We start from the raw sequence: 54,694 nt of genomic DNA, 5'->3' as shown, positions 1-54,694 counted from the left end.
GCGCTCAACCCCCGGGTCCGGCATTCGCCGATGCTGAGTTCCGCCTGGATGGTGATGGCTCTCGGCGCCCTGACCACGTTCTCCACCGCGGTCGCCGAGGCATCGGTGGTCGCGGTCGCGGCCGACCGGGGTGACACCAACGCCTTCATGACCTGGTGGGCGTTTTCCGGCGGCATGGGTAACGGATTCTGGGCGCTAGCCTTGGCGACAGCGCTTGTCGCGTATCACGATGCCCGCGACAACGTTGGGATACTGCCCCGATGGGCCGCGATCGTCGGCTCGGCGTTCGGTATCCTTTCGGCAACCGGGTGGACACTCGGTGAGCAGCTCGGGATCGGCATCGGGGGTCCGATCTGGCTGATTTCCTCGCTTCTCATGTGCCTGTGGCTCGCGTGGTACGGGCTGTCCTCAAGCAGCGTCCGGTCGGGGCAAGCCACGGCGTAAAGCGCCTAATCCAGCATCATCTTGAGACAGGAGGAAAAAATGTCCCTTCAAACGAAGGAAATCGAGGCGACGATCCACGACATCCACGGATTCTTCACCGACTGGGTGGCGGGCCGATGCCCTGGCGACGACGCGACGTTCAAGAAGAACGCGCTCGACCGGATCAGCGACGATCTGGTCGCCATCATGCCGGGCGGCAGGGCGTTCGGGAAAAATGATTTCGCAGGTTACATGAAGAGCATCTACGGATCGAATCCGGCCTTCCGTATCAAAATACGCGACATCCGGATCAGCCATCAAAGCGCCGACGTGGCGGTCGTGAACTACCACGAATGGCAACGCGACGCGAAGGACTCCGATCAACCGAACAATGGCCGGGTCACGACGATGGTGATCCGCGATCGCGGCTACAGCCGGGGGCCCGAGATCTTGCAAGTTCATGAAACCTGGCTCCCAGCCGATGTCGTTCAGTCCGCGGATTTCGCGTTCTGAGAAGCGTCGGTCCGAAACGGGCAGAGAAAGGAATTGCGCTGGCGGCACCATCGGCTCTGCCGGCGTCATGGAGCCAGAACTGTGCTTCTTTTCAGCCCGAATTGATCCACATTCAACGTCCGGCTAGCCCAGCAAGCCGGGCCATTCCATGCGTTCGCGTGGAGCGTCGGCTCGCCACCCATTGCTGCCGCTTGGTCGGCTGAACGCTTCGGCAGATCTTAGGCCCAGAGCGGACGCTAACCCGGCGCAAGATTTGGTCGCGAACAGGGCGGCCACGTCCGCAGGAGCCACGAAAGGAACCAGATCGGCGCTCCGGGGCAGGGATTTGGAAAGTATAATTACCTATGTTTCTGGTACTTTGAGGAAGTTCGGATAGGTCATCTGCGGGACATTCAACCGCAACCGGACCGGCAGGCTTTTCGGCAAAGCATCCCTCATTGCGGCAAGGATGAGCTCCAGCGCCGGTCCTGCCTGGCCCAAAACCTCTCGCCGGCTTCAGTCAGGCTCGTCGCCCTCGTGGTCCGCGTCAGAAGGGTCGCGCTAAGCCGCGCTTCCAGTTGCCTGATCATCTTGCTGATCGCCGACGGCGAGACCCGAAGTGTCTTGGCCGCGGCCGTGAAGTTGACCGGCGCCGCTGGTTCGCATGTTTCTTGGCGAACAGACGCCCGAAGCAGCGTTGGCCGCAGCCAACGATCCCGTCCCGGTCCCGGCCAAGAAACGCGGAAATCTATGCGAGGCCAATCTCTATGTCGCGGAGTTTTACCGGCTCGACGGCCGTGACGATGAAGCCTTGCGGCGGTACCGGCTTGCGGTACGCGACTGCCCCCACGACTTCATCGAATATGTCGCGGCAGGCAAGGCACTGCGCGCGCTCGGTGTGTCGCCATAGCGCTGCGGATGATCCATTGTAGGCTCGAGCGCAACCTCGGCGCAAAGGCGACGGCAGGTTCGGTGCGTATTGTCGCTGCTGTCAATGCCGCAGGATCTTGCTCAGAAAAGCGCGGCTGCGGTCGGTCTTCGGGTTGGAGAAGAACTCATCCGGCGTGCCGCTTTCGACGATGGCGCCGGCGTCCATGAACACGACGCGCTGGGCGACCTTGCGGGCAAAGCCCATCTCGTGCGTCACCACCATCATGGTCATACCTTCCTCCGCCACCGCGACCATGACGTCGAGCACTTCCGAGATCATCTCGGGATCGAGCGCCGAGGTCGGCTCGTCGAACAGCATGATCTTGGGGCGCATGCCGAGGCAGCGCGCGATCGCCACGCGCTGCTGCTGGCCACCAGACAGCTGCGCCGGATAGGCGTTCACCTTGTCGGCGAGGCCGACCTTGGCGAGCAATTCGCGCCCGGCCTTCTCGGCTTCAGCGCGCGGGATCTTGCGGACATGGATCGGCGCCAGGGTGACGTTCTCGAGCGCCGTCTTGTGCGGATAGAGGTTGAACGACTGGAAGACGAAGCCGATCTCGGTGCGCAGCCGCGTCATGTTGGTGGCGGGGTCGCCGAGGCGCTGGCCGTCGACCGTCAGGTCGCCGTCGCGGATCGTCTCCAGCCCATTGATGCAGCGGATCAGGGTGCTCTTGCCCGAGCCGCTCGGGCCGCAGACGACGACCACTTCGCGCGGCTCGACGCTGAGCTTGATGTCCTTCAGCACGTTGAGCGTGCCGAACCATTTGTTGACGCCGCGAAATTCGATCATGCCGGTTTTGGTCATATTGCCGGACCCTTGAGGTTCGATGTCACAACTGCACCTCGCCATGCGCCGCGCCCATGCGTTGCTCCAGCCGGCGGGCCAGCATGATCAGGGGGTAACAGACGATGAAGTAACCGAGCCCGACCAGGAAGAAGACCAGCAGCCCATTGGGTACACGCTGCACCACCAGCCAGCCGACGCGGGTGAGGTCGGTGAGGCCGATGGCCGAGACGACCGAGGAATCCTTGATCAGCAGCACATATTGCCCGACCAGCGGCGGCAGCACGATGCGCATCGCCTGCGGCAGCACTACCTGGCGCATGCGCTGCCAGCGCGACAGGCCGGACGCAAGCGCTGCCTCGACCTGGCCGGTCGGCACCGAGCGGATGCCGGCGACGACGATCTCGCAGATGAAGCAGGCGGCCAGGTTGGTCAGCGCGATGATGCCGGCGGTGAAGGCGTCGAGCTCGATGCCGAGTTCCGGCAGGATGAAGAAGATCAGGAAGATCTGCACCAGGAACGGCGTGCCGCGGATCAGGTCGACCCAGGCGCCGATCGCGCCGCTGATCAGCCGGTTGCCGCCGGTGCGCAGGATGCCGAGGCCGAAGCCGAGCAGCGTGCCCAGCACCAGGCTGATCAGCGACAGCACCACGGTCATGCCGAGGCCGCGCAAGGCGAGGGGATAGCTGCCGGCGATGCTTTGCAGCTGCTGCCAGATCATGTCCGTGCCCCCGCCAGGCCGAGCCAGCGCCCGGAGAGCGCCGCCAGCCCCTTCAGCCCGTAATAGAGCAGGAGGTAGAAGGCGGCGATGGTGATGAAACCTTCCGCCGGCATGAAGCGGTCGGAGGCGAGCAATTGTCCGGCGCGCGTCAGTTCGGCGACCGAGATCAGCGACAACAGGGCGGAATCCTTGACCAGCACGATTGCCTGGCCGAGCAGCGGCGGGATCGTCACCTTGAACGCCTGCGGCAGGATGACGAGGCGCATGCGCTGGACATAGGTCATGCCCGAAGCAACGCCGGCCTCCACTTGGCCGCGCGGGATCGACAGGATGCCGGCGCGGATGATCTCGGCGACATAGGCGCCGCTGTTCAGCGACAGGGCCAAGATGCCGACGACGAGCTCGGGCAGGACGAAGCCGAGCCGCGGCAGGCCGAAATAGAGGAAATAAAGCTGCGCCAGCAGCGGCGTGGCGCGCACCGCGTCGATATAGGCCTTGGCCGGGACGCGGAACAGCCGGCCGCGCTGCAGGTTCATGGCGGCGAGCACGATGCCGACGGCGAGCGCGCCGGCAAAGGAGAGGACAGACAGCCACACGGTCGTGACGAGGCCCTGCCCGAACAGGGGCAGATATTCGACGATGGTGCGGAAGCTGAAGTTTTCGAGCATTTTGGACGGTGAATGGTGAATGGTGAATGGTGAATAGTGAGTAGTGAGTAGGGAATAGTGAATAGGGAATTTGGAATGGGAGCAGCGAGTAGCGAGTAGCGAGTAGCGAGTAGCGAGTAGCGAGTAGCGAGTAGCTCTTCTCTACTCCCTGCTCCCTACTCCCCTACTCCCTACTTACTACTTACTATTCACCATTCACCATTCACTCTACTTAGTGATCCTTCTTCCAGGCGTCGGAATTGACCCAGTAATCGAGGTTCTTCTGCAGGCGGCCGTCGAGGCTGACCTGGTCGAGGAACAGGTTCATCCAGACCAGCAGGTCCTGCTCGTCATAGCGTGTGGCGAAGGCCAGCGGCTCTTTCGACAGCATGTCCGGCATGATGATGAAGCTGCCGGCCGGGTAAGCGGTCGACTGGCCCTTGACCGCCGAGACGTCGTTGACGCCGCAATCGGCCTGGCCGTTGTTGACGGCGTCGAGCAGCAGTGGGCCGCCGCCCTTGTAGCTCTTGATGTCGGCATCGGGGAAGGCGGCCTTGGCTTCCTTCTCGCCGGTGGCGCCGAGCAGCACGGCGATCTTGGTGCCCTTGGCCTTGCAGTCCTCGGTGGACTTGAAGGCGGTCCCAGCCTTGGTGAAGACTGTGCTGCCCGTGTACATGTAAGGCTTGGTGAAGGCGACCTTCATGCCACGCGCCAGTGTCGGGGTCATGTCGGCGACCAGAAGATCGGCCTTGCCCGACAGCAGCGCCGGGATCAGGCCGTCCCAGTCGAAGTCGAGGAAGGTGATCTTGACGCCCATTTCCTTGGCCATCAGTTCGGCGAGTTCGACCGAACTGCCGGTGCGTTCGCCGGCAGCACCCACCAGCGAGAAGGGCGGTCCCTGCGTCTGCACGGCGACGCGCAACTCACCGCGCTTGGTGATCTCGTCGAGCGTTCCCGCACCGGCGGCAGCGGTAAGGCCGGCGAGCGCAAGGCCGGCGATGAAAAGCTTGGCAATCTTCATTTGGGCATTCCTCCTTGTTTCGTTTGTTGTTCCACTTGTTATTTCACCCCATCGAGGTGCTTTTTGAGCGGCAGCGCCGTTGCCGGCGGCGACCACCGTTCGAAAATCCTTCAGTCCCAGCTCACCGTTTCGGCAACCTTGATGCCGCGCCTGGCCAGCTCATCGAGGAAGCGGCCATCGGGAACATGCAGCAGCGGATTGAGCAGGCCGGGCGCGGCGATCTCGCGCCGTGCCAGCATCTGCGCCACAATGCTGGCGGGATAGCCGACGCCGAGGCTCATGCCGAATAGGCCCGAGGCGAGGTCGCGTTCGATGACCAGCTCCGAGGTCACCGTCTTGCGGCGGTCGCCTTCGCTGCCGACAAAGACGTTGCGCATCACGCAAAGGTCCTTTTCGTCGGCGCCATATTGCAGTTGCGGGGCAAGCAGCCGGCCGAGGAATTCGCGTGGGCTGGCACCGGTGCTTTGCACCTTGTCCTCGGACAGGAAGCCGAGCTGCTTCAGCGGCGCCCAGAACGCCGACCAGCCGGGCCAGCGAAGCGAATAGCGGCCGGAGCGCTGCAGCCCCTTGGCGGCGGCGAGCATGCCGGCATAATGCGGCGCGTCGCCATTGGGGAAGGCTTCGAGCCTGCCCAGTCCCGCCACCTCGATCTCGTGGATGAAACGATTGTCGTGCTGGCGGGCGGCCGGCACATCGACCCGTTTGCCGTGCTCGACCAGCACGCTGTCGCGGTTCTGGCTGACCAGAACCATGTCGAAATTCCAGCTCACCTTGTAGCGCAGCGGCTCGACCACCGCCTTCGGCTCGGGAATGCCGCCGCAGTAGGAATCGATCGCGGTGATGGTGTCGAACTGGCTGGCGGCGCGCGCGTAGAGCACCAGGTCGATGCCGGGGTCGAGCCCGCATTCGGTCACGATCGACACGCCGGCCTTTTCGGCCTCGGGAGCGAGATCGGCGATGGCCTTGCCGTAATTGGTGGTGACCAGCGGCGTGCGCGTCGCGATCGCCGCCTGCACCGCGTCGCGCATCAGCGGCTGCGGCAACAGGTCGATGACCGCATCGACGTCCTTCATCACATCGGCCAGCACCGGACCGATCGCGCCCTCCGGCACTACAAAACGCACGCGGGCAAGGTCGGTCAGGCCGCCGAGCCGCGCAGCGCCGCCGGTTGCAGTGTCGACGCAGACCACTTGCTCGACGCCGTCGCTGGCAACGAGGTCGGCGATAGCCGCCCGGCCTTGCAGGCCGAGCCCGCCGAGAACCGCGATCTTCATGCCATTTCCTTCCGCGTCTCGTCCGACCAGCAACCTTCCGGCAGGCTGACCCATTTGTTGCAGGACGCCATGACGACGAAGGTCTCGCTGCGCACCACCTCACCCGGCTCGCCGGCGCCGGGGATCAGCTCGCTGGTGACGCGGTAGAGATCGGCGACATCGCCGGCCACGGTTACGTCGACGATGATGTCGAAGCGCCCGGTGACGACGGCGGCCGAGTTCACGAAAGGCAATTCGGAGATGCGCTGCGCCAGTTCCCGGGCCCGGCCGCGCCCTTGCGCGTTGATGCCGACGATGGCCGAGATCAGTTCGGGGCGCTCGGTCAGGTTGAGCAGCCCAACGATCTTGAGCAGGTTGCGGTCGAGCAGGTTGCGCAGCCGCATGCGCACCGTCGGCACCGAGATCGCCATCTTCTCAGCAAGGCGGTTGACGCCAAGCTGCGCGTCCTGCGACAGCAGCTTGACCAGTCGCCGGTCGGTCTGATCGAGATGTTCCCGCAAACGCTCAGGCTTTCATAAAAAGAAAGAAACGATTGGATTTTTTTCAGATATGAAAAATACCTTATGAGAGATTTTTAACAACGGCAAGAGCCATGTCATCCGCCGTGCCGCTGCGCCTATCGGCAGTTTCGTCGATGTCGCCACATTTTGTTCTTGCTTTGTGCCGGCAGCTATGCTATTAATTTGGATATGGTGCCAATTTGGCTCCAACGACCCGTCCTCCCGAGGCGGGTTTTTGTTTCCGGATCTTTTGAAGGCTCAGCGCCGCCGGTCTAAGATTGGCGGGACAGCGTGGTTCCGCGGAGCGCAGCCGCAACTCATGCCTTCACGTGACGGGCGGAAAGGCTCATCCGCGAAATGGCCAAAATCGGCTTTTCAACAAAACTGTAGCTGGCCAGGGAGACGGCAATGCAGGCGGTGACAATAACCATGCCAGCAAGCCATGGTGATACGCTGACGCTTGCAACGACAGGAGCGGTCGCAAGCAGCACGATAGGATGCGTCAGATAGAGAGAATAGGAGGCATCGCCCAACTTGCCAGCAGGCGAGGAGCAAAAAGCCGGAAATAGCTTTCCAGGCTGATGCAACCGGCGACAAGGATCAAGGCCGGGATTCCCTGAGCAAGGGTTCGCGGCAAGTTGAAGCCAAGTACCATCACCAGCATGGACACGATGGCGAACACGAGCGCCGAGACACCCAGGACGGTAGGCAAACGCGCCAGTCTGCCGACCAGGTGGCCGAGCGCCATGCCGGCAAGGAACTCAAACAGGATTGGCGTGGTATAGAAAAACAGCACAGTGTCGGCGGCGGGTTTGAAGACGATGCGCGCCGCTACGGCGATTGCAAAGACAACGCCGACCATGGCCATTTGCGTCAGCGTGCCGAAACGCATAGTCGCTGCGAACAGAATGTAAAACAGGATTTCCAGATTGAGCGTCCAACCCACGCCAAGCACCGGTTGGACATAGCCTGTGACCGTATCGAGATAGGCTATGAAAAGCAGGCTATTGGTGATCTGCTCAAGAAACACTGCACGACCGGCAAACAACCAAAGTGCGGCGACCATGAGGAAGGTCATAACCCAATAGAAGGGAACGACGCGCGTGAAGCGCTGCATCAAAAAAGCACGGTGGTCGGCGCGTCTGTTCTCTGTCGAGAGAACCATTACAAAACCACTAATGACGAAAAACAGGTCGACGCCGCTGTTTAGAACGGGAATACGCAGATCGAGCATGCCCAGCGCGGCCGGAAGATGATAGATAACAACCATGAGAGCTGCCAGCCCCCGCAGTACCTGTATCGATGTATACTGTTGAATCCGACGCGGCGCAGCGTGATCATTCTGTGGAATGATGTTCATCAAAAAATGGTCCCCGGTGCAGGAGAGCATTAACATACGTGATCGTTGATGTGCCGATTAATTGTTGGTTTAATTAACACGTAAAGTTTTAGATAAGTTTTATTGATATAGCGTGCGCCACATTTATGCTCGGCCGACTTTGGCCTGCCTCGTTGCCGAACTTGGCAGCTCCCCAGTGAAGAGGAGATTGGCCGTTCCCGCGCTAACGGCTGGACTCGAAGATAGCGACGGCTGCCGCTGTCAGCGCAGCGTTACTAGATGCTACTGTTCCATCAGGGAGCTCCTTGCCGTCTTCCAGTCCGACGCGCGTCGACCAACGGCGTTCCGCCGCCCGGTGCACGAAAGGCCAGACCGTGGCGTCGGCGCCGTGCAGCAGGATTGCCCGGCGCATTCCGGCGCCGTCGAGCACGGCGGCGATATCGTCGCTGATCTCCAGCGCAGCGTCCGGCTCCTGCTCGGAGATTTCGATCAGGATCCGCAGCACGCGTTTGCCATGGTCGAGGCTCACCAGGCGTTCGGCGTCGGCGACGGAGGCAAGCCCCGCCTCGATGCCAATGCCGCGCTGGCGCAGACGCTCCATGATAGCGGGCGCGGCGTCTTCGCTGAGATTGACCGAGGCATAGTCGGGCAGCTCGCTCCAAGCGGCGATCGCGGCCAGCGTCCGCTCGTCTTCATTCTCGATCCAGGCGCCGGTCGACACGCCGATCAGCGTTCCAGGGCAGGCGCGGCGGAGCGCCAGCACCGTCCGATCCATCGCCGCCGGAGCCAGGCTTTCGCGACCGTCCAGCCCGCGCACATGGACATGCAGCTCAGCCGCGTCGGTGGCGACGCAGGCGGCGCCATCGCGCGCCATGGCCTCCGCGTCGAGCGGCAGGTTGGGGTGGAAATCGGCGCTGCGCGCGCCATTGATGCAGGTCTGGACAATCATGCTATGGGCAGTCCGGTTGCGGTTGCTGCCAGTCTAGCGCGGGCCAGTGAAAACCGGAATCGCGCTGGCGAAGGCTCCTGACATATGGACGCCGGCCGGCCTGGATCAGTCGGGCAGGGTGTGTCTCTATCGCCTTGTTCGCCAACGATCTTCTCGGCAAAAGAGACGGTCGTTTGCAGAGTTATGGCGGCACGCCCAGATCGTGCAGCGCACTCATGGCGGCTCGGTATTCGACGAAATCCCTGGGACAATCGCTAGCGGCGAGCCGGTAAAGCCGTAAGGCTTCCTCGCTATGCCCTTGGAGCCGGCTAAGCTCGGCCGTGTAGAAATTCGTTTCGCAGACTTGTCCGGTTCTCTGAGCCAGGCCCAGAGCACCGGCATCCGAAAGTGCTTCGGCGGACGTCTTTTCACCCAGCAGCATGCTGACCAGCGGTGCCGGCCACTTCGTCATGTCGAGCTTGCTTTTCGCCTCCTTCAAGTGGCTCGCCGCGCCGTTGCGCCGCGCCGCGATATCAAGCCAGATGGCAAAGTAGGCATTGTCGGGGGTGAGAGAGGCCGCCTGCTCGAAATCCGTCTGCGCCATCGCCGTCGCGCCGGAATAGAGATACAGGACGCCCCAGCCAGCATAGGTGGAGGCGTCTTTCGGATCGAGGTTGATTGCTTCGCCATAGTCGGCGATAGCGCGGCTGTATTGGTCCTTTGCCGTCCAGGCGACGCCTCGGTTTTGGTAGCTCTTGACAAGTCTCGGATCGAGGCTGATCGCGCGGTCGTAGTCGGCGATGGCGAGATCGTATTCGCCTTTCCTGCTCCAGGCGAAACCTCGGTCGTTGTAGGCGATCGCCTTTGTCGGGTCGAGAGTGATGGTCTGGCTGTAGTCGGCGATAGCACGATCGTCCCTGCCCTTTCGAAGCCAGGCGGTGCCCCGATTGTAGTAGGCGCTCGTCAGTTTTGGATCGAGACCGATGGCTCGGTTGGAGTCCTCAATGGCGTGATCGTCCTCCCCCTTCTTGTACCAGGCCTCGCCACGGTTGACGTAGATTTTCGGATTTGTCGGATCGAGCCTGATCGCCTGGGTGTAATCGGCAATGGCACTGTCCGCATCGCCCCTTGCAAGCGAGGCGATGCCTCTGTTGAAATAGGCATTGCCAAGGTTCGGATCGAAGGTGATCGCCTGGCTGTAATCGGCGATGGCACGATCGATGTCGCCCTTGTTTGCTCGGGCCAGACCCCGGTTTGAATAAGAGATGGCGTGTTTCGGATCGAGTCTGATCGCCTGGTCGTAGTCGGCGATGGCGCCGTCGAAATCGCCTTTCGCCGCCCATGCTATCCCCCGGTTGTTGTAGGCGTCGACATATTTCGGATCGAGCGCGATGGCCTGACCATAGTCGGCGATGCCGCCATCGGCGTCACCTGCGTCGGATCGGGCCGCGCCTCGCGCGTAGTATGCGACGGCGAGTTTTGGATCGATGCCAATCGCCTTGCCATAATCGGCTATGGCGCGGTCATGGTCCCCCCGGTTGGCCCAAGTGACGCCTCGGCTGTAATAGGCTGGTGCAAATGTCGGATCGAGGCTGATGGACGTGTCGAAGTCCGCCAGCGCCTGGTCATGGTCGCCCTTGTTCGACCAGGCGAGGCCTCTGTTGTAGTAGACGCTAGCATCCTTCGGATCGATCGCGACGACCTTATTGTAGTCGGTGATGGCATCGTCAAAATCGCCGCCCGTCAGCCGGGCGTTGCCGCGCCGGTAGTAGGCATGTGCGTTTTTCGGATCGAGGCTGATCACCTTGTCATAGTCGGCCAGCGCGCGCTCCGCATCGCCCTTGTTGGTCCAGGCATCGGCGCGGCCGTTCAGGGAACTGGCGTCGTTTGGGTTGAGCCTGATGGCCTGGTCGAAATCGGCTATCGCGCGGTCGTCGTCGCCCTTGCTTGACCAGATCAGCCCGCGATTGTGGTAGCTTTTGCCGTCTCCGGGACTGAGACTGATTGCCCTGTCATAGTCGGCCAAAGCCCGGTCGTTCTCGCCCTTGAAGGTCCAGGCGACGCCGCAGTTGTAGTAGGCGTCGCTATATTTAGGGTCCAGGCTGATCGCCTTGTCCAGATCGGCGATGCCCTTGTCGTAGTCGCCCTTGAAGACCCAGCTGATGCCCCGGTTATAGTAGCCGCTGGCGACGGTCGGTGCGATGCCGATGAACGCGCTGTAGTCGGCGATCGCGCGGTCATAGTCGCCTCGTTCCGTCAGGGCATTGCCGCGCTTGAAATAGGCAATACCGCGGTTTTCGAGGGGCTCTGTCGCATCCTCGATCATGCGCGTGCAGGCGGCGATCCGCACCGCCGGATCGACCTCATCGTCGCTGACGCAGTCGCTGCTGGCGGACAAGGCCGGGAGCGCCGAGACCAGCATGACGACGGGGCAAACGAGGAATTGCCGGACTGCCCCGTCCCTTTGTCGAACCCGTCCGATCAAATCGCCCCCCATCGCGGCAAGCCCCGCTGCATTGTATTCAACGAAATCCCCGAGACAATCGCTAACGAGTTCACCCGGCAAGAAACGGGTGGTCCGCGCGCGCCGTTTCACCCATCTCAATGACACAGAAGCCACAGGAGGCGAAACCATGACCATCCATTCGATAGGCGCGAAAGCGGCGGTGAAATCGGCGGAGGTGCGCGTTGCCGGATATGACTGGCGGACGCTGGCCGATGAGCTGAGCGGCTATGGTTGCGCGGTGATGGAAAAGCTGCTGACGCCGCAGGAGTGCCGGCATATCGCCGGACTTTATTCGGACGAGAGCCATTTCCGCAGCCATGTCCATATGGCGCGGCATGGCTTCGGCAAGGGCGAGTACCGCTATTTCCGCTATCCCTTGCCCGACTTGATCGGCGGCTTGCGCACCGCGCTCTATCCGCGCCTGGCCGCGGTCGCCAACGACTGGAACGAGCGCATGGGTATCGCCCAGCGCTATCCCGACGAACACGCCGCGTTCCTCAGGCAATGCCACGAGCAGGGCCAGACGCGGCCGACGCCGCTCCTGCTGCAATACGTTCCCGGCGACTTCAACTGCTTGCATCAGGATCTCTACGGCGATCTGGCCTTCCCGCTGCAGGTGGCGATCCTGTTGTCGGAACCAGGCAAGGATTTCACCGGCGGCGAGTTCGTGCTGACCGAGCAGCGTCCGCGCATGCAGAGCCGCGCCGAGGTGGTGCCGCTGCGCCGGGGCGACGCGGTCGCCTTCGCGGTCCACAATCGACCGGTCCAGGGCAGCAAGGGCAATTACCGGGTCAATCTCAGGCACGGCGTCAGCCGGCTTCGCTCCGGCATGCGCCACACTGTCGGTATCGTCTTCCACGACGCCAAGTAACCGGGCCGCCCGGTCAAGCCCTGGCGACGATTACCTCGAAAAATCGCTGCGCACGATACCGTGGCGCTGGAGCTTGTCGTAGAAGGTCTTGCGCGGAATCCCCAGCGCTTCGATCGTGCGCCTGACGTCGCCGTCGTTGCGGCCAAGCGTCTCGCGGATGATGTCGGCCTCGTAGCGCTCCAGCCGCTCCGGCAGCTTCATGGCGGCGTTCGATTGAGCCGGGGCAGGGGGTTGTGCTTCGGCGCCTTCCTCCAATCCAAGCACGAACCGCTCGGCGAAATGCGCCAGTTCGCGCACATTGCCCGGCCAGTCATGGTCGCTGAGATGGCGATGCACCGTCGCCGGCACTGCCGGCACCTGGCGGTGGAAGCGGGCGGCGGCGCGCTCGGCGAAGTAGAAGAACAGCAGGGCGACGTCGTCGCGGCGTTCGCGCAGCGGCGGGATCGAGATCGTCACCACGTTGAGCCGATAATAGAGATCCTCGCGGAAAGCGCCGCGCTGGCGCGGATCACCGAGATCGACCTTGGCGGCGGCGACGACGCGCAGATCGACCGGCCGCACCTCGTTGGTGCCGAGCGGGGTGACCTCGCGCATCTCCAGCACGCGCAGCATCTGCACCTGCGTCGAGACCGGCATGCTTTCGATCTCGTCGAGGAACAGCGTGCCGCCGCTGGCGTGCTCGATGCGGCCGATCCGTTTCTTCTGCGCGCCGGTGAAGGCGCCGGCCTCATGGCCGAACAATTCGCTCTCGATGACGGTCTCCGGAAGCGTGCCGCAATTCAGCGCGACGAAATTGCCCTTGGCGCGGCGGCTCCAGCGATGCAGAAGGCTTGCCACCACCTCCTTGCCGGAACCGGTCTCGCCGGTCACCAGCACGTCGACGTCGGTGTCGGCGATCTGGCGTAGCGTGCGGCGCAGCCTGTCCATCGCCGGCGTCTGGCCGATCAGCGGCAGGCCGTCCTGCGCCTCTCCGGCCGCCTCGCGCAAGGCCCGGTTCTCCATCACCAGGCGGCGCTTTTCCGCTGCGCGGCGCACGCTCTGTACCAGCCGGTCGGCGGCGAAGGGCTTGGTGATGAAGTCGTAGGCGCCGTCCTTGATCGCCTTGACGGCCATGGCGATGTCGCCGTGGCCGGTGACGAGGATGACGGGAATGTCGGCATCCAGCCGCAGGATGCGATTGAAAAGCTGCAAGCCGTCGATCTGAGGCATGCGGATATCCGACACCACGACACCGGTAAAGCCGGCGTCGAGCCCGGCCAGCGCCTCAGCGGCCACCGCAAAGGCGGAAACCGAGAAGCCGGCAAGCTCCAGCGTCTGCACGGTGGCCTTGAGGAGATCGCGGTCGTCGTCGATCAGGATCACCGGCGCGGCATTGTCGTTCGTCATGATGGCTTACGCTGCTGTCTGGAGATGAATGGTGAAGCGGGTGCCGCTGTCGTCGCTCGAAACTTCGATGCGGCCGCCATAATCGGCGACGATGTCCTTCGAGATGACGAGGCCAAGGCCAAGGCCTTTTTCCTTCGAGGTGTTGAACGGCGTGAACAGCGATTTGAGGATCGCGGGTGGAATGCCCGGTCCGTTATCGGACACGCCGACCGTCACGCCGTCCGCGGTCTCCTCGACCGACACCTGCACATGAGCGTCGTCGCGGCCGTCGAGTGCTTCGAGCGCGTTCTGGAAGAGGTTGATCAGCACCTGTTCGAGCCGCACCCGATTGCCCATGACCTTGAGGCTCGGCGGCGGCAGGTCGATGGCCAATGCGTCGAGCCGGCCGGCAAAGCGGCTTCTCAACAGCATGACGGCGCCTTCGATAACACCACGTAATTCGACAGGCTCGGCGGCGGTGCGGCCCTTGCGGGCAAATGCCTTCAACTCCTCGGTGATTGAGCCGATGCGTTCGGTAAGGGCTGCGATAGCGCCGAGGTTTTCCTCGGCCGGCCCGGTCTGCTTGCGGTCGAGGAAGGTGCGGGCATTGTCGGCATAGGCGCGTATGGTGGCGACCGGCTGGTTGATCTCATGGGCGACACCGGCCGCGACCTGGCCGAGGATGGCGAGGCGGTTGGCCTGGACCAGATCCTGCTGCACGATTTGGAGCTTGGCTTCCGTGCTGCGGTGGCCTGCTATCTCGGCCTGCAGCCGGTCGCGGGCGCGGCTCAAATCCTCGGTCCGTTCGACGACGCGGCGTTCGAGTTCGGTGCGGGCCGCCTGTTCGGCGGCAATCCGCATCTGCGCCGACTGCCGGCGCCACAACAGATACGCGGCAAGGCCGAGCAGCGGGACGACGACGCCGAGCGCAAGAAGCCGCATTTCGCGGACCGCGGCGGCGATCGACGCTTCAGCCGGGATCAGATAGTCGAGCCGCCAGGGGGTCGAAGGGATCGGTGTTGAAAGGCTGAGATACTCCGCGTCGCTGCCGCCGGGCGTTACTGCGTGGACGATCGACACATCCGGGCTGAGCGCCTGCGCGTGCATGATCGGCAACGGCACAAGCGGCGCGTCGCCGAACTGTTGGCTGTCGCGGATCGCGGCTTGCTTAGGTGCGGCCAGCGGTGCGGTTGTCATGAAACGCCAGGACGGCACGCTGGTGATCAGCACGACGCCATTCTCGTCGCTGACATAAGCCGGGCGGTTCGCCTCACGCCAGTCGGCTTCGAGCTGGTCGAACTCCATCTTGACGACGACGACGCCGAGCGGTGCGTCTGTGTCGCCGACGCGCCGCGAAATGTAGAGGCCGGGGCGCTTGCTGACATTGCCGAGCGCAAAATACTCGGCGGTTCCGGCCTGCATCGCGCCGGAGAAATAGTCGCGGAAACGGTAGTCATTGCCGACGAAGCTGATCGGCTCGCGCCAGTTGCTGGAGGCGACCGCCAGTCCATCGGTGCCGACGACATAGAGTACCGACGCCTTGGTGCCGGAGACCAGCCCCTCGAGCTTGCGGTTCAGCACATCGATTGCCGCGGCATTTTTCTGCGACAGCGCGTCACGCACTTGCTGGTCTGCGGACAAAAGCAGCGGCAGGGCGCGCGGGCTTTCGAGCACCGCGCGCAGCAGCGCGACCTTCAGATTGGCGTCGGTACGCCCCTGCGCCGCCAGGGTCCCGATCTCGGCGGTGCGGCCGTAAAGGCCGGCGCCGTAGAGCGCTGCCGTGACGATCAAAAGCGCGATGGCCGCAAACAGCAGCCAGGCTCGGCGCGCCCGCCTGGCGAGTTGCTCGGGCGTCGAAGACAAGGCACCGGCGGGGCGTTGCAGCATCGCCCATTTGTGCATGAATTCGCACAAAGCACAATTCGACCTATGCGGAGATTCGCACCTATCCATGCGTCCAGCACAGCGGACGTTTGCGAATGCTCAACAAAATCAATGATGAAAAGCTCTTCTGCGTATCTGGCACGGCTGTTGCAAAGACGAATTCAGCAGTCGCGAGGCTGCTGGTCTCAAAACAACTGCCCCGGGGAGTCGAGCTTTCGATCGGGGCGCCATGGAGGACGTTATGCAGACAGCAATCGCTGCCGCCGAGCCGCGCGGCAAACTTCCCTTATACCGGCATCTTTATGTGCAGGTGCTCGCGGCGATCGCCGCCGGCGTGCTGCTCGGCCATTTCTATCCCGAAACCGGCGAGGCGATGAAGCCGTTCGGCGACGCCTTCATCAAGCTGGTGAAGATGGTGATCGCGCCGGTGATCTTCCTGACCGTGGCGACCGGTATCGCCGGTGTTTCCGACCTGCAGAAGGTCGGCCGCGTCGCCGGCAAGGCGATGATCTATTTCCTGGTGTTCTCGACGCTGGCGCTGGTCGTCGGCCTGGTCGTCTCCAATGTCGTCCAGCCCGGCGCCGGCATGCACATCAATCCAGCGACGCTCGATACCGCCAAGGTGGCGGCCTATGCCGAGAAGGCGCACGACACTACTATCGTCGGCTTCCTGATGAACATCATCCCCGACACCATCACCGGCGCCTTCGCGCAGGGCGACATCCTGCAGGTGCTGTTCTTCTCGGTGCTGTTCGGTGTCGCCCTGGCGCTGGTCGGCGATCGCGGCCGTCCGGTCGTCGATTTCCTGCAGGCGCTGACCACGCCGATCTTCCGCCTCGTCGCCATCCTGATGAAGGCCGCACCGATCGGCGCGTTTGGCGCCATGGCCTTCACGATCGGCAAATACGGCATCGGCTCGATCGCCAACCTCGCCATGCTGATCGGCACGTTCTACCTGACCGCGCTGCTGTTCGTGCTGGTGGTGCTCGGCGCTGTCGCCCGCTACAACGGCTTCTCGATCCTGGCGCTGATCCGCTACATCAAGGAAGAGCTGCTGCTGGTGCTCGGCACCTCGTCCTCGGAAGCGGCATTGCCGGGCCTCATGGCCAAGATGGAGCGCGCCGGCTGCAACCGCTCGGTGGTCGGTCTGGTCATCCCGACCGGCTATTCCTTCAACCTCGACGGCACCAACATCTACATGACGCTGGCGGCGCTGTTCATCGCGCAGGCGACCGACACGCCACTCACCTACGGCGACCAGATCCTGCTGCTCGCCGTCGCCATGCTGAGCTCCAAGGGTGCTGCCGGCATCACCGGCGCGGGCTTCATCACGCTGGCGGCAACGCTTTCAGTCGTCCCCACCGTGCCGGTCGCCGGCATGGCGCTGATCCTTGGTGTCGACCGCTTCATGTCGGAATGCCGGGCGCTGACCAATTTCATCGGCAATGCGGTGGCGACAGTGGTGGTGGCACGCTGGGAGGGAGAACTTGACCAGACGAAGTTTGCCGCCGCCATGGCCGGCGACTTGCCGGAGGAAGTCGACCTGTCGCTGCCGGGTTTGCAGGCCGCCTGACCGTCCAGGCCACATGACCACAAGGCCCCGGAGGCGGTTCGCCGGCTTCGGGGCAGAAGCGGCGGCGGTCGCGGTATGCCGCCTGAACGCAACCTGAAGTGGCGCTATTTTCGACGCGGGGCTTGTTCCAGCCGCATTTGCAGGCCAGTATCCGCCATGCCTTCAGGGCACCCGTCCGCTTCGCTCCCGACCTGATCGCGAGGCGAGACATTTCCGTCGGGCTCGGTTGCGACCCACCTTGGCCGAACGTCGGAGCTTTTGCTGCCGCCGACCCTGACCATGGCAGCAGCCTCGAAGGCAATGGCGGCCTCAGTACGAAGTCGCAAAGCGAAACGTGACCCGTCTCCTCGTGGGAAGCGCAGGCTTTCTCCCAGGGAACTCGTTGCGCGCCAAGAGGGGCGCTTGAAGAGGGGGGCGGGCCCATGAGCGGGCCTTTGCCGAACCAAAGCAAGATGCGAGGTCAAACGCGATGCAGTCTGTCCAAAACAGGATTCCGGTATCCATCATCATCCCGAATTACAACTACGCGCGGTTCCTCAAACGCAGCATCGACAGCGCTCTCGAGCAGGACTACGCGGATGTCGAGGTCATCGTCGTCGACGATGCATCGCAGGACAATTCCACGACAATCATGGAATCTTATCGCGACGAGATCCTCGCATGCCCGCGAGCGCAAAATGGCGGACACGCGGCGGCATTCAACACCGGCTTCGCTGCGAGCTCGGGCAAGATCGTCCTGTTCCTCGACGCCGACGATTATCTCTATCCGACCGCCGTCTCCACCATTGTCGAAACCTGGGACGAGGCAACCGCCCAGGTCCAGTCCAGACTGCATATCGTCGACGAAGGACAGCGCATCAAGGATGTCTTTCCGCCGCCCGAATTGCCTTTCGACAGCGGCGACGTCATGCCGAAACTACTGCACAAGGGCCGCTATCAGACGACCGTGACCAGCGGGCTGGCCTTTGACCGCGCAACGCTCGAATCGATCATGCCGATACCGGAGCCGGAGTTCCGCCAGGGCGCCGACGGCTATCTGGCAACGCTGGCGCCGATGTACGGGCACGTCCAGTCCATCGACGAATGCCTCGGCGCCTACCGGATCCATGGCGCCAACCATTCAGTCTTCGGTGAAAAGCTCGCCGAGCGGGCACGCTGGCGGGTAACTCACGATTTCCGCCGCATGCAGGCGCTGTCGGACCAGGCCGCCGGGATCGGCCTGACCATCGTGCCGTCGGATGCTGTCCGCCACGATCCGGTCCACCTGGAAGAGCGGCTGGCGTCGCTCTGCGCGGACAGCGGCCGACATCCCGTGGCCGACGATTCCCGGCTGGCGCTCGGGGCGGCCGGCGCCGTCGCCAGCCTCGAAATGACCGCATCCCTGCGGCGGCGTGCAATCCTTGCCGCCTGGTTCCTGTCGGTCGGGGTGTTGCCGCGGAAAATGGCGACCGCGGTGCTGTCGTGGAAGCTTGATGCGTCGTCGAGGCCGGCATTTTTGAGCCGCCTGTCCAAGACCATCCGCCACGCCATGGGATAGTGGGTGGCGCTGTGCCACAACTCCGCCAGGTTTTCGGGAGGTCTGGCAACCCGGGTAGATTTCGAACAATATCATTATGGGTACGTGGCGCCCCAAGCGAAAGGACAACCAGCCCATGACCTCTTATGAGCCGATGCGTCCGATGGAGCGCTGCCCATCCCACCCTGGAGCGCTGCTTGACGACATTATCCCGGCAACCGGAAAGACCAAGGTGGAGATCGCCAATCTGCTCGGAATCTCGCGCCAGCAGCTTTATGACATCATCCGCGAAAAGAAGCCGGTGTCGCCGGCTGTCGCTGCCCGTCTTGGAAAGATGTTCGGCGACGGCGCCGCGATCTGGCTCAGGATGCAGGCCGCCTATGATGCGTGGCACGCGGAACGCGAGGTTGACGTCAGCGCCATTCCAAGGCTGCATGCTGCCTGAGATGCAATAGATCGGCCGAACCACCGAGGCTCTCACAAATCGATCACGGTCCCGCCTGCCTGGACCGGTCCTGAGGTTCGACGGCTCGCTCGACCAGGACATGCGCTTCCCGCGCGGCCTCGATGAACGCGTCCCTGGCGGCTTCGGTCCAGCGATCGTCGCTCATGGCGCGGCGGCATGTGCGCAGTGCCAAGCCGTGTTTGGCGCTGCCGGCGTCACGCCAGTGGGCTGTCAGCAACTCGACAGCCTGCCGTGCGTTGGAAATGTTGCGGATATCTCCCACGATGCCGACCGCAACCGCAACCGGCTTGGCAAACCATCCCTGGTTCATGGCAGAGCCCTCGACGTGTTGAACCATCTATAACGAAAATCGTAGCGCAAGGTTTCATTCGCGCCAGTCACCACGGCGTGAGGCGGCCCTCACTGCGCCTCGCGCAGCCTGACCACGACGCTGCGCGCCACAAGCACCAGCACGGTGATGACGATCAGGATCACCGAGAGTGCGGCGATCGCCGGGTCGATGTTGTCGCGCAGGCCCATCCACATCAAGCGCGGCAGCGTGATGGCGTTGACCGAGGTGATAAACAGGGTGACGCCGATCTCCTCCCAGGACAGCACGAAAGACAACAACGCCGCGGTGACGATGCCGAACTTGATGTTGGGCATGATGATGCGGGTGGCGCGCTCCCACACGGTGGCGCCGAGGCCGCGGGCGGCGAGGTCGATGCGGCGGTCGAGCTGGCTGAGCGACACCAGGATCAGCACCGTGGCGAAGGGCACCGTCATCACCGCATGCGCCATGACGACACCCAGCCAGGTGTCATAGCCGAAGAACGACGAGAACCCGGAGATCGAGGTCAGCAGGAAGTAGAGCGTGATTGCCGAGACCACCGGCGGCACCACCATCGGCAGCAGCACGAAACCGACCAATGCTGCCGTGAAGCGCGGCTGGAACATCCAGATGCCGAGGCTGAAGCAGAGCGCCAGCACGGTGGAAAAGGCGCTGCTGACGATGCCGATCCTGATCGAGAGCAGGATCGAATCGATCCAGCGCGGATCCTCGATCAGCGCCCGGTAATGGCGCAGCGACAATTCGCCCGACGGCATCGCCAGCATGCGGCTCGGCGTCAGCGATACCGGGATGACGGCGAGCAGCGGCAGCAGCAGGAACAGCGCGACGAGGGCGGCGAGGACCAGCGAGACGGGACCGGGGCGGTAGGTCGGCATCGCGCTACACCAGTTGCTTGGGTCTGATATAGCGGAACAGCAGCGCCATCAGCGCGCCGACAAACAGCACCAGCACGACACTGATTGCGGCGCCCAGGCCCCAGTCCGGGCTCTGGAAGATGCGAAGGTAGATCAGCTCGGCGATCATCACGCTACGGCCGCCGCCGAGGATCGCCGGCGTGACGAAGAAGCCGAGCGAAAAGACGAAGACGATCAGCGCCGAGCCGATGATGCCGGAGCTGGTCATCGGCACGAATACCGACCAAAAGGTGCGCATACGGCTGGAGCCGAGGCCGCGCGCCGCCAGCAGCACACGGTCGTCGAGGCTGCGCATCGATGAGGCCAGCGGAAACACGGCGAAGGGAATGAGGAAATGCGTCATGCCGACGATAACGCCGAACTCGTTGCGCACCAGCGCCAGCGGCTCTGAGATGAAGCCGACCGCCTGCAGCCAGGTGTTGATCAGGCCGCGATTGGACAAAAGCGCCACCCAGCCGAAGGCGCGCGTCAGCACCGAGATCCAGAACGGCACCAGGATGCAGAACTCGGCCACGACGCGCTGCACCGGCGTGCCGCGTACCCAGACAACGGTGATGCCGTAGGCGGCGACAACCGAAACGATCGTCACGATCGCGGCGATACGCAGCGTGCGGATGAAGACCGACTGCACCAACTGATCCGTGAGCAGCGCATTGTACTGCCCCAGCCCCGGCGTGGGCAGCGTAAAACTCCATTTGACCACGCCAAGGAATGGCCAGGCGTAGGCCAGCACAAGAAAGAGGAGCAGCGGCGCCATCAACAGCGCCGCGCCCATCCTGTCGGAGAGGTATGCTCTCATCCGGTTATCCCGGCTTGTCAGGCGGAGATGATCTTCGTGTATTCGTCGAGTGCCGCCCCGTAGTTCTTGGCGTACCAATCCATGTCGAGCGGAATCTGCTTCTTCATGTTCTCGGGATCGACCGGATTGATGCGCTTCTTGTCGGCGGGGATCAGCGCATCGGTGGCCGGATTGGCCGGACCCTGGCCGAGCTTGTCGAACATGATGAGTTCCTTCTCCGGGTCCTGGGTGCTGGCGATGAACTTCATGGCCGCGTCCTTGCCGCCGGGATTGCCCTTGAGCACGGCGAGCGCGCCGGGCGAGATCAGGCCCTGGTCCCAGATGAACTTGATCTTGCCGCCGGAATCCTGCTCGATGAGGGAAGCCCGGGTCGACCAGACGATCGCCATCGAGGCTTCGCCATTGAGCAGCACGCTCTGGCTTTCGGCGCCGCCACCCCAATAGGCGACGACGTTTTCCTTGAAGGCGGCGATCTTGTCATGCGCGCGCTTGAGGTCGAGCGGGTAGAGCGAGGCCGGCGCGATTCCGTCGGCGAGCAGTGCCGCTTCCCAGCTCGACACGCCCCATTTGTAGAGCGAGCGCTTGCCGGGGAATTTTGCCACGTCGAAGAAGTCGGCCATGCCGGTCGGTGCCTGGCTGCCGTATTTCTCGGCATCGTAGGCGATGACGTAGGAGAAGAAATAGGTCGAGGCAGCGTACTCCCAGCCGAATCCCGGCCGCATCTTCTTCTTGTCGACGACCGCATAGTCGATCGGCTCGAGCATGCCTTGGGCGCCGAGAGTGATGGCCGAGAACGGATCGACGTCGACCAGATCCCAGGTCGGCGCGCCACTCTTGAACTGCGCCGCGATCGCGCCTTCGGTCGGGCCAGAGCCGTCCATCTTAACGACAATGCCGGTCTCCTTGGTGAAGGCCTGGCCGTAAGCCGCATCGTAGGCGGTGATGGCGTCGCCGCCCCAGTTGACCAGCACCAGTTCCTTAGCCGCGGCAAAGGCGCCGGTCGAGCGCAGCAGCATTGGCGTGCCGGCCAGCACCAGTGCGGCCAGCTGCGTGAACTGCCGGCGCGAGATCTCGCCGCGCACTGCCCTGGCGGATAGCGCCTCGATGGAATTTTTCTTGGTTTGGTTTGTCATGTCAGTTCCCCTTTTTTGTCGTTGGTATTTCCTGAATGTCAGCTTGGCGAATTCGCCACGCCGATCGTCATTGCTCTCTATCCGGAAGGAGGAAGCCTTTCTCCGCCGGCCAGGTCAGCCAGACGGAATTGCCCTTGCTGAGCGCGGAGGCGGCGACCTCGTTCGGCACCGAGACCGTCACCTTGGCGCCTTGGCGCGTCGTCAGATCGAGCCGCGTTGCAGCGCCGAGATAGGTCGAGGCGACGGCAGTCGCGGCAATGCCGTTCTCGCCTGTCGCGGCTTCGCGGGCGATCGACATGTATTCGGGCCGGATCGCCAGGATGGCGTCGCCTCGGACCTTCTCGGCCTTGCAGCGCATGCTGATCACGCGGTCTTCGCAGAGGCCCGTCGAGCCATTGTTGGCCGGGCGTACGCCCTTCAGCGGCAGCATGTTGATCTCGCCCAGGAACTCGGCGACGAAGCGGTTGTCCGGCCGGTCGTAGACCTCGTCCGGCGCGCCGACCTGCAGCAATTTGCCGTGGTTGAAGATGGCGACGCGAGATGACAACGCCAGCGCCTCGCTCTGGTCATGGGTGACGAAGACGAAGGTGGTGCCGGTCTCCTGGTGCAACCGCTTCATCTCGGCCTGCATCTGGCCGCGCAGGCCCTTGTCGAGTGCTGAAAACGGCTCATCGAGCAAAAGTACGCCCGGCTCGAACACCAGCGCCCGCGCCAGCGCCACGCGTTGCTGCTGGCCGCCGGACAATTGCGACGGCAGTTTCTTTTCGTGGCCTCTCAGCCCGACGCGCTCGATCATTTCGCCGACGCGGCGTTTGATCTCGGCCGCCGGTTTCTTGCGCACCTTGAGCGGAAAGGCGATGTTGGCCTCGACGTTCATATGCGGGAACAGCGCATAGCCCTGGAACACCATGCCGGCGGCACGCTGCTCGGCCGGCCGCTCGGTGATGTCGACGCCGTCGCTGTAAAGGCGACCGTCGGTCGGCTGAATGAAGCCGGCAAGGATCATCAGGAAGGTGGTCTTGCCGGAACCGGAGGGGCCGAGCAGGGTGAGGAACTCGCCACGGCCGATATCGAGCGTCAGATCGTCCAGCGCACGGAACGAGCCGAAGCTCTTGCCGATCCCGATTGCCTTGATCTCTGCGGCCCGGCCGGGTTGCTGCATCCTGCCCTTTCCTTAGCGTAGCCGAAATCGTAGGCAGGGCGGCGGCTCACCGCAACCGAATAGTTTTCGCCTGATCGGCAAATTTGATTCATCTATGCGCCAATCTCCCCCTCGAGGGGGGAGATTAACGCTGGTTCTCCGACAGCTTCGACCGCAGCCACCGCCCAAACGCCTCCAGCACCGGATGCGCCGCCTTGGCGTGCTCGGAAACCAGAAAATACGAGCGCGGTGAATTGATCGCTATGTCGAAGGGGCGGACCAGCCGGCCTTCGCTCAGTGCCCGGCCGCTGGTCAGCTCGTCGCCCATGGCGATGCCCTGGCCGGCGATTGCCGCCGAAAAGACCAGGTTCATGTCGGAAAAGAAGATGCCGCCTTCCGGGTCGGGGTTCTCGACCTTGGACAGCGCCAGCCAGCGCGCCCAGTCCTCGGTATCGCCGAGATGCAGGAGATTGGCGCGCAGCACGTCTGCCGGCTTGGAGAAGCCGCCGATCTTGTTGAGCAGCGTCGGGCTGCACAGCGGCGTAAAGGAGATCCCGCACAACAGCTCGACCGCGCGGTTCGGCCAATTGCCGACGCCGAAGGCGATGAAGGCATCGGCCTCGGCATTGCTCACGTCGTCGAGACGCCGCGGCGTCAGGATGCGCAGCGCGACATCGGGGTACATCTGCCGGAACTCGCCGATATGGGTGCACAGGAACAGCGAGGCGAAACCCGGCGTACAACTGACGCTGAACGAGCCGCCGATGCCGGTGCCGGCATGGCGCGTCACAGCGTCGCCCAGCACCGTCAGCGCCTTGCGCACGTCGCTGGCATAGCGCTGGCCCCGCGGCGTCAGCGCCACGCCCTTGCCGATGCGCTCGAGCAGGTCGAAGCCGAGATCGCGTTCGAGCAGGCGAAGCTGATGGCTGACTGCGCTGCGGGTCAGATGCAGTTCGTCGGCGGCGCGCCAGACGCTGCCGTGGCGGGCAAAACTGTCGAGGGCGCGCAGCGCCTGCGTCGAGGGAATTCTCAAGAGGTGAACCGAATTTGCATGAGCCGGGAAAACATATCACTTTTTGGCGGGGCGCTTCACTGCTTTCTTTCCACCATGGAGAAACCGGTGACCTCCGCGCAAGCGACCGCACTTGCCTGTCTGGACGACATCCAGCCGTCGCTGTCGGCGTGGACGCGGACAATCTTCGACTTCGGCGAGACCGCCTGGCGCGAATACCAGTCGGCCGCCTGGTATGTCGAGCATCTGAAGCACGAAGGCTTTTCCGTCGAGGAAGGTTCTGGCGGCATGCCGACCGCCTTCTGCGCCCACTGGACCAACGGCGCGGGGCCGACCATCGGCCTGTATGCCGAGTATGATGCAGTGCCCGGCAATTGCCAGGATGCTGCGACGGTGAAGCGACCGCGCCCGGGCCTCGGCGAACAGGCTGGCGGCCACACCGATCCGCATTCCGGCCTCGGCATTGCCAGCCTCGGCGGGCTGCTGGCGACCAAGGCGGCGATGCAGCGCCACGGCATATCAGGCACGCTGCGCTTCACCGGCGAGCCGGCGGAGAAGGTGCGCGGGTCGAAGCCGATCCATGCCGCGAAGGGCTATTACGATGGGCTAGCGGGCATGGTCTCCTTCCATCCTTTTTATATGCTGCCGCTCTGCAATACCGCGCGCTGGGATACGCATTGCGGTGCGGCCTATGCGATGATCTACCGCTTTGTGTGCGACGAGCCGGAACATTGGGCGAGGGCGGCAGGCGGCGCAGCACCCATCCCGCAGGCGCATTCGGCAGTCAGGGCGCCCGGCGCCAACGACGCGCTGATGATGATGTATATGGCGTCCAAGGCGCTGCGCGATTCCATGCTGCCGCACCAGGGTGGCTGGTCGATCAGCGAGGCGATCCTGACGGCGGGCCAGGCGACCGCCGACAATCTGCCGGCCGGGCTGGCCGAGATCCAGTACATGATCCGCGTGCCGACGCTGGCGATGGCCGAGCAGGTCACCGCCTTGCTCGACCGCAATGCGGAAGCCGCAGCCAGGATGAGCGGCTGCCGCCATGAGCGGCACTGGGTGTCGAAGTCGCGGCCGGGGCTTGCCAACCACGCAATGGCCGGCATTGCCTTCGACGCGCTGGCGGCGGTCGGGCCGCCGTGCTGGGACAAGACCGCCAAGGCGATCGCCCGCGAAATCCAGGTCAATGCCGGCGGCGAAGCGACCGAGGAACCATTCATCGACGAACTGGACCGGCTGATTGCACCACAGGCGGCCGAGGCGCTCCTGCGCCGCGACCTGCCGCCATCGCAGCTGAATTCGACCTCCGACGATTACACCGACATGTCGTGGCAGACGCCGACGGCGCGGTTCTACGTCGCCCGGCCGGCGCTGCGATCCGAGAACGGCCACGCGTTTCCGTCCTGGGCGATGAATGCGCTGGGCGGCATTTCTGCCACCATCGACCCAATGGTCATCTGCGCCGCAAAGACGGTCGCGCTGGCAGCACTTCGCCTGTTGGAAGACGATGCCGCGCGCAACGCGGCGATGGATGAATTCGTCGCCCGCACCGGCGGCGGCATCGGCGGCTCGAACTGGATCGCGCCGCTCTGCGACTACGATCCGCCCATCGGATTTCGCTGGCCGGAATACATCACCACCCCGCGCGGACGGGATTGGTGGATACCAGGCAACCAAGCCGCATGATCAACCAAGCCGCCCTTCACGAGGAGAAACCCCATGACCGTCCATGACCGCATCGTCGCCGAGGCGTTTTCGCTGCAGCACCGCAACCCGGCCGGCGGAACCAAGCCGCTGACCGCCTGGGGCTTCGCCAACGAGACCGATGTGCTGACCGACGTGCTGCTCGGCTCGCCGAATTTCCTGCGCCATCTCTCGACCAGCTCGCTGTCGCGCAAGCATCTGCGGGAGGCGCCGTGCAACGTCCAGATCGCGCAGGCGCAGCACAAGGACCTGGTCGCCGCCTATGAGCATTTCGGCGTCAACATCCACTGGCACGAGCCGACGCCGGAGCTGCCGATGCAGGTCTATTCGCGCGATTCCAGCGTCATGACGCCGTACGGCGCCATCATCACCGCCATGGCCCAGTGGTGGCGGCGCGGCGAGAACTACGCGGCGATCCGCACCTATGAGAAGCTCGGCATCCCGATCTACGACATGGTCACCGCGGGCACGTTCGAGGGCGGCGACTTCAACGTCATCGAGGACGGCGTCGTGCTGATCGGCTGCGGTGGCGCCCGCACGCAGGAGGAGGGCGCGCGCCAGGTCCAGGCTTGGCTCGACAAGGAGGGCTGGGAGACCCGCATCGCCTTCATCGACGAGTATTACGTCCATATCGACCTGATGGTGGTGCCGATCGCTGAAAAACTGACCGCCGTCTGCCTTGCCTGTACGGAGCCCGGCATCGTCGACTGGCTGAAGGGCAAGGGCCACGAGATCATCGACGTGCCGTTCCAGGACACGATGGCGCTCGGCTGCAACTTCATGTCGCTGGGCAAGGACAGGGTAATCGCCCCGACCTCGAGCCAGACGCTGATCGGCCAGCTCAAGGCGCGCGGCTTCGAGGTGGCGGCCATCGACATGAGCGAGATCTCCAAGACCGGCGGCGGCATCCACTGCATGGCGCAGGCGCTGAAGCGCGAGCCGGCCTGAGGGGCCGGCCTTTAGCCCGGCCGCTTGCGCGAAAGCGCCATTGTCAGCACTGTCGATCCCGCATTGCTCGCGGTACGCGCCTACAGCACGGTGAGCTTTCCCTTGCGCAGACGCCGGGCGCAACGATAGGCGAGGTCGGCGGCGACCATGTCTTCCATCGCAATGCCCATCGCCTTGTAGGTGGTGATCTGTTGATCCGAAACGCGGCCCGGCGCGCGGTCGAGCAGCATGGCGCCAAGCTCGGTGCCGAAATCCGGGTCGAAGCCGGCAAGCTCGCAAGATCCGACCGGGGTCGGTTTGAATGCATCCTTGGTTTCGACAAAAAGACTGGATCTGCCGATGAGCTCGATCGGCATTTCACCGCCGGGCGGCGCCACCCCGACCGAGGAGACATGCGTGCCCGGCTGGACCCAGCCTGCGTCGATCACCGGCTGGTAGGAGTGGGTCGCCAGGCACACCACGTCGGAACTGCGCACTGCCGTCTCGAGATCGGCGACCGCCACCACCGACGGATGCAGCCGGGCAAGCGCTGCCGCATCGTCGAAGCTCTTCGAAGCGACACGGATTTCGGCAAAGTCGCGCACCAAGGGCAACAGATGCAGGTGCTGGTTGGCCTGCACGCCGGCGCCGACCACGGTCGCTATCCTGGCGTCCCTGCGGGCAAGCGTGCGCACCGACAGCACGGCGGAGCCGGAGGTCCGCACCGCGGTTATGAAGGTGCCGTCCATGATACAGACCGGCAGGCCGGACAGCGGATCAAACAGGGTGATGGTGGCGAGGTGGCTGGGCAGGTTCTTGGCCAGGTTGCCTTCGAAGACGTTGACGATCTTGACGGTCAGGTTCATGCCCTCCATCCAGGCCGGCATGGCGAGGCTGTAGCCGGCCTCGGGGATGTCGAGCTGTGGTCGGGGTGGATTGACGACCTTGCCTTGTGACAGCGCCTTGAAGCCGTCTTCCAGAACATCGAGAAGCTGACTGAGGTCGATGCATTCCATCACGTCGGTTTCGCTCAGCACCAGGATCTCGGTCGCTCCCTTGCTGATTTCTGCCGCACTCTTGCCGGCTGGGCTGAACGCTTGCTTGGTCATCCTGCACTCCTGTGTTCGAAATCGGCTCACCACGTTTGCTTTCAGCGGTGAGGGAAGCGCAGGCTATTGCGAGGTTTTATGTTGTGAAATACGTTGATTTTGGTGTCTCTGCGTGAAATCAACACGCAAATCCCTTAGATAGCGTGGATTGTGAAATGAGCGACCTCGACCAGATAGACCGCAGCCTGCTCCGGCTGCTCCAGGAAGACGGACGCCGGACGACGCTTGATCTTGCCGGGCGTGTCGGGCTGTCTCCGACCGGAACCAGCCAGCGGGTTAAGCGCCTGTTCCGCGACGGGTTCATCACCGCGGTCAGGGCCATGCTCGATCCGCGCAAGGTCGGCCGGGGAACGCTGGTGTTCATCGAGGTCCGGCTTGACCACACGGCGCCTCATGTCTTTGACCGCTTCGCCGAAGCCGTGGCGAAAGCTCCGGAGGTTCTGGAGTGCCATATGGTGGTTGGCGGTTTCGATTATCTGGTCAAGGCGCGGATCGCCGATATGGCGGTGTTCCAGGATTTCCTGCAGCGGGTCATCCTGCCGCTGCCCGGCGTGCGCGAAACGCACACGTTCGCCTCCATCGCCGATGTCAAGCCGAACGCCCTTTTGCCGGTGTGATCGGGTAGAGGAGGGGAACGCTGTTCAGGGCGACCTGCATCGCATCTTCGCCATCTAATCGCTCCCCCCTGGCGCGCCTTCAGGTGCAGCGATGCCGGAGACCGGCTCTAGCCTTGCTGGGTCAGCAGGTTTGCGTCGCGTGCGAGCCGCCACTCACCATCCGCCTCCTTGCGCAGGAGCGTCAGCGCATATCCCGATCGATGGACCGGCTCGCCATTCGGCGGGGTCGCGGTCATATTGATGCGGCTGCGGATGAAGGCCCAAGTGCCGAGAAGCTGTAGTTCCACGATATCGCTCGTGCCGTCGATATGAACGCCGGCCGTCTCCCGCGCGGCTGCCGCGAAGATCTCCTTGTCGAAGGGTTCCCGGCCGGGAACCATGAAGATCGCGTCGTCCGTCATTAAGCTGAGGACGGTCGCGATGTCTCCACGCTTGCTCGCATCCATCCACGTCTCGACCAGCTTTCGGATTGCTTTTTCGTCGCCCGTCATCCGTTACCTCCCTGGCATCTCGCCGTCATCGATGGCGCACGGCGCTCCTTCCTCGCTGCTACATAGGGCTTAGATCGCTCTCGTCATCGATTGCAGTGCGTCGCGCCGCGGGTAGCACGGTCAGCGAGCCGGCAGGTTCGCGCCCTCCATGCCTATCGCCAGCCACCGGAGGCGGTGATGCGCTCGCCGGTCAGCCAGGACGCTTCGTCGGAGGCGAGGAACACCGCGACGCGGGCGACGTCGTCGGGCAGGCCGAAGCGACCGAGCGGCGTCATGGCTATAATCTGCTTCTCGAATTCGCTGCCGACGATGCCGATGCGCGCGAGGCCCTCGGTATCGATGCCGCCGGGCGCGATGGCGTTGACGCGGATGTTGCGTGCGCCGAGTTCCCGCGACATCGACAGCGTGATCGTGTCCACCGCACCTTTGGTCGCGGCGTAGACGAGCGAGTTCGGCTGCGGATTGCGGCTGGCGACCGAGCTTATGTTGATGATGCTGCCGCCGCCCGCGCCAAAATGCTTCACTGCTGCTTGCGTGGTCAGAATGATGCCCAACACATTGATGTCGAACTCGCGGTGAAACTCGGCCTCGGTCACCGCTTCCAGCGGCTCGAATGCGAAGACTCCGGCATTGTTGACCAGTATGTCGAGCCCGCCAAACTCCAATTTCGCCGCCTCGAACAGGCGGCGCACATCAGCCGCTTGCGACACGTCGCCCTGGACGGCGATGGCGCGGCCGCCACGGTCCTCGATCTCGGCGACAACGCGGTTAGCGCCTTCCCGTGACGAGGCGTAGTTGACGACCACTGCGGCGCCGGCCGTGGCAAGACTCTTGGCGATGGCGGCGCCGATACCGTTGGAGGCGCCGGTGACGATGGCGACCTTGCCGTTCAGCTTGCTCATCAAATCTCTCCTTTGTTGACGATGAGCGGTATTTAATCATGATCGAAACGCGTATTATGGTGCCCGCAATCCGTTCTTTCGTGCCTGGAATTCCGGAATGACCACCATCCTCGAAAAGACCGCCGGTCTCGTCGCCTTCGTCCGCACGGTCGATGCCGGCTCGTTTCATGCCGCCAGCCGGCTGGTCGGCTCCAGCCCGTCGGCAGTGTCGAAAAGCGTGGCGCGGCTCGAGCGTCGGCTCGGCGTCAGGCTGATCCAGCGCTCGACGCGCCGGCTCGGGCTGACCAGCGAAGGCATCGCCTATTACGAGCGCGTGGCGCCGCTGCTCAGGGCGCTGGACGATGCCGAAGACATCGTTCAGATGGCCGATACGGCGCGCGGCCTGCTGCGCGTTACAGCGCCGGTCGAGCTTGGGCGTGGCCTGATCGCGGCATGGGCGCAAGCGTTCCTTGCGCAGCACGGCGCAGTCAAACTGGAGCTCAGCGTCACCGACCGTCACGCCGATCTGATCCGCGAAGGCTATGACGTTGCGGTGCGCATGGGGCCGCTCTCAGACACCGGGCTCGTCGCGCGCAAGATCGCCAATCTGCCGATCATGCTGGTGGCCTCACCGGCCTATGTCGAGCGGCGCGGCCGTCCGGCATCGGTCGAGGATTTACGGGACCATGAATTCGTCCGCCACCAGATGGCTGGCCGGCCTTATCCGGTCACATTTGCCGACGGTACGATGATCGTGCCGGATGGGCGGCTCGATACCGATGACGGCGGCGCCATCCGCAATGCCGCACTTGCCGGCACCGGCATCGCGCATCTGATGCGGTTTGCCGTGCAGAACGATCTCGACGCGGGTCGCCTGGTCCGCATCCTGCCCGAGGTGGCGATGCCAACCATGCCGGTGCACATCGTCCATGCGTACGGGCGACAGCTGCCGGTCCGGGCGCGGCTGTTCGTCGATTTCCTTGCAGGCCAAATGGCTGCGCTGACGCGATAGGGCAGACGCATGGTCTATGACGCAAACACCCAGCTTTTGGCAGAGACCAACCGTGCCGGCCGGTGCGAACCACCCTTACCCGAAGCTAGAACGTGATCTTCACTGAATCGGCGCTGCGGTTGGCCGCGCCGTGGTGGACGGCCTCGATGTTGTTGCCGTCGGGGTCGAGCAGGAAGGCGGCGTAATAGCCGGGATGGTAGGATCGTTCGCCGGGCGCGCCATTGTCGGTGCCGCCGCCGTCGAGGCCGGCCCTGTAGAATGCGTCGACCATGGCGCGGTCATTTGCCTGGAAGGCCAGGTGATGGCGGCCGGTCAGCTTTCCCAGGGCCGCCGGGCTGTCGGGGCTGGAAATGAACAGCTCATCGGCCCAGAAATAATCATTGCCGGCGCCACCGATCGGTATGCCGAGCACGTTGAGAACCGCCTCGTAGAAACGACGGCTGGCCTTGAGATCCCTGACCACCAGCTGGAGGTGGTCGATGAGACGCCCGCGATGAAGTTCCTGATTTGCCATGCTTGACAGCTCCTGATCGCCGGTTGGAAATCTAGCTTCGAATGGTGCGCGGTCAATCCAGAAAGCCGTGGAATGGCGCCATCGCGCCGACTGGATAAAAAATGCAACCGGATTGTCGGATTCAAGACATCTCCAACGTCCTTCGGACGCAAGCGGCTCGGCGGAAAAGGTCGTGCCGTATCAACGCTTCCGGCATGGGAGAAAAGTGAAATGAGCCTTCCCTATCGTTGGGTTATCGTCGCGGCTGGCGCGTTGATGACCTGTGTCGCCCTCGGGGCGATGTTCTCGCTGGCGATCTTTCTCGAACCGATGGCGCTCGACACACAATGGTCGCGCGCCGGCATATCGAGTGCGATGACGCTGAACTTCCTGGTAATGGGCCTCGGCGGCTTCGCCTGGGGCGCCATTTACGACCGCTTCGGCGCCCGCATCGTCGTGATGACCGGCGCCGTGCTGCTTGGCCTGGCGCTGGTCCTGGCCAGCCGCACCGGTTCGCTGCTCGTTTTCCAGTTGGCCTACGGCGTGCTCGTCGGCCTCGCGGCAAGCGCCTTCTTCGCGCCGATGATCGCGCTCACCTCCGCCTGGTTCGACACGAACCGCAGCCTCGCCGTCTCGCTGGTCTCGGCCGGCATGGGCGTGGCGCCAATGACCATCTCGCCCTTCGCCCGCTGGCTGATTTCGGCCTACGACTGGCGCACCGCAATGTTCGACATCGGCATAACCGCGTGGGTGCTGCTACTGCCGGCCGCGCTTCTGGTGCGCCAGCCGCCCAAGCCCGCTGCCGACGGCGCTGCCCCAAGCGTTGTCGCCGAGGGTGCCGGCATGACGGTTCCGCAGGCGCTGCGCTCGCCGCAATTCATAGTGTTGGGACTGACCTTCTTTGCCTGCTGCGCGGCGCATTCCGGGCCGATCTTCCACATGGTGAGCTATGCGATGCTGTGCGGCATAGCGCCGATGGCGGCGGTCAGTATCTACAGCATCGAGGGCCTGGCAGGGCTGGGTGGCCGGCTGCTTTACGGCGTGCTTGCCGATCGGTTGGGCGTTAAACCGGTGCTGATCACCGGGCTGGCCATACAGGCCGTGGTTATCGCCGCCTATCTGGCGGTCAGCGAGCTTGGTCAATTCTACACGCTCGCCGTCATCTTCGGCGCCACCTATGGCGGCGTCATGCCGCTCTATGCGGTGCTGGCGCGCGAATATTTCGGCCAGCGCATCCTCGGCACGGTGTTCGGTGCAGTAACCATGCTGTCCAGCCTCGGCATGGCTTTCGGCCCGCTCGCCGGCGGCATGGTGTTCGATGCCTACGCCAGCTATTCCTGGCTGTTCATCGGCTCGGCCCTTGTCGGGCTTGGCGCGATGGCGATTGCGATCGCCTTCCCGCCGCTGCCGCGCAGGGAGTTGCAACCGGCTTAAAGCAGGATCGGTGGAAAAGGGCGGCCGCTTGGATGGCAAGCGGCCGCGATCCAAAAATGGCTGGCAGTGTTTGTTCGGTATTATGAAACGCGAATTGCTATGCCCGCAGAGGCATCACCTCGGCGCCATCAAGCGTGTAGCGCGCATAGCGGAAATCGCGAATTCTCGCCAATCTGTCGCCGGCCCATTCCAGCAGGATAAAGTATTTTAGCCCTCCGGCCGAGTCGTCCGGATCAATCACAAGAATGGCTGGCTGCCGATCCACCAGGCCTGGAAGCAGCCGCCAATCGTGGATACCCGCGTAATTGTGGAAGTACCGGCCCACTTTCGTGCGACCACTCGCCCGGAGCCGGTTGACGAGGTCAAGCCGGACGTCCTCGGCCAGCATGTCGCGGATCGCATCGAAGTCGCGGGCGTTGAACCGCTCTACATAGGCTGCCAGACGCGCCCGCTCCGGCTCGGCCAACAACGGCACGGGCCTATCGTCAGGCTCGCCGGCGACCTCGCGCAGGCGCAGACGGCCGCGATGCAGTGCGGCTTTCACCGCCGGAACGCTGCTGTCGATAATGTTGCCGATTTCTTCGATCGTATAGCCGAGCACATCCATGAGGATGACGCTGCTGCGCTGCGCCGCGGGCAGCCGCATGAAGGTCTGCAGGCTTGCGGCCGCAGTGTGCCGGCCCTCGGCCGATATGCCGGGGTCAGGTATCGTATCGATATCCTCGACGGCATGCGCGGCATCCAACCTGGCGCGACGGCGCAGGTGGTCGAGCGCTGTATTGTGCGCGATGCGGAACAGCCAGCCCTCGACATTGGCTATCGGTCCGGTCCCGGGGAACGCCTCAAGCGCCTTGACCGTAGCTTCCTGGACGACATCCTCGGCATCGATCACCGAACCGGTCATGCGGGCACAATAACGGTGTAGTTTCGGTCGCAATTCGCCGAGCAGCCGATCAAATGGCTCCCGTCCTTCTGGCGTGCCGGTTGCGGATCCGGTCATCGCATAAGGGTCGATTTCATGCGTATCTCCCAGGCAGAGGCGCCCGCCATCGGGCGCAGCGTCCTATAGACGCTCGACGAGGGCAAAAGGATTCGGTCGAAAAAACTTTCTTTGGCTGGAATCCTTTGGTGATGCTTCCGCGTCTCTGCATCGTAGGCCCGCGACCTGGCGGGCCCTCTGTTCAAGCCGGAGGCGCCATAGTCATGAGCAAGCAAAGTGCGGGATCAACGAAGGTCTGGGTTCTCGCCCTCACATCGATAGGCTCCTTGATGGTCGTTCTCGACGCGATGGTCGTCGCGACCGCATTGAGCACGATGCGGGTCGAGCTCGATGCCTCGCTGGAGACGCTGCAATGGACGATGAACGCCTATAATTTGAGTTTTGCCGTCCTGCTCATGACCGGGGCTGCGCTCGGTGACAGGTTCGGCCGCCGCCGTACGCTCGTTGCCGGATTGGCGCTGTTCGTCGCAGCGTCGGTTGCCTGCGCGCTCGCTGGAAATGCCGGATTGCTGATTGCGGCCCGTGCGGTCCAGGGCGCAGGTGCCGCAATGGTCATGCCGCTGGCAATGGCGCTGCTGAGCGTCGCTTTTCCTCCGGAGGAACGAGGCAAGGCGCTGGGTATCTTCAGCAGCATCACCGGCCTGGCCCTGATCATCGGCCCGATGGCGGGCGGTGCGATTTCCGAAGGCCTCTCCTGGCACTGGATCTTCTGGCTCAATGTCCCGGTCGGCATCGTTCTCATCCCGCTGGTGATGCGTCGGATTCCGGAGAGTCACGGGCCGGGCACGGTTATCGATGTCCTCGGCGTCGTGCTGGTAACTGCGGCGGCATTCGGAGTGGTCTGGGGCCTCATGCGCGGCAACATCGTGGGCTGGAGCAGCTCTGAAGTGCTGACGGCGCTGACGGCCGGGCTGCTTTTCGCCATCGTGTTCGTCCTTTGGCAGCTGCGTACCCGTGAGCCCATGCTGCCTTTGCGGTTCTTTCGGGCGCACGCATTCTCCTCGGGCGTAGGGGCGAACTTCCTGCTTTGCGCCGCCATGTACGGCCTCGTGTTCCTGTTGCCGCAGTTTCTGCAGTTTGCCCAGAGCCGTGGGCCGTTCGGCGCCGGCATGGGATTGCTGCCCTGGACCGCGACGCTTTTCGTGGTCGCACCGATCTCCGGCAGCCTGATCAACCGCGTCGGCGAGCGCTGGCTTGTGGTGGCCGGACTGATCCTGCAAGCGGCTGGAATGGCCTGGCTGGCGCAGATCGCCGCACCTGATCTGCCCTATATCCAGCTAGTCGCCCCACTGATCATTACCGGTGCCGGCGTGTCGATGGCCATGCCTGCCGCGCAGAACGCGGTTCTCAATGCGGTCGCCCGGCCGGAGGTCGGCAAGGCTGCCGGCACGTTCAACACATTCCGCTTCCTTGGTGGCGTATCCGGGATCGCGACCGCCGGTGCGGTGTTCGCCGGCACTGGAAGCTTCTCGTCCACTGACGCGTTCAGCGATGGCTTCACCTCGGCAATTGACGTCTCCGCTCTGCTCTCGCTCGCCGGTGCGCTCGTCGGAATGGGGCTCCCGGAGCGTCGCACAGTGGCGCTCGCGAATGCCAACAAGGAGGCGTAACTCGGGAGTGGGAAGCTCGCGCTTGCTCCCACTGTTGTCGCGCTAACAGCAGCCGCGCCAGCGCAGAAAAGAAGGTCGCGGAGCGTCGGTCGCCGGCCGGTCCTGTGGGGTCAATCTGTGTCCAGACCCCGATTTTGCGTCCGTGATGGCGGCGAACATGCTGCACCGCAGCACCCTCCCGCCGATATCGGCGGGCCAAGGCAGCGCGAGAAAATCGTCAAAAGTGGACAATTCAGGCTGCTTTCTGCTGTTCTTTAGCCTTTATTAGCTGCGCCTCACGCTCCTGTTTCAAATGTGTCAACTTTTTGTGTTGCGTTGCACAATGGTGGCCCTATTCTGCCTGAGGGGGGCGCTTCCGATTGGAATGCGCCGTGAACGACGCCGCTATATTGACCGATTGGCAGTTTCGCCGTCCCTCCGGCGTATGCCGCTAATGGGAAATGCGCGCGACACCCAATTGGACGCGCTGAGGGCCATCGCCGTGACGATGGTGCTGTACTCCCATTTCTTCGCGGCCGGAGGGTCCTCGTTCTGGGGCCATATCGGCGTGCGCCTGTTCTTCGTGCTGAGCGGCTTTCTGATCACGCGACTGCTGCTGGAAGCCAGAGCGGCCGCCGAATTCGAAACCGGACCGGCGCTGAAATCCTTCTATATCAGGCGGGCGCTGCGAATATTCCCGCCCTATTTCGCCGTGCTGGGTTTCGTCTGGCTGGTGGACCTGGAGCAGTCCAGAGGATCGCTGGCCTGGCATGCCCTCTATCTGTCGAATTTCTGGTACGCGGCGCAGAATGAATGGACGCCCTGGCTGCTCTGCCATTTCTGGAGCCTGAGCATCGAGGAGCAGTTCTATATCGCCTGGCCACTGATCGTCCTGCTGGCACCGCGCCAGCGCCTCGAAGCGATCTGCATCGGCGTGATCATGCTGTCGCTGGCCTACCGGTTTTATTGGCCGATCGCGGGAACGCCCGGTTTGGCGCGCGACCTGCTGCCGCCGGCGTCGATGGATGCATTGGCGTCAGGTGCGCTGCTCGCCGCCTACCGGTCAAGAACAGCCGGCTTGCCGCAATGGCTTCGAGCTGGCTGGCCGGGGCTCGCCGCGGCGTTTTTCGTTCTGCAGTGGTTTGCGCCGGCGCCGGCAAATCCGGTGCAGGAATGGGGTCTCTGGCTGCTGTTGCAGATCCTGCCTGTCGCGCCTCTGGTGGTCATCGTTGCAAGCTGTTCAACGGGCATTGGCGGTCGCGTCGGAAAACTTCTCGAACTGCCGCCGCTGCTTGGCCTTGGCCGCATAAGCTACGGCGTCTATCTCTACCATCCCATAGTGCTGGCGTTGGTCGTTAAGTCCCAGCCCTGGATCTCGCTCAACGTCTCGGAGCAAGGGCCGGGGCGGTTCCTGGTCGCGGGAACTGCGACGCTCATGCTGGCTTCGGTTTCGTGGCTGCTTTTCGAAAAGCCGCTCAACAGCCTCAAGCGCCACTTCCCCTATGTTGCTGGAAAAGGCCCAGGCGCCATCTCGGCAGGCATGGACGTGGGCAATGCCGGATGGCTCGCGGCCGGAGCATATCCGGGCAGGCCGCTTGATGGTGGCACGTCACCCTTGCCGCGCAAGCTGCACCGAACCGATCGGAGCTGATCATGGCTGCTGCTCCCTTGGTTTCCGTTCTGCTGCCGATCTACAATGCGGGACCTTATCTCGCCGCTGCGCTGGGCAGCGTCCTGCGCCAGGATTACGAGCGTCTGGAGGTCATCGCCATCGATGACGGCTCGACCGACAACTCGCTGCAGATCCTGCAGAAATACCGCCAGACCGACAATCGCATCTCGATCATCTCACGCGAAAACCGTGGCCTGATCGCAACTTTGAACGAAGGCCTGGCCGTGGCGCGCGGCGATCTGGTCGCCAGGATGGACGCCGACGACATCGCCTATCCCCAGCGCCTGTCGCGGCAGGTCGCGCTGTTCAACCAGCAGCCTGACCTGGCTCTATGCGGCGCGGGTTTCGATACCTTGCTCGGCAACCGCATCGTCAGGGGTTCGCCCGATCCGATATTCCAGGACAATATCCTGCGAATACTGTCGATGTTCTTCACGATCTTCATGCATTCCACGGTCGTCTACAACAGGAAGGTCATCGAAGAGAGCGTTCTATTTTATGACGAAAGCTACAAGCATGCCGAGGATTTCGACCTCTTCAGGCGGCTGACCGACCGCTACCCGGCGGCCATGATCCCCGAAAGCCTGATCGCCTATCGTATCCATGACGACAGCGTGACCAACAGGCACAAGCGCGAAATGCGCAGGACCCATTTGAAGATCGTCGCCGAGAACCTCGAGCGCGAAGGGCTCGCACAAGAGACGCAAGGCATGCGCGACATCGGTGAGGTCCTGTCGATGGACACGGCTCGCCGTGCCGCCGAATGGATCCTTGCGCTGGAAGAAAGGATTTCGGCACTGCCGGCCGAGACGAGGCCGAGCTACCAGGCCGGCACGCTGAACCTGTTCTATTTCCTCTACCAGCTGATATCGGGGGAAAGGCAGCCGCTGCTGATGCACGAATTCCTGACGCGGACGGCGAAATGGAACCTCATCCGGCGGCGCGAGCAGTACGTGTTTCGGACCGGTGCCTTCGCGCCGCGCTTCAGTCTCGCCTCGATGTCGGTCACCAGGCAGGTGGATGCCCTGTCGCGGTATCTGCAGTCCGTGCCGGCCGCGGCGGTTTTGCCTTCGAACCAGTTGAGCTAGCAACGCATGTTCGTCAAATCGCACCAGGTCCAGCAGCGCGGCCGCTCGACGGTGCCGGCGGCCATGTCGCCGCGGCCGCAGCAAGGACCGGCGCCGGCGGTCAGCTTCATTGTCTGCACACGCGACCGTGTCGCCGTACTCGAGCCCTGCATCAGCTCGATCCAGGCCGCGTGTCGTGCCCATGCCGACTTTGCCGCCGAGCTGGTGGTTGTCGACAACGGCTCGACCGACAGCACGGCCAAACGGCTGGCCAGCATCGCCGAACTGTCGGACATCCCGTTCACCGCCATTTGCGAGCCGCGACCCGGATTGGCGGCCGCGCGCAACGCCGGGCTGGAGCGGGCGCGGGGCCGCGTGCTGGTCTTCGTCGACGATGATTGCGCGGTCCACAAGGATTATTTGCGCGATCTGCAGCGGCACTATGCGGCCGGCGAACGGGTCATCCGCGGCGGCCGCGTCGAGATCGGCGACCCCCGCGACCTGCCGTTCACTATCAAGCGGTCGCCGGTGCGCGCGCGGCTTACGCCGGATGTCCATCCCGGCGGCTTCGTGCTTGGCTGCAACATGACGATGCATCGCGATGTCGCCGCCCGTATCGGGCGGTTCGACGAACGGTTCGGCGCCGGCGGCCCGCTGCGATCGGCGGAGGATACGGACTATCTGGTGCGGGCGGTGCTGCTTGGGATTCCGGTCGAATACGTGCCCGACATGACCATCTATCACCATCACGGCCGGCGCGACCGCAAGGCCATCGAAAAGCTGCATCGCGACTACAGCATGGGCAATGGCGGGCTTTGCCTGAAGCATATCCGCCACGCGCCGTGGCTGTTTCGGCATTTCTACTGGTCGATGAGGGCGGCCTTGCGCGAACTGGGGAAAGGCCCGCTGTTCGACCGTGAACTCAAGCTGTCGCACTGGCCGATCGTCGGCATGAATTTGCTCGGCGCGGCCAAGTTCGCGGTGCTTTTGCTGGCGAAATCGCCGCAGCCGGCGCAAATGCGACAGGAGCAACAGGCAAATGCCGAGGCGAGGTGATCCGCCACCATGCGATTGATGCCGCCCAGCTTGCCGATGCTGCGCCGCGCGCTGGGGAGAAAGCAGTTGCGCCTGCTTCCTGCCGTGGTGGTGCTCGGGCTGCTCAGCGCCGCGCTTGAAGGTTTTGGTATCGGCCTGATCATCCCGTTGCTGAACATAATCATGGGGCAGCAGGGGCAGACCGGCATGGCCGGCTTTTCCGCCGTCTTCCAGCATGTCGGATCGAGCCTGAGCGAGCGCGACCGGCTGATCGTCATATCGGTCGCCATCCTCGGCTCGATCGTGCTGAAGAACCTGTTCGCTTTCGCCAACACGCTGCTGACCACCTTCATCTACGGCAAGGCGAGCCATTCGATCCGCAGCGCGCTGTCGGAGCAGCTGCTGCGGGTGGGCTACCCATTCTTCCTGCAGCAAAGCCCGGGACGGCTGCTCAACATCATCTCCAACGAATCCTGGCGGGCCTCGGATGCCATCCAGATCACGTTGGGGGCAATCGTCAATGCATCGGCCGCAATCATCCTATTGGCCTTCCTGCTGCTTCTGTCGTGGCAGATGACGCTGCTGGTCACGCTGGGGCTGGCGCTGGTCCAGGTCGCGCACGCCGTGCTGTCGGCCAATTTGAAGGCGCCGAGCCGCAGCGTCGCCTCCCGCAACAGCCAGCTCGCATCGCAGATGCTGCATCTGGTGCATGCCGGGCGGCTGATCCGCATTTTTGGCCAGGAGCAACGCGAGAAGGCGGCATTCGACCAGGCATCGGATGCGGTGCGCCGGGCGGCCTTCGTGCTTTTGACGCGTCAGGGAGCTTTGCCGCCGCTGACCGAGGTTCTGCACGCCATGCTGTTCCTGGCGGTGGTGATCGGCGCCTGGTTCGCCAATGTTTCCTTCCCGCTGATCGTCGCCTTCGTCATCCTGCTCTACAGGCTGCAGCCCTATATGCGGTCGCTGCAAATGGCCTGGAGCCAGCTGCAGGGCCTGAGTGGATCGCTTGAAGAGGTGACGTGGATGCTGGACCCGTCCGACAAGCCCCAGCCGCCGCAAGGCAACAGCCCATTCCCCGGGCTCAGCCAAGGCATCAAGTTCGAAGACGTCACCTTTACCTATTCCGGTTCGGAACAGCGCGCGGTGGTGCTGCATGCGGCGAGCTTCGACCTCCGCAGCGGCCGCTCGACCGCGCTGATCGGCCCGTCGGGCGCCGGCAAGACGACGATCGTCAATCTTTTGTGCCGCTTCGTCGAACCGGATAGCGGCAGGATTCTCGTTGATGGATCGCCTCTGGACCGCATCGACCCCAGCCAATGGCGAAAGCACATCGCGCTCGCCAGCCAGGAGCTGGAGCTGGTCGACGGCACGATTTTCGACAACATCATCTACGGCCAGGACGCGGCCTCGGCCGATGACGCCGAGCGCGCGGCAAAACTGGCCGAAGCGCATGGCTTCATCGAGCAACTGCCGCAGGGCTACCGGACGGTCGTCGGCTATCGTGGCGTCAATCTCTCGGCGGGACAGCGGCAGCGGATCGCGCTGGCCAGAGCCCTGGTGCGCGATCCCAATATCCTCATCCTCGACGAAGCCACCAATGCGGTGGACGGCCTGTCGGAAGCTGCAATCGTCGAGACGCTCAAGTCGCGCGCCGGCCGCCGCACCACCATTGTCATCAGCCATCATCGCAGCACCGTTTCGTTCTGCGACGACGTCGTGATCCTGAGCCACGGCCGCGTGAAGAAGCAGGCGCCGTTCGCGGCCCTGGCGGCGCTCAGCATGGACGAGCTTTACCAGCACGAGGCGCTGGAAGGCTGAGGGCGACCCCGCTGCGTGCGCGCTGGGAGGTCGTCTCGGATGTCAAGCCAGGTCAAGCATCTCAGGGGCGAGGAAGACCTCCGCCTACGTCTCTACGGGATTTCTGGGATGATGAGTGATCCCGAGCTTACCCGCTTTCCATCTGGAGCGTACAGAACCAAGGGTCCGCCTGCCAAATCCAGCAATGGCAGGCGGACCCTAATCAGCGCATGAAGGGACTGATTCTGCGCCGATGTCTCCTCGAGGAGGTGACGCCATCAACTGAAGACGGGCGCAGTTGTTCCCGATGCCGGCCGTACACAAGACCATTGCGCAGGCAGGTCAGACTTAGGTCCCTGTAAACGCGCATCGCTGGCTGGAGTGAACATCGGATCGGCTCGGTGGTAGCGAAACTTCGGCCGGAGATAGATGCAGCCATTGGGTTCCGGGGCATGACCGGCTCGGCGCTGATCATGGGCGGCGATCGATCCCCGCACGACTGATGCCGAGGGGCGCTTGCAGTCCTGCGGAATACGCATCCACCGGCGCCAGTGAAGTTGTCCAAGCGGTACCGGCTCAGCGGTCGTCAAGCTGTTGCTAATATGCAGCACAGGCAGCGCTCTATGAACGGCGTCGCTTGGAACCGCTACCTCCGACCAACCGTTAGTGTCACAATGACAAACCAAAAAGTGAGGCTGATGATGGACCCGCTGCAAAACAACACGTTGGAGATCTGGTGTCTTGCGGCCGTTCCGCTGTCGCTGCTCCTTACGGTGTTATTAGCCGGACTTATCCTTTAGCCGGACCCAACGAGGCCGGCTGCGGACCGGGGCCTGGAAGATGAAAATGCCGGCCATTTAGGCACGCTAGGCGTCTCGGACACCCCTGTAGCACCAGGCCGTGGCAGCCTTTCCAACATTGCCATCATAATCGGCTCTTTCGACCGGTCCGGTCGGCGGCGATTGCTCGCAGGCCCGTTGCGAGGGTGAGCATGCGAGCTCGTACGTTTTTTACACAATCTCTGATTGGTGGACTCGCCCGCCGCCATCGACGTTAATTTTGCGTTAGCGACAGGAGGGGGGAGATCGCTAAAGGGAGGAAGAAAATGAAAGAAAACTACGATCTGACGATCGACTACGACGACGAACCTTACGACAACAAGCCTTACGATCTAGCCACATTCGCAAGGAAGCACGGGCTCAACATTCGAGCCGCCGAGCTTCTTCTTTTCGCCAAAGGCCCGTCTCGAGCGGCCTGCGATGCCGCGGCGAGGGCTTTTCTCGCGGCGGTAGCCGCACAAGCTATGAGACAATCGGCGCGGTAAGTCTCACAAACCATTGCTGACACGGCCTGCCGTGTCAGCAACCCGACGGACAGCGCTGGAAATTCCAGGCCGTTTCCAACAAGATGCCTGAGCATCCGGGAATGGCCTGAAATGTGCAATCTCTACAACATCACGACCAGCCAGGAGGCCATCCGCCAGTGGACCCGCGCCTTGCGCGACATCCTCGGCAATCTCGAACCCTCGATCGACACCTATCCCAACCAGCCAGGCCCTGTGGTGCGCAACACGCCGGACGGCGAACGCGAATTGGCCAATCTGCTGTGGGGCATGCCGACGCCACTGGAGCGGGTCAAGGGCAAGGCCGACTATGGCACCACCAATATCCGCAATCCGCAATATGGCCACTGGCAGCAATATCTCGGCATCGAGAACCGCTGCGTGGTGCCTGTCACCAGCTTCGCCGAGCCTAGCCCGACGCCCGGCGACAAGGACCACGAGACCGGCATCCAGCGCAACTACTGGTTTGCACTCGGCGAGGACCGCCCGCTGTTCTTCTTTGCCGGCCTGTGGACGCGCTGGCATGGCCTTCGCAAGGTCAAGGACGGCCCCGCCGATCACCAGGTCTATGGCTTCATGACGACCCAGCCCAACGCGCTGATCGCGCCGATCCACGAAAAGGCAATGCCGGTGATCCTGACCACGCCGAAAGAAACCGAGACCTGGCTGACGGCGCCATGGTCGGAGGCAAGGCACCTGCAGCGCACGGCGCCCGATGATGCGCTGGTGATCGTCGACAAGCCGGCGACACAGATCAAGTTTCCGCAGCAGGCGCCGGCGCAAGGCTCGTTGTTTTAGCGCTTGAATTTCTGCAGCACCCAGATGTAGCCCTTGGGCGGATGGTCCTGGTCGATGAACTGCGTCTTCACCGTCGTGTCCTTGCGGCTGCATCGTTTGCACCTGAACCTGATCGCTTCCAGCGGCTTGCTCCAGCCCACCACCTGGGCCACGTCATTCGCCCTGAAGCGTCCGACATGGTAGCAATGGCCGCACTCCACGATGAGCAGCATGTTGGCCTTGGCGGCACGCCCAACGCTGTCCATCGGCCCGGCCATGGCTCAATTCCGGGTCGAGTAATCCTCGGGCAGCGGAAGCAGGCCAAGCTCCGCCATCCGGTAATCGGGCTCCTTCTCCGCGACGCTGGCCAGCACCTCGTGCAATTTCTCGACAAGCCCGCAAAGCTGCCAGAACAGCTCGCCATGCGCCTTCAGATGCAGTTGCGACGACAGCACCGTCTTGCGCAGGCTCAAAGTGTCCCTGATGATCGCCTCCGCATCCCTCGCCGACAGCCTGTCGAACCGGCTTTTTCGTCTGCCCATCGCGGCTCTCCTCGATTTGTGAGCAACCGCCCCGCCTGCTGACAAATAGGAAGGCATTCCTCGCAGAGTCAATTCGCTCTTGACATTTTTGTTCCCGTTTTGTTCAATATCAACTAATGGAGGCACCGAAGCGACAGCACGCCGCCTCAATGCCTCTTGAAATACTGCACCTCACGTTCGTGCTTTTCGGCGGCCTCGCGGGTATCGAAGGTGCCGAGATTGCGGCGCTTGCCGGTCTTTTCGTCCTTCTTGCGCGAATAGAGGCGGTATTTTCCGTCTTTGAGTTTTCTGATCATCTGTCACTCCCCGAGCCGCTGCTTCCCCTTAAGGTTGCGCGCGGCTTGTTCGATAGCCGCCCTGTCGTTTCCCAGCCTGTCGATCAGCTCCTGCGCCTGTTCGCCCGATATGCCGGTGCGCACCGCCAGCGCCTCCACCGTCAAAACGTCGGAGCTCGCGACCTCGCGGGTTTCCGGCAGGGCATCGCCTGCCGTCAGTGGCAGGGCCGCCTCCCTGTCGATCTCGGCCTCGGCCCGGTGCCAGTGCCGCTCGGGATCGCCATGGATCCCGCCTTCGCGTTCCCAGATCTGGTATGCGCGCTCACGAATCTTGTCTTCCCGGTCGTCGCCCATGTTGATTTCTCCTTTGGGTATCGGATGAACGCCGCGCCAACCCGAACGATCCAAGAAATCTGCGTGATCGTTGGGTGGGGCCGCACAAGGCGCCATGCACTGCGGCCGCCAGCCACCCCACGGCCTGCCTACTCGCACTGCCTGCGCGGCCCGCCCGAATACGGCTGATAGCTGTTGTCCTCCGGTCGATACGACCGGTAGCGGCTGAAGCAGTATTGCACGTGGTCGAATGAGAGCTCGGCGGCGCCGGATTCATCCGATGGCGCGTAGCCCTCCACCGACGACGTATCGCCCGCCTCGAAATAGCTGCCGTCATCGGCGGCGCCGAGATAGGGCGAGATGCAGGGGCGCTGTTGTCCGCTGTAGGATGTGTAGTGGTTGTCGTCCGGCCTGTAGGAGCGGTAGCGGCTGGCGCACCATTCCACGTGGGCGGCGGGCAGCGTCTGCTGCTCTTCCGCTGGTGGCTGGATAGAGCCGGTCGCGGTAATGTCGGTTGTCGACGCTGCGGCGGCATCGGTGGTTTTCGAGCTGCGATCGACTTCCGAGGTGCGAACGGGGACCGGGCGGGCCGGGAGGCGTTCGAGGCGCTGCGAGGCCGGGTTCACCGGTCGCGGGTCCTTGGCCCACAGTTCGGCGACGCTGGAGACCGGGGCGGCCGGCCGTACCGGCTTGGCTATTAGAAGCCAGGTGGCGAAGGCGAGACCGCTGGCGAATACGGCGAGCGTCAGCACGAAGCCGCCAAAGATTGCGAACAAGGCTTTCATGCCGCGCTCCTTCGCCTCCCGGTTAAGGAAATGCGGGGGCGGGGAATCCGGTTCCAGGAAAGAGCGGGGCAGGGGTCTTAGGCGGCTTTCAGTGCAGGCCGAATTCGCGCAGCAATTCTTCGCGGTAGCGCACGAAGCGGCTTTCGCTGCGCTCGCGCGGGCGGGGCAGGTCGATGTCGATCAGCCGCGCCGCGCCGCCTTTCTCCTTGGGCAGGATCAGCACCCGGTCGGCGAGGTAGATTGCTTCCTCGAGGTCGTGCGTCACCATCACCATGGTGACGTTCTCCTCGCTCCAGATGCGCGTCAGTTCCTCCTGCATGCCGATCTTGGTCATGGCGTCGAGCGCGCCCAGCGGCTCGTCAAGCAGCAGGATTTCGGGCTGCACGGTCAGCGCGCGGGCGATGCCGACGCGCTGCGCCATGCCGCCCGACAGCTGCCGGGGAAAGGCATCGCTGAATTCGGCGAGGCCGACGAGCGCGATATAGAAGCGCGCCCGTTCCTCGGCCTCGGCCTTTGGCACGCCGCGCACTTCGAGACCGAAGGCGACATTGCCGAGCACGGTCAACCAGGGCAGCAGGCGCGGTTCCTGGAAGATCACCGCACGTTCGGCACCGACGCCGTGCACCGGCTTGCCGTCGATGGCGACGCCGCCGCTGTCGGCGGCCTCCAGCCCGGCAAGGATGCGCAGCAGCGTGGTCTTGCCCGATCCGCTGGCGCCGACGATGACAAGGCATTCGCCCGAGCGGATGTCGAGGTTGAGGGTCCTCAGAACGGCGAGCGAGCGCCCACTGATGCTGAACGATTTGGACAGGTCGCGTATGCTGACCTGACCGCCGCTTGTGCTGCTCATCGCGCGCGTCTCCCAACTGGTTGGTCGGTTGCCTTTGTCAGTTGGTCTTGGTTTCGCCCGGCCGGTAGAGGATGTCTGTTGCCTTCAGCTTGCCCTTTGGCAGGCGGCCGTCGCGCTCGAGCACGCTGACCCAGAAGTCGATGTCGCGGTCCGTCGCCTTGGCCCCCTGGCGCAGGCCGAAGCCGGTCCAGTAACGCGCCAGTTCGCCGTTTTCGCCGCGCTTGTCGAGGATTGTGGCGAGCACCTTGCGCGCTTCGTCGGGGTTCTGCAGCGACCAGTCGGAGGCGCGCGCCGATTGTTCGACGAAGTTGCGGGCGGCGTCCGGATGCGCGGCGATGAAGTCGCGCCTGAGCACGACGAAGCCGCCGGCCAGCTCGCCCAGCACATCGGTGTCGTTGAACACGCCACGCACGCCGCCATTGTCGACCAGCGCCCCGGCAAACGTCGCCTGCCAGTAGCCGAGCGCCGCGATGTCGACCTGACGGGAGCGCAAGGTCTGTTCGAGCTGCGGTCCGGGCACGACGACGAGATTGGCGGCATCCGGCGGCAGGCCGACGCTGTGCAGCGCCTCGCGCACGGTGTAGTCGAGATGGGCGCCGAGCGTGTTGACGGCGATGGTCTTGCCGGCGATGTCGGCGATCGATTTGATCGGGCTGTCGTCCAGCACGTAGAAGACGCTACGCACCTTGCTGTTGATGCCGTTGCTCGGATAGGCGGCGACGAAGTCGTTGCCGCCGGAGATCGAGTTGATCACGGCTGCGGTTGCAGCCGAGCCGATATCGACGCTGCCGGAGGCCAGCGCAAACAATGATTCCGGGCCGCCGCCGGAATAGCCGACATTCTCGACCTCGATACCGAGGCCTTTGAAATAGCCGAGCTCGGCGGCCAACTCATGCGGAGAGATGCTGCCACGGCTGGCGAGGGAGCGGAACTTCACTGGTTCCGCTTCGGCAAAGGCGAAGCGCGGCAGGCCCGCGGCGAGAAGGCCGGCGGCGAAGGGCGCGCCGGCAAGCAGGGAACGGCGGGAGATTTTCATGGTCCGGGTCTTTCCTGATTTGAGTTCTGGCCTGGTTGAGATTGGTAAGGGCGGGTGGTCAGTCGACGGAATTGCTCCAGCGGCAGAGCCGGCGCTGCAGGCTGACCAGCGCCTGGTTTGCAATCAGGCCGAGGCCGGCGAGGATGACGATTGCCGCAAACATCAGCGGGATCTGGAAATTGTATTGCGCGTTCATCACCTGGAAGCCGATGCCCTTGTTGGCGCCGATCATTTCGGAAGCGATCAACAGCAGCAGCGCCGTGGTGGCGCTGAGCCTCAGTCCGACGAAGATCGACGGCACGGCGCCGGGCAGCACGACCCGACGGAAGACGGTGAGCTGCCTGGCACCATAGACGCGGGCCATCTCCAGCAGTTTCGGATCGACTTGCTTGACGCCGCCGATGGTGTTGAGCAGCAGCGGGAACAGCGTCGCCCAGAAGATGACGAATACCTTGGACGCTTCGCCGAGCCCAAGCAGCAGGATAAAGACGGGATAGAGCGCCAGCGCCGAGGTCTGGCGGAAAACCTGCAGGATGGGATCGAGCGCGGTTTCGACCGTGCGCACCTGACCCATGAACAGGCCAAGTGGGATGGCGACCAGCACGGCGGCCGCGAAAGCGAGACCGGCGCGCTGCAGGCTGATGGCGATGTCGCCGAGCAGAGTGCCGCCGACCAGCCCCTTCCAAAGTGCCGCGACAATCATGTCGATCGGCGGCAGCACGGCCGCGTTGACCCAGCCCGCGCTGCTCGACACTTGCCAGATTGCGAGGAAAGCGATGAGGACGCCGTAGCGCGACAGGAAGCGGATGCCCGCCCGGCCACCGAGGCGCAGGAAGTCCGTGCCGAGGCTTGTCGTGCTGTCAGGCGTGCCGAGGCTGGCGGCCTGTTCGATGTGCTGCAAGGTCATCGTGTTGCCTCCTGCTTGGAAAATATCGGGCTTCTCGGGATTATTCGGCGGCCAGCACCGCCGAGCGGGCGGCGGTCCAGGGGTTTTCCGGCCGCCTGAGGCCGAGGTTCTCGCGCAACGTCCTGCCTTCATAGGCGGTGCGGAACAGGCCGCGGCGCTGCAGCTCGGGAATCACCAGCTCGACGAAGTCGTCGAGCCCGCCGGGCAGCCAGGGCGGCAGGATGTTGAAGCCGTCGGCGGCTTCGTTGCCGAACCATTCCTCCAGCTGATCGGCGACCTGCGTGGCGCTGCCGATGACGGTATAATGGCCGCGGGCCGTTGCCACCCATTGGTAGAGCTGTCGGATGGTGAAGTTGTGCTCGTCGGCAATCTGGCGGATCAGCGCCTGGCGGCTCTTCATGCCTTCGGTCTCCTTGCTCGGCGGCAGCGGTCCATCGAGCGGATAGCCGGTGATGTCGAGCGTCTGGCCGGCCAGCCCGTTGAGCAGGGCGACGCCGTCTTCGGGCAGGATGAGATCGTTCAGTTGCTGGTACTTGGCGCGCGCTTCTTCTTCGGTGCGGCCGACGAAGGGTGCCACGCCCGGCATGATCAGCACCTGCTCGGGATCGCGGCCGACGGCCGCCACGCGCGCCTTGATATCGCGATAGAATTCCTGCGCCGACGCCAAGTTCTGATGGGCGGTGAAGATGACTTCCGCCGAGTGGGCGGCGAGCTTGCGACCGTCTTCCGATTGCCCCGCCTGCACCACGACCGGGTGCCCCTGCACCGGGCGCGGCACGTTGAGCGGCCCTTTCACGCTGAAATGCGCTCCCTTGTGGTCGATGTCGTGGAGCTTGTCCTTGTCGTAGAAGCGCCCCGATTTCTTGTCGCGGATGAAGGCATCGTCCTCCCAGCTGTCCCACAGGGCCTTGACCGTCTCGACGTGCTCATGCGCGCGGGCATAGCGCTCGGCGTGGGCAGGCTGCGTCTCGCGATTGAAGTTGCGCGCGGTTTCGTCGCCGGCCGAGGTGACGACGTTCCAGCCGGCGCGGCCATTCGACAGATGATCGAGCGAGGCGAATTTGCGGGCGAGCGTGTAGGGCTCCTCGTAGGTGGTCGAGGCGGTAGCGATGAAGCCGAGATGCGTGGTGAGCGGCGCCAGCGCTGCAAACAGCGTCACTGGCTCGAAGCCGGCGATCTTGGCATTGCCGCCTTCGCGGGCGCCGAGCCCGACCGTCAGATTGTCGGCGAGGAAATAGGCATCGAACAGGCCGCGCTCGGCGGTCAGGGCGAGCTGCTTGTGGAACTCGAAATTGGTGGCGCCGTCGGCCGGCGCCTCGGGGTGGCGCCAGGCGGCGATATGCTGTCCGCCGCCGGGCAGGAAAGCGCCCAGTTTGATTTGCCCGGATTTGGTGGATCTGGTCATCGCGGCGTGCTCCTGGACGGATCGGAAAGGGGATCTCGGGTCAGTGGTGCGTTCAGGCGGCAAGGCCGACGCCGTAGGGCACCCCGGTTACACGGCATGCCTCGGCGACCGCCTGCCGGGCGCGGGCGTGGATGGCTTCCGACACCAGCACGCCATTGGCAAAATCCTTGTCGGAGGCGTAGATCGCGGTCGGCATGGTCAGCGCCTCGAAGAAGCCGAACAGCGGCCGCAACTGGTGCTCGACGATCAGCGAATGGCGCTCGCCGCCGCCGGTCGCGGCGAGAATGACGGGCTTGCCCCTCAGCGACGACGGATCGAGCAGGTCGAAGAAATGCTTGAAAAGCCCGGTATAGCTGCCTTTGAAAGTCGGCGAGCCGGCCACCAGGATGTCGGCGCCCAGCAGCCGTTCGACAATGTTGCGCGCCGCCGGGTCGAGGTCGCCGAGGCGCCTTGCCTGCGGCAGGGAAGCGCCGAGATCCTCGATATCGAAGACGGCCGAGGCCGCGCCGATGCTTTCGGCGGCCTGCCCGACGATGTGGCTGACGAACGCCTTGGTCTTCGAGGGCCGGGTCAAATTGCCCGACAGCCCCACCACGAGCTTTTTCGACATTCCTGGCTCCCTCTCAAGCGCTCTATTTTAAGATCTTGGGTCTAGCGATCTATGTTAAATCTAGAGAGTTTGTAGAATTAAGAGAGTGAGAAAATTTCAAAAGTAGCGCATTGGGCGAACGGAGTTTGCGGCACATCGCCCACAATTGGTTCATTCAATGCGCCGCAGCGCGCTGAAAACCCGCCACAGCGCCTTCAGCCGCGATGGCGCAGCGCGTCGGACAGAGCGCATGAAGCCGGCCGGACATATAAGGCAAGTCGCCCTCGGACGCTCCCGGCGCGACGTCGAGGAACTATGTCCCGATACCACGATCCTCGACAGCCTAGCGGTCCTCGGGGAGGATGCAAGCGAGGCACAGGCCACGGCGCTGGAGTGGCTCCGCGGCATGCAGTGAGTCAGGTCAATTTGATTCAAATCCGGCTGTGGATATTTGCTTTTGGCTAAATCGAGGCGGTCATCTTGCCGGCGGGCGGGCAACAGGGAGATGCCTATGACAAGCGACTTTGCCGCCGCACACCTGCACCTTGAACGAGCCTGCCACTATTTGAGCGGCGAGGACGAGACGAGCCGCACGGCTCGTGCGGCTCTGGATCTCCTGATCGATGCAATTGTCGCAGCGCAATACAAGCGGCCGGTGGGAGATGTTGTGGAGTTTCCAAGGCCGGCAAAGCTGGGGCAATCCGCAAGCGGGAACGGGTAGTCCAACTGGCGGCGTCCCTTGTCCTGCCGGATTTACATGAACCAGGTGGCCACCAGGCCGATCGTCGCCGAGAAGATGGCGGCGGTCGTTGCCCAACCGAGTATGTTGGTGCTGCGGCTGTTCACCTGCTCCCCCATGATCCTGCGGCTGTTCGTCATCAGCATGATGAGCAGCAGCAAGGGCGGTGTCGAGAAGCCCTGAACGATGCCGGACCAGACCAGCGCCTTCATCGGATTGAAGCCGAGAAAGTTGAGGCCGGCGGCGATCGCTGTAAAAAATCCGATGGCGAGATAAAATTTGGGTGCCTCTCGAGCCCGGGCGTGCAGGCTGTTTTTCCAGCCGATGGCTTGCGCCACGTCATAGGCAGCGCCGGCGGTCATGACAGGAACCGCGAGGAAACCGACGCCGATCACGCCTGCGGCGAACAGGACGCTTGCGGCCTGGCCGGCTAGCGGGCGCAGCGCCTCCGCCGCTTGCGCTGCCGTGTCGATATCGTGGTGGCCCGCCTTGTAGAGCGTAGCACCCGTCGACAGGATGATGAAATACATGATGAGATTTGAAAACGTCATGCCTATGAGGATGTCCCGGCGCGAGCGGCGGAGTTCGCTGTCGGTAGCGCCCTTCCTTTGGCTGAGCGTTGTGCGCCCCTGGGCAATCTCCTCCTCCACCTCCTCATTGGACTGCCACGTGTAGAGATAGGCGGACAGCGTGGTGCCGATGATGGCGACCAGGATCGACAGGAACTCGCGGTTGAATTCGATCCTTGGAAGCAGCGTTCCGCGCAGCACCGCCGCGGCGTCCGGTTTGGCCAGAATCGCGGCACCGACATAGGCGAGCAGCGCCAACGCCAGCCAGCGAAAGATGTTGCGGATCAAAGTATAGGAGCCGAAGACCTGGAGGGCGAAGATGAGGGCGGCGACGAACAGCACGATCAGCGGAATGGGAAGCGGCACGAATATGTTGATCGCCGCCGCCATTCCACCAAGATCGGCCGCTGCCTCGATGGTGTTGCCGACGAGCACACCCAACAGCACCGACCAGAGCAGCCACCGCGGGTAGAAGTCCTTGATGACGTGGAACAATCCGCGCCCCGACACCTGGCCGAGCTTCGACGACAGGTAGACGACCGCGTACATCATCGGCAACGTCACCGGAGCCGTCCAGAGCAGGTCGGGTCCGAAACGGGCGCCGGCACTGGCATAGGTGCCTATAGCGGAACAATCGTCGTCGGCCGCCCCTGTTATCAGGCCGAGGCCGAGCGCTCGTCCTATGCCGCCCTTGCCCTCCTTCGGTGGGATGGAATGATCGGAACCGGCCTGCCTCATTGCGACCGGACCGGGTTGCGAACGAAAGACGCGGCCTGCCATGCAATAATGGTAAGGATCGGTCGCGGCGCTGGTCTCATTTTGCTTCCTTCAACAACTTGCCCAAACCCGGCGTGCCATGACTTGTTCCGCGACGACCGGACAGGGGTTTTGTCTCAGGCAAAAAAGTTCGGGTTGACCGCTTCCGAACGCGAAGCGACTATCCGTTCGAGGCGAAGATCGCAGGAGGAAATGCAATGGACGAGCCCGGTCAGTGGCGCCACATGTCGAGCGCGCCAAGGGACGGCAGCAGAATCCTTGTCACGGTTCGGCCGTCCGAACAGGGTCCGGCCGAGGTCGACATGGCTTACTGGGCCCGCGCCGATCAGTTCGGCAGCGAAGGCTGGCGCGCCTCCGACTCGTCTCCAGGACGCATCGTCGAATATGCCGAACCCGAACTGAAGTGCTGGATGCCGCTGCCGTCGGCCAATCTCAGCAAGGGATCGATGCCGAGCCCCTGGGAGGGCGAAGATGTGCCGCTGGTGGATGGCTCGGGGATATGAGCTAGCGGGAAGGGTCGTTTTGATCGCTGCCGGGACAGCGCCCCCTCTGTCCTGCCGGACATCTCCCCCACAAGGGGGGAGATTGGCAGCTTCACTGTCGGCCCTCAGAACAGGAATGCGGCTGTAGCGGGGTTCGGGCCGGTGCGGCCGTCGGGCGAATCCATGCCCCGGATAAGCTCGAGGTCCTTCGCTTCCAACTCGAAATCGAAGACATCGAAATTGGCGGCGATGCGGTCCTGGTGGATCGACTTTGGAATGACGATCAGCCCTTCCTGAAGGTGCCACCTGACGATCGTCTGCGCCACCGACTTGCCGTGTTTCCTGGCGATACTTTCAAGCGTCGGATCGCTCAACAGCCGGCCGCTGCCCAGCGGGCTCCAGCTCTCAATGCGGATGTTGTGCCTGTCGTGGAATTCACGTTTGTCACGCTGCTGGAAGCGGGGGTGGAGCTCGATCTGGTTGACGGTCGGCGTGACGCCGGTCTCGCCGATGATCCGTTCGAGGTGGTCCTGGTTGAAATTCGAAACGCCGATCGACTTGATCCGGCCTGATTGCCTGAGTTCGATCAGCGTCTTCCAGGCCTCGACATATCTGTCCTGGCTGGGCACCGGCCAATGGATCAGGAACAGGTCGATCTGTTCGATGCCGAGCTTGCTCATCGTCTCGTCGAAGGCGCGCAAGGCGGCGTCGCGCTGATGCGCGCCATTGCGCAGTTTCGAGGTGATGAACAACTCGCTTCCCGGGACGCCGGCCGAGCGGATCGCCTGCCCGACACCTTCCTCGTTCTGATAGCCTTCGGCGGTGTCGATCAGCCTGTAGCCGGCCTCGATTCCCCAGCGCACCACCTTGGCGGTGATGGCTGGATCGACCTGCCACACGCCGAGGCCGATTTGCGGAATGGCGGAGCCGTCGTTCAATCTGATTTGTTCAGGTCTATTCAGGGTAATCTGTTCAGGCATGTTCAGGTCCTTCTGCATCGTTCCGCCCGGCGCAGGCTCTATCTAGTCTGAATGGCCGCCAAAGCCAGTCGATATCAGGAGAATGTGAGGAGACGGACGTGAAGCGCTGATCCTCCGCTTCGGGCCGACAGCTCTCTGCGACCCACGGACTCCAGGGAACTCTATACAGGACGACCCCACTATCGCGGATTCTGTGGTATTCTGTGGACGATCCGAGGAGGCGACTGCGTTGACCAACAGCTTGGAAGCCGAAGGGGCAAGAGACTGGTCGCCCCTGCTGGTCGCGGCAGAACAAGGCGATGCGGAGGCGGTTCGATCGGAATTGGCGGCTGGCGCCGACATCAATCAGTCGGACGACGGCGGCTGGTCTGCACTTCACCTTTCAGCCCTCAATGGCCGCACAGCTGTGGTGGAGGCGCTGATCGAAGACCCGGAAATCGACGTGAATGCCAGAAACAAGTGGAAGAGCACGCCCTTGAGCCTTGCGTCGGCCAAGGGACATTACGCGTGTATCGCAGTCCTCGTGAGACACCCCCAAATAGAGATCAACGCGCGAGCTGACTACTACGGCAGAACGGCTCTTATCGAGGCGGCGAAGAACGGGCATCTCGAAGTCGTCAAGTTGCTCGTGGAGAATGGCGCGGAAGTAAATCTGACCGACAAGACGGGGAGAAACAACGCGCTCATCGAGGCTATCAAGGGGCGGCACTACGAGATCGCGGAATACCTGCTGGATTCTGGGAAAGTGAGCTTTATCAACAAAGAGATGAGGCTAAACGCCCTGATCTGGGCTGGCAGCTGCCACAACCCTCAGCTTATCGAAAAGCTGGAAGCCGCGATCCACAGTTTCTTCGACGGCAAATAAGGGCCTCGCCCTTATTGTCGCGGGGCGCGTCCGCATCTCC

General features: G+C 63.4%; 57 protein-coding genes (1 of these 57 cut by a window edge). 21 read left to right on the top strand and 36 right to left on the bottom strand.

What is annotated here, in order from left to right:
* Both NKH67_RS15550 and NKH67_RS15545 read left to right on the top strand, forming a co-directional pair.
* Window positions 1–444 carry the 3' portion of a hypothetical protein gene (locus tag NKH67_RS15550; RefSeq protein WP_352614409.1) on the top strand. The gene continues 219 nt to the left of window position 1, outside the view, so only the last 444 of its 663 coding nucleotides appear in the window; its start codon lies off the left edge, out of view; it ends in the stop codon at window positions 442–444.
* Window positions 445–483: 39 nt separating this feature from the next.
* On the top strand, window positions 484–936 hold the full coding sequence (locus tag NKH67_RS15545) for a nuclear transport factor 2 family protein (protein WP_352501298.1): 453 nt from the start codon (window positions 484–486) through the stop codon (window positions 934–936).
* A gap of 434 nt (window positions 937–1,370) precedes the next feature.
* Here NKH67_RS15545 and NKH67_RS15540 read toward each other — a convergent pair whose 3' ends face one another.
* Window positions 1,371–1,505, bottom strand: coding sequence for a LysR family transcriptional regulator (locus NKH67_RS15540; RefSeq protein ID WP_352501297.1), 135 nt, complete (start codon window positions 1,503–1,505; stop codon window positions 1,371–1,373).
* 74 nt (window positions 1,506–1,579) lie between these two features.
* Between NKH67_RS15540 and NKH67_RS15535 the strand changes: the two genes are divergently transcribed.
* A complete protein-coding gene (locus tag NKH67_RS15535) occupies window positions 1,580–1,825 on the top strand; it encodes a hypothetical protein (protein ID WP_352501296.1) in 246 nt (81 codons plus the stop codon).
* Between the two features lie 81 nt (window positions 1,826–1,906).
* On the opposite strand, the gene NKH67_RS15530 is transcribed toward NKH67_RS15535, so the two are convergent.
* The 10 genes from NKH67_RS15530 to NKH67_RS15485 form a co-directional block, all read right to left on the bottom strand.
* Entirely contained in the window at window positions 1,907–2,650 is a 744-nt protein-coding gene (locus NKH67_RS15530) for an amino acid ABC transporter ATP-binding protein (protein WP_352473770.1), read from the bottom strand.
* 25 nt (window positions 2,651–2,675) lie between these two features.
* Window positions 2,676–3,350 carry an amino acid ABC transporter permease gene (locus tag NKH67_RS15525; RefSeq protein ID WP_023677250.1) on the bottom strand — a complete coding sequence of 225 codons (675 nt, stop codon included), beginning with the start codon at window positions 3,348–3,350 and terminating at the stop codon, window positions 2,676–2,678.
* Complete coding sequence (locus tag NKH67_RS15520; protein ID WP_023720609.1) at window positions 3,347–4,018, bottom strand: amino acid ABC transporter permease; 672 nt, start codon at window positions 4,016–4,018, stop codon at window positions 3,347–3,349. The genes NKH67_RS15525 and NKH67_RS15520 overlap by 4 nt, the downstream gene beginning before the upstream one ends.
* Window positions 4,019–4,229: 211 nt before the next feature.
* Entirely contained in the window at window positions 4,230–5,018 is a 789-nt protein-coding gene (locus NKH67_RS15515; protein ID WP_352501295.1) for an ABC transporter substrate-binding protein, read from the bottom strand.
* A 110-nt stretch (window positions 5,019–5,128) separates the two neighbouring features.
* Window positions 5,129–6,292 carry a saccharopine dehydrogenase family protein gene (locus tag NKH67_RS15510; protein ID WP_352501294.1) on the bottom strand — a complete coding sequence of 388 codons (1,164 nt, stop codon included), beginning with the start codon at window positions 6,290–6,292 and terminating at the stop codon, window positions 5,129–5,131.
* Entirely contained in the window at window positions 6,289–6,792 is a 504-nt protein-coding gene (locus NKH67_RS15505) for an Lrp/AsnC family transcriptional regulator (protein WP_023677254.1), read from the bottom strand. Before NKH67_RS15505 ends, NKH67_RS15510 begins: the two co-directional genes overlap by 4 nt.
* A gap of 317 nt (window positions 6,793–7,109) precedes the next feature.
* Window positions 7,110–7,283 carry a hypothetical protein gene (locus NKH67_RS15500; protein WP_352501292.1) on the bottom strand — a complete coding sequence of 58 codons (174 nt, stop codon included), beginning with the start codon at window positions 7,281–7,283 and terminating at the stop codon, window positions 7,110–7,112.
* An 11-nt stretch (window positions 7,284–7,294) separates the two neighbouring features.
* On the bottom strand, window positions 7,295–8,152 hold the full coding sequence (locus NKH67_RS15495) for an acyltransferase family protein (protein ID WP_352501291.1): 858 nt from the start codon (window positions 8,150–8,152) through the stop codon (window positions 7,295–7,297).
* Between the two features lie 202 nt (window positions 8,153–8,354).
* The gene (locus NKH67_RS15490) at window positions 8,355–9,080 is read right to left on the bottom strand and encodes a 3-keto-5-aminohexanoate cleavage protein (RefSeq protein WP_352501290.1); all 726 of its coding nucleotides are present in this window, start codon (window positions 9,078–9,080) and stop codon (window positions 8,355–8,357) included.
* Between the two features lie 181 nt (window positions 9,081–9,261).
* A complete protein-coding gene (locus tag NKH67_RS15485; RefSeq protein ID WP_352501289.1) occupies window positions 9,262–11,457 on the bottom strand; it encodes a tetratricopeptide repeat protein in 2,196 nt (731 codons plus the stop codon).
* Between the two features lie 235 nt (window positions 11,458–11,692).
* Between NKH67_RS15485 and NKH67_RS15480 the strand changes: the two genes are divergently transcribed.
* Entirely contained in the window at window positions 11,693–12,436 is a 744-nt protein-coding gene (locus tag NKH67_RS15480) for a 2OG-Fe(II) oxygenase (protein ID WP_352501288.1), read from the top strand.
* A 30-nt stretch (window positions 12,437–12,466) separates the two neighbouring features.
* Here the strand turns inward: NKH67_RS15480 and NKH67_RS15475 are convergent, their stop codons facing one another.
* Together NKH67_RS15475 and NKH67_RS15470 are read right to left on the bottom strand one after the other, a co-directional pair.
* On the bottom strand, window positions 12,467–13,822 hold the full coding sequence (locus NKH67_RS15475; protein WP_352614398.1) for a sigma-54-dependent transcriptional regulator: 1,356 nt from the start codon (window positions 13,820–13,822) through the stop codon (window positions 12,467–12,469).
* Window positions 13,823–13,828: 6 nt separating this feature from the next.
* Window positions 13,829–15,688 carry a sensor histidine kinase gene (locus NKH67_RS15470; protein ID WP_352501286.1) on the bottom strand — a complete coding sequence of 620 codons (1,860 nt, stop codon included), beginning with the start codon at window positions 15,686–15,688 and terminating at the stop codon, window positions 13,829–13,831.
* Between the two features lie 238 nt (window positions 15,689–15,926).
* On the opposite strand from NKH67_RS15470, the gene NKH67_RS15465 reads away from it, so the two are divergent.
* The 3 genes from NKH67_RS15465 (at window position 15,927) to NKH67_RS15455 (ending at window position 19,219) form a co-directional block, all read left to right on the top strand.
* Window positions 15,927–17,258: a dicarboxylate/amino acid:cation symporter gene (locus NKH67_RS15465; protein ID WP_031211944.1), complete on the top strand. Its 1,332-nt coding sequence runs from the start codon at window positions 15,927–15,929 to the stop codon at window positions 17,256–17,258.
* Between the two features lie 469 nt (window positions 17,259–17,727).
* Window positions 17,728–18,795, top strand: a complete 1,068-nt coding sequence (locus NKH67_RS15460) for a glycosyltransferase family 2 protein (protein ID WP_352501285.1) — start codon at window positions 17,728–17,730, stop codon at window positions 18,793–18,795.
* 115 nt (window positions 18,796–18,910) lie between these two features.
* Window positions 18,911–19,219, top strand: a complete 309-nt coding sequence (locus tag NKH67_RS15455) for a HigA family addiction module antitoxin (protein WP_352451482.1) — start codon at window positions 18,911–18,913, stop codon at window positions 19,217–19,219.
* A 43-nt stretch (window positions 19,220–19,262) separates the two neighbouring features.
* On the opposite strand, the gene NKH67_RS15450 is transcribed toward NKH67_RS15455, so the two are convergent.
* The 6 genes from NKH67_RS15450 to NKH67_RS15425 form a co-directional block, all read right to left on the bottom strand.
* Window positions 19,263–19,550, bottom strand: a complete 288-nt coding sequence (locus NKH67_RS15450) for a DUF982 domain-containing protein (RefSeq protein WP_352501284.1) — start codon at window positions 19,548–19,550, stop codon at window positions 19,263–19,265.
* 89 nt (window positions 19,551–19,639) lie between these two features.
* Window positions 19,640–20,446 carry an ABC transporter permease gene (locus NKH67_RS15445; protein WP_352473752.1) on the bottom strand — a complete coding sequence of 269 codons (807 nt, stop codon included), beginning with the start codon at window positions 20,444–20,446 and terminating at the stop codon, window positions 19,640–19,642.
* A gap of 4 nt (window positions 20,447–20,450) precedes the next feature.
* Window positions 20,451–21,284 (bottom strand): ABC transporter permease, encoded by an 834-nt coding sequence (locus NKH67_RS15440; RefSeq protein ID WP_352501283.1) that lies wholly within the window; start codon window positions 21,282–21,284, stop codon window positions 20,451–20,453.
* Window positions 21,285–21,301: 17 nt separating this feature from the next.
* Window positions 21,302–22,417 (bottom strand): ABC transporter substrate-binding protein, encoded by a 1,116-nt coding sequence (locus tag NKH67_RS15435; protein ID WP_352501282.1) that lies wholly within the window; start codon window positions 22,415–22,417, stop codon window positions 21,302–21,304.
* Window positions 22,418–22,484: 67 nt separating this feature from the next.
* Entirely contained in the window at window positions 22,485–23,579 is a 1,095-nt protein-coding gene (locus NKH67_RS15430; RefSeq protein WP_352614393.1) for an ABC transporter ATP-binding protein, read from the bottom strand.
* A gap of 124 nt (window positions 23,580–23,703) precedes the next feature.
* Window positions 23,704–24,591: a LysR substrate-binding domain-containing protein gene (locus NKH67_RS15425; RefSeq protein ID WP_023677271.1), complete on the bottom strand. Its 888-nt coding sequence runs from the start codon at window positions 24,589–24,591 to the stop codon at window positions 23,704–23,706.
* A 75-nt stretch (window positions 24,592–24,666) separates the two neighbouring features.
* Here NKH67_RS15425 and NKH67_RS15420 point away from each other — a divergent pair, with 75 nt between their 5' ends.
* Window positions 24,667–26,259 carry a zinc-binding metallopeptidase family protein gene (locus NKH67_RS15420; RefSeq protein WP_352501435.1) on the top strand — a complete coding sequence of 531 codons (1,593 nt, stop codon included), beginning with the start codon at window positions 24,667–24,669 and terminating at the stop codon, window positions 26,257–26,259.
* A 33-nt stretch (window positions 26,260–26,292) separates the two neighbouring features.
* The gene (locus tag NKH67_RS15415) at window positions 26,293–27,225 is read left to right on the top strand and encodes a dimethylarginine dimethylaminohydrolase family protein (RefSeq protein WP_352501280.1); all 933 of its coding nucleotides are present in this window, start codon (window positions 26,293–26,295) and stop codon (window positions 27,223–27,225) included.
* An 80-nt stretch (window positions 27,226–27,305) separates the two neighbouring features.
* Here NKH67_RS15415 and NKH67_RS15410 read toward each other — a convergent pair whose 3' ends face one another.
* Complete coding sequence (locus NKH67_RS15410; RefSeq protein ID WP_352501279.1) at window positions 27,306–28,313, bottom strand: ornithine cyclodeaminase family protein; 1,008 nt, start codon at window positions 28,311–28,313, stop codon at window positions 27,306–27,308.
* 155 nt (window positions 28,314–28,468) lie between these two features.
* On the opposite strand from NKH67_RS15410, the gene NKH67_RS15405 reads away from it, so the two are divergent.
* Window positions 28,469–28,930, top strand: coding sequence for an Lrp/AsnC family transcriptional regulator (locus tag NKH67_RS15405; protein ID WP_023677275.1), 462 nt, complete (start codon window positions 28,469–28,471; stop codon window positions 28,928–28,930).
* Between the two features lie 107 nt (window positions 28,931–29,037).
* Here NKH67_RS15405 and NKH67_RS15400 read toward each other — a convergent pair whose 3' ends face one another.
* Both NKH67_RS15400 and NKH67_RS15395 read right to left on the bottom strand, forming a co-directional pair.
* A complete protein-coding gene (locus tag NKH67_RS15400; RefSeq protein WP_352501278.1) occupies window positions 29,038–29,421 on the bottom strand; it encodes a YybH family protein in 384 nt (127 codons plus the stop codon).
* Window positions 29,422–29,573: 152 nt separating this feature from the next.
* A complete protein-coding gene (locus tag NKH67_RS15395) occupies window positions 29,574–30,323 on the bottom strand; it encodes an SDR family NAD(P)-dependent oxidoreductase (protein ID WP_352501277.1) in 750 nt (249 codons plus the stop codon).
* A 97-nt stretch (window positions 30,324–30,420) separates the two neighbouring features.
* Here NKH67_RS15395 and NKH67_RS15390 point away from each other — a divergent pair, with 97 nt between their 5' ends.
* Window positions 30,421–31,314, top strand: coding sequence for a LysR family transcriptional regulator (locus tag NKH67_RS15390; RefSeq protein ID WP_352501276.1), 894 nt, complete (start codon window positions 30,421–30,423; stop codon window positions 31,312–31,314).
* A gap of 85 nt (window positions 31,315–31,399) precedes the next feature.
* Here the strand turns inward: NKH67_RS15390 and NKH67_RS15385 are convergent, their stop codons facing one another.
* Window positions 31,400–31,828 (bottom strand): VOC family protein, encoded by a 429-nt coding sequence (locus tag NKH67_RS15385; RefSeq protein ID WP_352501275.1) that lies wholly within the window; start codon window positions 31,826–31,828, stop codon window positions 31,400–31,402.
* A gap of 210 nt (window positions 31,829–32,038) precedes the next feature.
* On the opposite strand from NKH67_RS15385, the gene NKH67_RS15380 reads away from it, so the two are divergent.
* Window positions 32,039–33,241 (top strand): MFS transporter, encoded by a 1,203-nt coding sequence (locus NKH67_RS15380; RefSeq protein WP_352501274.1) that lies wholly within the window; start codon window positions 32,039–32,041, stop codon window positions 33,239–33,241.
* Between the two features lie 97 nt (window positions 33,242–33,338).
* Here NKH67_RS15380 and NKH67_RS15375 read toward each other — a convergent pair whose 3' ends face one another.
* A complete protein-coding gene (locus NKH67_RS15375; RefSeq protein WP_352501273.1) occupies window positions 33,339–34,241 on the bottom strand; it encodes a sigma-70 family RNA polymerase sigma factor in 903 nt (300 codons plus the stop codon).
* 203 nt (window positions 34,242–34,444) lie between these two features.
* Here NKH67_RS15375 and NKH67_RS15370 point away from each other — a divergent pair, with 203 nt between their 5' ends.
* The 7 genes from NKH67_RS15370 (at window position 34,445) to NKH67_RS15340 (ending at window position 43,541) form a co-directional block, all read left to right on the top strand.
* Window positions 34,445–35,851 carry an MFS transporter gene (locus NKH67_RS15370; protein WP_352501272.1) on the top strand — a complete coding sequence of 469 codons (1,407 nt, stop codon included), beginning with the start codon at window positions 34,445–34,447 and terminating at the stop codon, window positions 35,849–35,851.
* Between the two features lie 433 nt (window positions 35,852–36,284).
* The gene (locus tag NKH67_RS15365; protein WP_352501271.1) at window positions 36,285–37,481 is read left to right on the top strand and encodes an acyltransferase family protein; all 1,197 of its coding nucleotides are present in this window, start codon (window positions 36,285–36,287) and stop codon (window positions 37,479–37,481) included.
* A gap of 2 nt (window positions 37,482–37,483) precedes the next feature.
* Window positions 37,484–38,590, top strand: coding sequence for a glycosyltransferase family 2 protein (locus tag NKH67_RS15360; protein ID WP_352501270.1), 1,107 nt, complete (start codon window positions 37,484–37,486; stop codon window positions 38,588–38,590).
* Between the two features lie 6 nt (window positions 38,591–38,596).
* Complete coding sequence (locus NKH67_RS15355; RefSeq protein WP_502893753.1) at window positions 38,597–39,625, top strand: glycosyltransferase family 2 protein; 1,029 nt, start codon at window positions 38,597–38,599, stop codon at window positions 39,623–39,625.
* Window positions 39,626–39,634: 9 nt separating this feature from the next.
* The gene (locus NKH67_RS15350) at window positions 39,635–41,422 is read left to right on the top strand and encodes an ABC transporter ATP-binding protein (protein ID WP_352501269.1); all 1,788 of its coding nucleotides are present in this window, start codon (window positions 39,635–39,637) and stop codon (window positions 41,420–41,422) included.
* A 1,084-nt stretch (window positions 41,423–42,506) separates the two neighbouring features.
* Window positions 42,507–42,725: a hypothetical protein gene (locus NKH67_RS15345; protein WP_292659780.1), complete on the top strand. Its 219-nt coding sequence runs from the start codon at window positions 42,507–42,509 to the stop codon at window positions 42,723–42,725.
* A gap of 111 nt (window positions 42,726–42,836) precedes the next feature.
* The gene (locus tag NKH67_RS15340; protein WP_352473737.1) at window positions 42,837–43,541 is read left to right on the top strand and encodes an SOS response-associated peptidase; all 705 of its coding nucleotides are present in this window, start codon (window positions 42,837–42,839) and stop codon (window positions 43,539–43,541) included.
* Here the strand turns inward: NKH67_RS15340 and NKH67_RS15335 are convergent.
* From NKH67_RS15335 to NKH67_RS15285, 11 genes are all read right to left on the bottom strand, one after another.
* A complete protein-coding gene (locus NKH67_RS15335) occupies window positions 43,538–43,798 on the bottom strand; it encodes a hypothetical protein (protein WP_352451464.1) in 261 nt (86 codons plus the stop codon). The two genes, NKH67_RS15340 and NKH67_RS15335, sit on opposite strands and share 4 nt — an antisense overlap.
* A 3-nt stretch (window positions 43,799–43,801) precedes the next feature.
* Window positions 43,802–44,062, bottom strand: a complete 261-nt coding sequence (locus NKH67_RS15330; protein WP_352501268.1) for a hypothetical protein — start codon at window positions 44,060–44,062, stop codon at window positions 43,802–43,804.
* Window positions 44,063–44,208: 146 nt separating this feature from the next.
* Window positions 44,209–44,358 carry a hypothetical protein gene (locus NKH67_RS15325; protein WP_023677295.1) on the bottom strand — a complete coding sequence of 50 codons (150 nt, stop codon included), beginning with the start codon at window positions 44,356–44,358 and terminating at the stop codon, window positions 44,209–44,211.
* Window positions 44,359–44,361: 3 nt separating this feature from the next.
* Window positions 44,362–44,691 carry a DUF2934 domain-containing protein gene (locus NKH67_RS15320; protein ID WP_287286361.1) on the bottom strand — a complete coding sequence of 110 codons (330 nt, stop codon included), beginning with the start codon at window positions 44,689–44,691 and terminating at the stop codon, window positions 44,362–44,364.
* Between the two features lie 128 nt (window positions 44,692–44,819).
* The gene (locus NKH67_RS15315) at window positions 44,820–45,455 is read right to left on the bottom strand and encodes a BA14K family protein (RefSeq protein ID WP_352501267.1); all 636 of its coding nucleotides are present in this window, start codon (window positions 45,453–45,455) and stop codon (window positions 44,820–44,822) included.
* A gap of 88 nt (window positions 45,456–45,543) precedes the next feature.
* Window positions 45,544–46,305, bottom strand: coding sequence for an ABC transporter ATP-binding protein (locus tag NKH67_RS15310; protein ID WP_352501266.1), 762 nt, complete (start codon window positions 46,303–46,305; stop codon window positions 45,544–45,546).
* Between the two features lie 37 nt (window positions 46,306–46,342).
* On the bottom strand, window positions 46,343–47,341 hold the full coding sequence (locus tag NKH67_RS15305; protein WP_352501265.1) for an ABC transporter substrate-binding protein: 999 nt from the start codon (window positions 47,339–47,341) through the stop codon (window positions 46,343–46,345).
* A gap of 58 nt (window positions 47,342–47,399) precedes the next feature.
* Entirely contained in the window at window positions 47,400–48,248 is an 849-nt protein-coding gene (locus tag NKH67_RS15300) for an ABC transporter permease (protein WP_352501264.1), read from the bottom strand.
* A 40-nt stretch (window positions 48,249–48,288) separates the two neighbouring features.
* Entirely contained in the window at window positions 48,289–49,653 is a 1,365-nt protein-coding gene (locus tag NKH67_RS15295) for an LLM class flavin-dependent oxidoreductase (protein ID WP_352501263.1), read from the bottom strand.
* Window positions 49,654–49,705: 52 nt separating this feature from the next.
* Entirely contained in the window at window positions 49,706–50,263 is a 558-nt protein-coding gene (gene msuE, locus NKH67_RS15290; protein WP_352501262.1) for an FMN reductase, read from the bottom strand.
* A gap of 732 nt (window positions 50,264–50,995) precedes the next feature.
* Complete coding sequence (locus NKH67_RS15285) at window positions 50,996–52,288, bottom strand: Nramp family divalent metal transporter (RefSeq protein WP_352501261.1); 1,293 nt, start codon at window positions 52,286–52,288, stop codon at window positions 50,996–50,998.
* 236 nt (window positions 52,289–52,524) lie between these two features.
* Between NKH67_RS15285 and NKH67_RS15280 the strand changes: the two genes are divergently transcribed.
* The gene (locus NKH67_RS15280) at window positions 52,525–52,830 is read left to right on the top strand and encodes a hypothetical protein (RefSeq protein ID WP_023677305.1); all 306 of its coding nucleotides are present in this window, start codon (window positions 52,525–52,527) and stop codon (window positions 52,828–52,830) included.
* Between the two features lie 104 nt (window positions 52,831–52,934).
* Here NKH67_RS15280 and NKH67_RS15275 read toward each other — a convergent pair whose 3' ends face one another.
* Entirely contained in the window at window positions 52,935–53,789 is an 855-nt protein-coding gene (locus tag NKH67_RS15275) for an aldo/keto reductase (protein ID WP_352501260.1), read from the bottom strand.
* Window positions 53,790–54,018: 229 nt separating this feature from the next.
* Here NKH67_RS15275 and NKH67_RS15270 point away from each other — a divergent pair, with 229 nt between their 5' ends.
* Window positions 54,019–54,654, top strand: a complete 636-nt coding sequence (locus NKH67_RS15270) for an ankyrin repeat domain-containing protein (protein ID WP_352451451.1) — start codon at window positions 54,019–54,021, stop codon at window positions 54,652–54,654.
* The last annotated feature ends 40 nt before the right edge of the window (window positions 54,655–54,694 follow it).

The sequence above is a fragment of the Mesorhizobium sp. M0968 genome, from assembly GCF_040319065.1.
Classification (GTDB): Bacteria; Pseudomonadota; Alphaproteobacteria; order Rhizobiales; family Rhizobiaceae; genus Mesorhizobium.
This window is presented reverse-complemented; position numbering and strand designations above follow the sequence as displayed.

Excerpts from the sequence above, each read along its gene's own strand:
- NKH67_RS15545 (WP_352501298.1), top strand. The coding sequence starts at position 484 with ATGTCCCTTCAAACGAAGGAAATCGAGGCGACGATCCACGACATCCAC.
- NKH67_RS15540 (WP_352501297.1), bottom strand. The coding sequence starts at position 1,505 with ATGATCAGGCAACTGGAAGCGCGGCTTAGCGCGACCCTTCTGACGCGG.
- NKH67_RS15535 (WP_352501296.1), top strand. The coding sequence starts at position 1,580 with ATGTTTCTTGGCGAACAGACGCCCGAAGCAGCGTTGGCCGCAGCCAAC.
- NKH67_RS15530 (WP_352473770.1), bottom strand. The coding sequence starts at position 2,650 with ATGACCAAAACCGGCATGATCGAATTTCGCGGCGTCAACAAATGGTTC.
- NKH67_RS15525 (WP_023677250.1), bottom strand. The coding sequence starts at position 3,350 with ATGATCTGGCAGCAGCTGCAAAGCATCGCCGGCAGCTATCCCCTCGCC.
- NKH67_RS15520 (WP_023720609.1), bottom strand. The coding sequence starts at position 4,018 with ATGCTCGAAAACTTCAGCTTCCGCACCATCGTCGAATATCTGCCCCTG.
- NKH67_RS15515 (WP_352501295.1), bottom strand. The coding sequence starts at position 5,018 with ATGAAGATTGCCAAGCTTTTCATCGCCGGCCTTGCGCTCGCCGGCCTT.
- NKH67_RS15510 (WP_352501294.1), bottom strand. The coding sequence starts at position 6,292 with ATGAAGATCGCGGTTCTCGGCGGGCTCGGCCTGCAAGGCCGGGCGGCT.
- NKH67_RS15495 (WP_352501291.1), bottom strand. The coding sequence starts at position 8,152 with ATGAACATCATTCCACAGAATGATCACGCTGCGCCGCGTCGGATTCAA.
- NKH67_RS15490 (WP_352501290.1), bottom strand. The coding sequence starts at position 9,080 with ATGATTGTCCAGACCTGCATCAATGGCGCGCGCAGCGCCGATTTCCAC.
- NKH67_RS15480 (WP_352501288.1), top strand. The coding sequence starts at position 11,693 with ATGACCATCCATTCGATAGGCGCGAAAGCGGCGGTGAAATCGGCGGAG.
- NKH67_RS15475 (WP_352614398.1), bottom strand. The coding sequence starts at position 13,822 with ATGACGAACGACAATGCCGCGCCGGTGATCCTGATCGACGACGACCGC.
- NKH67_RS15470 (WP_352501286.1), bottom strand. The coding sequence starts at position 15,688 with ATGCTGCAACGCCCCGCCGGTGCCTTGTCTTCGACGCCCGAGCAACTC.
- NKH67_RS15465 (WP_031211944.1), top strand. The coding sequence starts at position 15,927 with ATGCAGACAGCAATCGCTGCCGCCGAGCCGCGCGGCAAACTTCCCTTA.
- NKH67_RS15460 (WP_352501285.1), top strand. The coding sequence starts at position 17,728 with ATGCAGTCTGTCCAAAACAGGATTCCGGTATCCATCATCATCCCGAAT.
- NKH67_RS15455 (WP_352451482.1), top strand. The coding sequence starts at position 18,911 with ATGACCTCTTATGAGCCGATGCGTCCGATGGAGCGCTGCCCATCCCAC.
- NKH67_RS15450 (WP_352501284.1), bottom strand. The coding sequence starts at position 19,550 with ATGAACCAGGGATGGTTTGCCAAGCCGGTTGCGGTTGCGGTCGGCATC.
- NKH67_RS15445 (WP_352473752.1), bottom strand. The coding sequence starts at position 20,446 with ATGCCGACCTACCGCCCCGGTCCCGTCTCGCTGGTCCTCGCCGCCCTC.
- NKH67_RS15440 (WP_352501283.1), bottom strand. The coding sequence starts at position 21,284 with ATGAGAGCATACCTCTCCGACAGGATGGGCGCGGCGCTGTTGATGGCG.
- NKH67_RS15435 (WP_352501282.1), bottom strand. The coding sequence starts at position 22,417 with ATGACAAACCAAACCAAGAAAAATTCCATCGAGGCGCTATCCGCCAGG.
- NKH67_RS15430 (WP_352614393.1), bottom strand. The coding sequence starts at position 23,579 with ATGCAGCAACCCGGCCGGGCCGCAGAGATCAAGGCAATCGGGATCGGC.
- NKH67_RS15420 (WP_352501435.1), top strand. The coding sequence starts at position 24,667 with ATGGAGAAACCGGTGACCTCCGCGCAAGCGACCGCACTTGCCTGTCTG.
- NKH67_RS15415 (WP_352501280.1), top strand. The coding sequence starts at position 26,293 with ATGACCGTCCATGACCGCATCGTCGCCGAGGCGTTTTCGCTGCAGCAC.
- NKH67_RS15410 (WP_352501279.1), bottom strand. The coding sequence starts at position 28,313 with ATGACCAAGCAAGCGTTCAGCCCAGCCGGCAAGAGTGCGGCAGAAATC.
- NKH67_RS15405 (WP_023677275.1), top strand. The coding sequence starts at position 28,469 with ATGAGCGACCTCGACCAGATAGACCGCAGCCTGCTCCGGCTGCTCCAG.
- NKH67_RS15400 (WP_352501278.1), bottom strand. The coding sequence starts at position 29,421 with ATGACGGGCGACGAAAAAGCAATCCGAAAGCTGGTCGAGACGTGGATG.
- NKH67_RS15395 (WP_352501277.1), bottom strand. The coding sequence starts at position 30,323 with ATGAGCAAGCTGAACGGCAAGGTCGCCATCGTCACCGGCGCCTCCAAC.
- NKH67_RS15390 (WP_352501276.1), top strand. The coding sequence starts at position 30,421 with ATGACCACCATCCTCGAAAAGACCGCCGGTCTCGTCGCCTTCGTCCGC.
- NKH67_RS15385 (WP_352501275.1), bottom strand. The coding sequence starts at position 31,828 with ATGGCAAATCAGGAACTTCATCGCGGGCGTCTCATCGACCACCTCCAG.
- NKH67_RS15380 (WP_352501274.1), top strand. The coding sequence starts at position 32,039 with ATGAGCCTTCCCTATCGTTGGGTTATCGTCGCGGCTGGCGCGTTGATG.
- NKH67_RS15375 (WP_352501273.1), bottom strand. The coding sequence starts at position 34,241 with ATGACCGGATCCGCAACCGGCACGCCAGAAGGACGGGAGCCATTTGAT.
- NKH67_RS15370 (WP_352501272.1), top strand. The coding sequence starts at position 34,445 with ATGAGCAAGCAAAGTGCGGGATCAACGAAGGTCTGGGTTCTCGCCCTC.
- NKH67_RS15365 (WP_352501271.1), top strand. The coding sequence starts at position 36,285 with ATGGGAAATGCGCGCGACACCCAATTGGACGCGCTGAGGGCCATCGCC.
- NKH67_RS15360 (WP_352501270.1), top strand. The coding sequence starts at position 37,484 with ATGGCTGCTGCTCCCTTGGTTTCCGTTCTGCTGCCGATCTACAATGCG.
- NKH67_RS15355 (WP_502893753.1), top strand. The coding sequence starts at position 38,597 with ATGTTCGTCAAATCGCACCAGGTCCAGCAGCGCGGCCGCTCGACGGTG.
- NKH67_RS15350 (WP_352501269.1), top strand. The coding sequence starts at position 39,635 with ATGCGATTGATGCCGCCCAGCTTGCCGATGCTGCGCCGCGCGCTGGGG.
- NKH67_RS15345 (WP_292659780.1), top strand. The coding sequence starts at position 42,507 with ATGAAAGAAAACTACGATCTGACGATCGACTACGACGACGAACCTTAC.
- NKH67_RS15340 (WP_352473737.1), top strand. The coding sequence starts at position 42,837 with ATGTGCAATCTCTACAACATCACGACCAGCCAGGAGGCCATCCGCCAG.
- NKH67_RS15335 (WP_352451464.1), bottom strand. The coding sequence starts at position 43,798 with ATGGCCGGGCCGATGGACAGCGTTGGGCGTGCCGCCAAGGCCAACATG.
- NKH67_RS15330 (WP_352501268.1), bottom strand. The coding sequence starts at position 44,062 with ATGGGCAGACGAAAAAGCCGGTTCGACAGGCTGTCGGCGAGGGATGCG.
- NKH67_RS15325 (WP_023677295.1), bottom strand. The coding sequence starts at position 44,358 with ATGATCAGAAAACTCAAAGACGGAAAATACCGCCTCTATTCGCGCAAG.
- NKH67_RS15320 (WP_287286361.1), bottom strand. The coding sequence starts at position 44,691 with ATGGGCGACGACCGGGAAGACAAGATTCGTGAGCGCGCATACCAGATC.
- NKH67_RS15315 (WP_352501267.1), bottom strand. The coding sequence starts at position 45,455 with ATGAAAGCCTTGTTCGCAATCTTTGGCGGCTTCGTGCTGACGCTCGCC.
- NKH67_RS15310 (WP_352501266.1), bottom strand. The coding sequence starts at position 46,305 with ATGAGCAGCACAAGCGGCGGTCAGGTCAGCATACGCGACCTGTCCAAA.
- NKH67_RS15305 (WP_352501265.1), bottom strand. The coding sequence starts at position 47,341 with ATGAAAATCTCCCGCCGTTCCCTGCTTGCCGGCGCGCCCTTCGCCGCC.
- NKH67_RS15300 (WP_352501264.1), bottom strand. The coding sequence starts at position 48,248 with ATGACCTTGCAGCACATCGAACAGGCCGCCAGCCTCGGCACGCCTGAC.
- NKH67_RS15295 (WP_352501263.1), bottom strand. The coding sequence starts at position 49,653 with ATGACCAGATCCACCAAATCCGGGCAAATCAAACTGGGCGCTTTCCTG.
- msuE (WP_352501262.1), bottom strand. The coding sequence starts at position 50,263 with ATGTCGAAAAAGCTCGTGGTGGGGCTGTCGGGCAATTTGACCCGGCCC.
- NKH67_RS15285 (WP_352501261.1), bottom strand. The coding sequence starts at position 52,288 with ATGAGGCAGGCCGGTTCCGATCATTCCATCCCACCGAAGGAGGGCAAG.
- NKH67_RS15280 (WP_023677305.1), top strand. The coding sequence starts at position 52,525 with ATGGACGAGCCCGGTCAGTGGCGCCACATGTCGAGCGCGCCAAGGGAC.
- NKH67_RS15275 (WP_352501260.1), bottom strand. The coding sequence starts at position 53,789 with ATGCCTGAACAGATTACCCTGAATAGACCTGAACAAATCAGATTGAAC.